At 63.9% G+C, this 57,671-nt stretch carries 45 protein-coding genes and 1 tRNA gene; 27 read left to right on the top strand and 19 right to left on the bottom strand.

Annotation, left to right across the window (positions count from 1 at the left end; genetic code table 11):
• Positions 1-3 precede the first annotated feature (3 nt).
• From A9762_RS17840 to A9762_RS17810, 7 genes are all read left to right on the top strand, one after another.
• Positions 4-1,296, top strand: a complete 1,293-nt coding sequence (locus A9762_RS17840) for an ABC transporter substrate-binding protein (protein WP_240493611.1) — start codon at positions 4-6, stop codon at positions 1,294-1,296.
• A 186-nt stretch (positions 1,297-1,482) separates the two neighbouring features.
• Positions 1,483-2,379: a branched-chain amino acid ABC transporter permease gene (locus A9762_RS17835; RefSeq protein WP_069343349.1), complete on the top strand. Its 897-nt coding sequence runs from the start codon at positions 1,483-1,485 to the stop codon at positions 2,377-2,379.
• On the top strand, positions 2,376-3,383 hold the full coding sequence (locus tag A9762_RS17830; protein WP_083254045.1) for a branched-chain amino acid ABC transporter permease: 1,008 nt from the start codon (positions 2,376-2,378) through the stop codon (positions 3,381-3,383). The genes A9762_RS17835 and A9762_RS17830 overlap by 4 nt, the downstream gene beginning before the upstream one ends.
• A 16-nt stretch (positions 3,384-3,399) precedes the next feature.
• Positions 3,400-4,191: an ABC transporter ATP-binding protein gene (locus tag A9762_RS17825; RefSeq protein WP_069343348.1), complete on the top strand. Its 792-nt coding sequence runs from the start codon at positions 3,400-3,402 to the stop codon at positions 4,189-4,191.
• A complete protein-coding gene (locus tag A9762_RS17820; RefSeq protein WP_069343347.1) occupies positions 4,184-4,825 on the top strand; it encodes an ABC transporter ATP-binding protein in 642 nt (213 codons plus the stop codon). Before A9762_RS17825 ends, A9762_RS17820 begins: the two co-directional genes overlap by 8 nt.
• Before the next feature lie 60 nt (positions 4,826-4,885).
• A complete protein-coding gene (locus A9762_RS17815) occupies positions 4,886-6,046 on the top strand; it encodes an iron-containing alcohol dehydrogenase (RefSeq protein ID WP_069343346.1) in 1,161 nt (386 codons plus the stop codon).
• A 724-nt stretch (positions 6,047-6,770) separates the two neighbouring features.
• Positions 6,771-7,472 carry an autoinducer binding domain-containing protein gene (locus A9762_RS17810; RefSeq protein WP_069343366.1) on the top strand — a complete coding sequence of 234 codons (702 nt, stop codon included), beginning with the start codon at positions 6,771-6,773 and terminating at the stop codon, positions 7,470-7,472.
• Positions 7,473-7,532: 60 nt separating this feature from the next.
• Here the strand turns inward: A9762_RS17810 and A9762_RS17805 are convergent, their stop codons facing one another.
• The 3 genes from A9762_RS17805 to A9762_RS17795 form a co-directional block, all read right to left on the bottom strand.
• Positions 7,533-8,276: an acyl-homoserine-lactone synthase gene (locus A9762_RS17805; protein WP_240493614.1), complete on the bottom strand. Its 744-nt coding sequence runs from the start codon at positions 8,274-8,276 to the stop codon at positions 7,533-7,535.
• A 148-nt stretch (positions 8,277-8,424) separates the two neighbouring features.
• Positions 8,425-8,727 (bottom strand): hypothetical protein, encoded by a 303-nt coding sequence (locus tag A9762_RS17800; protein ID WP_069343344.1) that lies wholly within the window; start codon positions 8,725-8,727, stop codon positions 8,425-8,427.
• Between the two features lie 95 nt (positions 8,728-8,822).
• Entirely contained in the window at positions 8,823-9,701 is an 879-nt protein-coding gene (locus A9762_RS17795; protein ID WP_139133282.1) for a hypothetical protein, read from the bottom strand.
• A gap of 247 nt (positions 9,702-9,948) precedes the next feature.
• On the opposite strand from A9762_RS17795, the gene A9762_RS17790 reads away from it, so the two are divergent.
• From A9762_RS17790 to A9762_RS17780, 3 genes are all read left to right on the top strand, one after another.
• Complete coding sequence (locus tag A9762_RS17790) at positions 9,949-12,336, top strand: hypothetical protein (RefSeq protein ID WP_069343342.1); 2,388 nt, start codon at positions 9,949-9,951, stop codon at positions 12,334-12,336.
• A gap of 104 nt (positions 12,337-12,440) precedes the next feature.
• Positions 12,441-13,331, top strand: a complete 891-nt coding sequence (locus A9762_RS17785; protein ID WP_069343341.1) for a winged helix-turn-helix domain-containing protein — start codon at positions 12,441-12,443, stop codon at positions 13,329-13,331.
• A 10-nt stretch (positions 13,332-13,341) separates the two neighbouring features.
• Positions 13,342-13,887 (top strand): hypothetical protein, encoded by a 546-nt coding sequence (locus A9762_RS17780; RefSeq protein ID WP_139133281.1) that lies wholly within the window; start codon positions 13,342-13,344, stop codon positions 13,885-13,887.
• A gap of 111 nt (positions 13,888-13,998) precedes the next feature.
• On the opposite strand, the gene A9762_RS17775 is transcribed toward A9762_RS17780, so the two are convergent.
• The 6 genes from A9762_RS17775 to A9762_RS17750 all read right to left on the bottom strand — a co-directional run bounded on the left by A9762_RS17775 (position 13,999) and on the right by A9762_RS17750 (position 24,081).
• Positions 13,999-16,317, bottom strand: coding sequence for an autotransporter outer membrane beta-barrel domain-containing protein (locus A9762_RS17775; protein WP_170836267.1), 2,319 nt, complete (start codon positions 16,315-16,317; stop codon positions 13,999-14,001).
• A 164-nt stretch (positions 16,318-16,481) separates the two neighbouring features.
• Positions 16,482-18,740, bottom strand: coding sequence for an autotransporter outer membrane beta-barrel domain-containing protein (locus A9762_RS17770; protein WP_069343338.1), 2,259 nt, complete (start codon positions 18,738-18,740; stop codon positions 16,482-16,484).
• Between the two features lie 340 nt (positions 18,741-19,080).
• Positions 19,081-20,226 (bottom strand): glycosyltransferase family 9 protein, encoded by a 1,146-nt coding sequence (locus A9762_RS17765; protein WP_069343365.1) that lies wholly within the window; start codon positions 20,224-20,226, stop codon positions 19,081-19,083.
• Between the two features lie 189 nt (positions 20,227-20,415).
• On the bottom strand, positions 20,416-21,996 hold the full coding sequence (locus tag A9762_RS17760) for a rhodanese-related sulfurtransferase (protein ID WP_240493613.1): 1,581 nt from the start codon (positions 21,994-21,996) through the stop codon (positions 20,416-20,418).
• A 151-nt stretch (positions 21,997-22,147) separates the two neighbouring features.
• Entirely contained in the window at positions 22,148-22,813 is a 666-nt protein-coding gene (locus A9762_RS17755; RefSeq protein ID WP_083254039.1) for a cysteine dioxygenase, read from the bottom strand.
• A complete protein-coding gene (locus tag A9762_RS17750; RefSeq protein WP_069343337.1) occupies positions 22,810-24,081 on the bottom strand; it encodes an acyl-CoA dehydrogenase family protein in 1,272 nt (423 codons plus the stop codon). Before A9762_RS17750 ends, A9762_RS17755 begins: the two co-directional genes overlap by 4 nt.
• Before the next feature lie 261 nt (positions 24,082-24,342).
• Between A9762_RS17750 and A9762_RS17745 the strand changes: the two genes are divergently transcribed.
• From A9762_RS17745 to A9762_RS17705, 9 genes are all read left to right on the top strand, one after another.
• The gene (locus A9762_RS17745; RefSeq protein WP_069343336.1) at positions 24,343-25,440 is read left to right on the top strand and encodes an LLM class flavin-dependent oxidoreductase; all 1,098 of its coding nucleotides are present in this window, start codon (positions 24,343-24,345) and stop codon (positions 25,438-25,440) included.
• A 49-nt stretch (positions 25,441-25,489) separates the two neighbouring features.
• The gene (locus tag A9762_RS17740; protein WP_069343335.1) at positions 25,490-26,389 is read left to right on the top strand and encodes a class II aldolase/adducin family protein; all 900 of its coding nucleotides are present in this window, start codon (positions 25,490-25,492) and stop codon (positions 26,387-26,389) included.
• An 81-nt stretch (positions 26,390-26,470) separates the two neighbouring features.
• A complete protein-coding gene (locus A9762_RS17735; RefSeq protein ID WP_083254038.1) occupies positions 26,471-27,514 on the top strand; it encodes an ABC transporter substrate-binding protein in 1,044 nt (347 codons plus the stop codon).
• 25 nt (positions 27,515-27,539) lie between these two features.
• On the top strand, positions 27,540-28,688 hold the full coding sequence (locus A9762_RS17730; RefSeq protein WP_240493610.1) for an ABC transporter permease: 1,149 nt from the start codon (positions 27,540-27,542) through the stop codon (positions 28,686-28,688).
• Complete coding sequence (locus tag A9762_RS17725) at positions 28,682-29,593, top strand: ABC transporter ATP-binding protein (RefSeq protein WP_083254037.1); 912 nt, start codon at positions 28,682-28,684, stop codon at positions 29,591-29,593. Before A9762_RS17730 ends, A9762_RS17725 begins: the two co-directional genes overlap by 7 nt.
• A 120-nt stretch (positions 29,594-29,713) precedes the next feature.
• Positions 29,714-30,964 carry a cytochrome c gene (locus tag A9762_RS17720; RefSeq protein WP_069343334.1) on the top strand — a complete coding sequence of 417 codons (1,251 nt, stop codon included), beginning with the start codon at positions 29,714-29,716 and terminating at the stop codon, positions 30,962-30,964.
• 78 nt (positions 30,965-31,042) lie between these two features.
• The gene (locus tag A9762_RS17715) at positions 31,043-32,029 is read left to right on the top strand and encodes an ABC transporter substrate-binding protein (protein WP_069343333.1); all 987 of its coding nucleotides are present in this window, start codon (positions 31,043-31,045) and stop codon (positions 32,027-32,029) included.
• A 247-nt stretch (positions 32,030-32,276) separates the two neighbouring features.
• Positions 32,277-32,918, top strand: a complete 642-nt coding sequence (locus tag A9762_RS17710; RefSeq protein ID WP_069343332.1) for a LysE family translocator — start codon at positions 32,277-32,279, stop codon at positions 32,916-32,918.
• 98 nt (positions 32,919-33,016) lie between these two features.
• Complete coding sequence (locus tag A9762_RS17705) at positions 33,017-33,259, top strand: DUF3820 family protein (protein WP_069343331.1); 243 nt, start codon at positions 33,017-33,019, stop codon at positions 33,257-33,259.
• 67 nt (positions 33,260-33,326) lie between these two features.
• Here the strand turns inward: A9762_RS17705 and A9762_RS17700 are convergent, their stop codons facing one another.
• Positions 33,327-34,853, bottom strand: coding sequence for an amidase (locus A9762_RS17700; protein ID WP_083254047.1), 1,527 nt, complete (start codon positions 34,851-34,853; stop codon positions 33,327-33,329).
• Positions 34,854-35,119: 266 nt separating this feature from the next.
• On the opposite strand from A9762_RS17700, the gene A9762_RS17695 reads away from it, so the two are divergent.
• Positions 35,120-36,322 carry a hypothetical protein gene (locus tag A9762_RS17695; RefSeq protein WP_069343330.1) on the top strand — a complete coding sequence of 401 codons (1,203 nt, stop codon included), beginning with the start codon at positions 35,120-35,122 and terminating at the stop codon, positions 36,320-36,322.
• A gap of 94 nt (positions 36,323-36,416) precedes the next feature.
• Here A9762_RS17695 and A9762_RS17690 read toward each other — a convergent pair whose 3' ends face one another.
• Complete coding sequence (locus A9762_RS17690; protein WP_069343358.1) at positions 36,417-37,157, bottom strand: substrate-binding domain-containing protein; 741 nt, start codon at positions 37,155-37,157, stop codon at positions 36,417-36,419.
• Positions 37,158-37,358: 201 nt separating this feature from the next.
• Positions 37,359-38,678 carry an MFS transporter gene (locus tag A9762_RS17685; RefSeq protein ID WP_069343329.1) on the bottom strand — a complete coding sequence of 440 codons (1,320 nt, stop codon included), beginning with the start codon at positions 38,676-38,678 and terminating at the stop codon, positions 37,359-37,361.
• A gap of 363 nt (positions 38,679-39,041) precedes the next feature.
• Here A9762_RS17685 and A9762_RS17680 point away from each other — a divergent pair, with 363 nt between their 5' ends.
• Positions 39,042-40,010: a LysR family transcriptional regulator gene (locus A9762_RS17680; RefSeq protein ID WP_069343328.1), complete on the top strand. Its 969-nt coding sequence runs from the start codon at positions 39,042-39,044 to the stop codon at positions 40,008-40,010.
• A gap of 119 nt (positions 40,011-40,129) precedes the next feature.
• A complete protein-coding gene (locus tag A9762_RS17675) occupies positions 40,130-40,558 on the top strand; it encodes a hypothetical protein (protein ID WP_069343327.1) in 429 nt (142 codons plus the stop codon).
• A gap of 27 nt (positions 40,559-40,585) precedes the next feature.
• Here the strand turns inward: A9762_RS17675 and A9762_RS17670 are convergent, their stop codons facing one another.
• The 5 genes from A9762_RS17670 to A9762_RS17650 all read right to left on the bottom strand — a co-directional run bounded on the left by A9762_RS17670 (position 40,586) and on the right by A9762_RS17650 (position 48,881).
• Entirely contained in the window at positions 40,586-41,308 is a 723-nt protein-coding gene (locus A9762_RS17670) for a GntR family transcriptional regulator (protein ID WP_069343326.1), read from the bottom strand.
• A gap of 47 nt (positions 41,309-41,355) precedes the next feature.
• Positions 41,356-44,958, bottom strand: a complete 3,603-nt coding sequence (gene uca, locus A9762_RS17665) for an urea carboxylase (RefSeq protein WP_069343325.1) — start codon at positions 44,956-44,958, stop codon at positions 41,356-41,358.
• Between the two features lie 12 nt (positions 44,959-44,970).
• Entirely contained in the window at positions 44,971-46,902 is a 1,932-nt protein-coding gene (gene atzF / locus A9762_RS17660; RefSeq protein ID WP_069343324.1) for an allophanate hydrolase, read from the bottom strand.
• A 252-nt stretch (positions 46,903-47,154) separates the two neighbouring features.
• Entirely contained in the window at positions 47,155-48,342 is a 1,188-nt protein-coding gene (locus A9762_RS17655) for an alpha-hydroxy acid oxidase (protein ID WP_069343323.1), read from the bottom strand.
• 65 nt (positions 48,343-48,407) lie between these two features.
• Positions 48,408-48,881 (bottom strand): Lrp/AsnC family transcriptional regulator, encoded by a 474-nt coding sequence (locus A9762_RS17650; protein WP_058377695.1) that lies wholly within the window; start codon positions 48,879-48,881, stop codon positions 48,408-48,410.
• A gap of 270 nt (positions 48,882-49,151) precedes the next feature.
• Between A9762_RS17650 and A9762_RS17645 the strand changes: the two genes are divergently transcribed.
• Both A9762_RS17645 and A9762_RS17640 read left to right on the top strand, forming a co-directional pair.
• Positions 49,152-50,240: a porin gene (locus A9762_RS17645; protein WP_069343322.1), complete on the top strand. Its 1,089-nt coding sequence runs from the start codon at positions 49,152-49,154 to the stop codon at positions 50,238-50,240.
• 279 nt (positions 50,241-50,519) lie between these two features.
• Entirely contained in the window at positions 50,520-52,004 is a 1,485-nt protein-coding gene (locus A9762_RS17640) for an amino acid permease (protein ID WP_083254035.1), read from the top strand.
• Between the two features lie 162 nt (positions 52,005-52,166).
• Here A9762_RS17640 and A9762_RS17635 read toward each other — a convergent pair whose 3' ends face one another.
• Positions 52,167-52,919 carry a CerR family C-terminal domain-containing protein gene (locus A9762_RS17635; RefSeq protein WP_069343321.1) on the bottom strand — a complete coding sequence of 251 codons (753 nt, stop codon included), beginning with the start codon at positions 52,917-52,919 and terminating at the stop codon, positions 52,167-52,169.
• A 148-nt stretch (positions 52,920-53,067) separates the two neighbouring features.
• Between A9762_RS17635 and A9762_RS17630 the strand changes: the two genes are divergently transcribed.
• The 3 genes from A9762_RS17630 to A9762_RS17620 are packed head-to-tail and all read left to right on the top strand — an operon-like array spanning position 53,068 to position 57,394.
• Positions 53,068-54,348 (top strand): HlyD family secretion protein, encoded by a 1,281-nt coding sequence (locus A9762_RS17630; protein ID WP_170836268.1) that lies wholly within the window; start codon positions 53,068-53,070, stop codon positions 54,346-54,348.
• Positions 54,341-55,939 carry a DHA2 family efflux MFS transporter permease subunit gene (locus A9762_RS17625; protein WP_069343319.1) on the top strand — a complete coding sequence of 533 codons (1,599 nt, stop codon included), beginning with the start codon at positions 54,341-54,343 and terminating at the stop codon, positions 55,937-55,939. Before A9762_RS17630 ends, A9762_RS17625 begins: the two co-directional genes overlap by 8 nt.
• Positions 55,940-55,945: 6 nt before the next feature.
• On the top strand, positions 55,946-57,394 hold the full coding sequence (locus A9762_RS17620) for an efflux transporter outer membrane subunit (protein ID WP_069343318.1): 1,449 nt from the start codon (positions 55,946-55,948) through the stop codon (positions 57,392-57,394).
• A 200-nt stretch (positions 57,395-57,594) separates the two neighbouring features.
• On the opposite strand, the gene A9762_RS17615 is transcribed toward A9762_RS17620, so the two are convergent.
• Positions 57,595-57,671 (bottom strand) — tRNA-Arg (locus A9762_RS17615).

The raw sequence follows: 57,671 nt of genomic DNA, 5'->3' as shown, positions 1-57,671 counted from the left end.
AGTATGAAGCGCGTCATCCAGCGCGGCATGAAGCCGCTCGCTCTCGCACTTGCGGCCGGTGCCGCCATCGCCTCGGTTGCCACCACGGCACACGCCGATGCGAAGCCGATCAAGATCGGCATCGTCACCTTCATGTCGGGCGCCGCGGCCGGTCCGTTCGGTGTGCCGGCGAAGAACGCCGCCGAAGTCACCGCTGCCGAACTCAACGCCGGCAAGGTGCCTGCGCCGTACGCCACGAAGGGCTTCGGTGGTGCGCCGATCGAACTCGTCTACATCGACGAAGCGGGCAGCACGAGCAAGCAGGTCAGCGAGTACCGCAACCTGCTCAATCAAGGCGTGGACTATGTGGTCGGCTACACGTCGTCGGGCAACTGCCTGGCCATCGCCCCGGTCGCCGAAGAAATGAAGAAGGTCACACTGTTCTTCGATTGCGGCACGCCGCGCGTGTTCGAAGACGCCAGCTTCAAGTATGTGTTCCGCCCGGTCGCCACGGCCACGATGGACAACGTCGGCGCCGCGCGTTACGTCGCCGAGCGCAAGCCCGATCTGCAAACGTACGCCGGTATCAACCAGAACTACGCGTGGGGTCAGGACGCCTGGGCCGACTTCGAAGGCACGCTCAAGGTCCTCAAGCCGAACGCGAAATCCGTGAGCTCGCAAATGCCGCAACTGGGCGCGGGTCAGTACAACGCCGGTATTTCGAGCCTGCTCGCCGCACACCCGGACGTGCTGCATTCGAGCTTCTGGGGCGGCGATCTGGAAGGTCTCGTGGTGCAGGCCGGTCCGCGCGATCTGTTCAAGAAGTCGCTGACGGTGCTGACCGCCGGCGAGACCGCCACGCACGGCAAGACCCGTCTGCCGGACGGCGTGATCATCGGCGCACGCGGCATGTATGGCATGTTTGCCCCGGACAACGCGCTGAACCGCTGGCTGCGCACGGCCTACAGCGCCAAGTTCAACGACACCCCGAGCTACCCGTCGTACAAGATGAACCAGAGCATTCTGGCGCTCAAGGCCGCCTATGAGAAGGCGCAGGCCGCCAACGGCGGCAAGCAGCCGACGCCCGAGCAGGTCATCGCGTCGTTCGAACATCTCGCCTTCGACGCACCGGCCGGCAAGATCGGTCTGACGCTGGGCAAGGGCCATCAGGCCGCACAAGGCACGGCGTTCGGCATCGTGAAGAACGTGAATGGCAAGGTCACCGTGACCGACGTGAAGCAGTACTCGATCGCGGAAGTCACGCCGCCCGAAGGCGTCAAGTCGGCCGACTGGATCAAGGGCGGCCTGAAGCACTAAGTCCAAGCCCTACGCCCGCATCACCGGGGCATCAAGACGTAATGAAGACGTCCTTCAGGACGTTTTACAAGGCACCAAGCCGGGACGGGCGAGTCCGCTCGCCCTCCCGGAAATGAAGCAGTACCCGCAGAGCCGGACCGACGCGTCTAAGTCGTTCCCCGCTTTGCGTTCCAAGGAGAATGCGAGATGTCGCAGATCTACGCCGTCCTGGTGGACGGGGTGATGTACGCCGCGTGGCTGTTCCTGGTTGCTCTGGGACTGACCCTCGTCTACGGCGTGCTCAAAATCTTGAACATGGCACACGGCAGCCTCTACGCGTTGGGCGCGTACGCTGGCGTGACGCTGATCGGCCCGTGGGTCGCCCAGGGCGGCAACCTCTACGTGAGCTATCTGTTGCTCGTGCTGGCGGCCATCGTCGCCGGCGGTGCGATCGGCTTCATCATGGAGCGCGGCATTCTGAAGCGCTTCTACGGGCAGGATCCGGTGGTGCTGCTGCTCGTGACATACGCCCTCTTCCTGATCATGGAAGACGCGATCAAGCTCGTCTGGGGCGTCGATCCGTACTCGGTGTCCGAGCCGTACAGCTTCCTCGGCAACTTCGATCTCGGCGACCTTTCCTATCCGAACTACAACTTCCTAATCGTGGGCGTGGCGCTGGTCGCCGGCATCGGCCTCACGGCGTTCCTGAAGTACACGCGTAGCGGCCGTCTGCTGCGCGCGGTGATTCACGACCGCGAAGTCAGTCAAGCGATGGGCATTCGCGTGAGCCGCTACTTCGTGGTGACGTTCATGGCAGGCGCCGTGCTCGCGGCCATCGGCGGTGCGCTCACCGCCCCCACGGTGTCGGTCGCGCCCGGTATGGGCGTCGAGATCGTGGTGCTCACGTTCGCGGTGGTCGTCATCGGCGGACTCGGCTCGCTGCCCGGCGCAGCGTTCGGTGCGTTGCTCGTGGGTCTGGTGCGCGCCAGCGCCGTGCACTACTGGCCGCAAGGCGAGCTGTTCTCCATCTACATCGTCATGGCGCTGGTGCTGGCTGTGCGTCCGAAAGGCATCTTCGCTCCGCTGGAGGCTCGCAAGATATGAGTTCCGCAATCTGTTCCCAACTGCGCGCGCCCGGCACGTGGCTCGCCGTGGCCGGCTTCGTGGTGATCGGCGCCGCAGGCCTCGCACTGCCGCAGTGGCAATTTCTGGTGTCGGTGGCGTTGTCTAAGGGCATCGTCGCGCTGGGTCTCGCGCTGCTGTTGCGCACGGGACTCGCCTCGTTCGGTCAGGCGTTGTTCTTCGCGGTCGGTGCGTATTGCGTCGGTCTCGGCATGAACTATTACGGCCTGACGGAGCTGTTCGCGCTGCTCGCACTCTCGATGGTCGTCTCGGCAGTGCTGGCGTTCGTGCTCGGTTTCCTGCTCGCACGCTATCGCGACATCTTCTTCGCGATGCTCACGCTCGCGCTGTCGATGATCTGCTATGGCCTGCTGCTCAACAACGTCGAACTCGGCGGCAGCGACGGCTTCAACGTGAACGCACCGACGCTCGGCAGCAGTGCCGAGCCGTGGCAACTCACGGGCACGAACCTGTTCGCCGTGGGCTTCATTGCGGCCATCGTGTGCGTGATGGTCGTGGCGCTGTACATGCGCTCCACGCCGGGACGTCTGGGCCCCGCCATCAAGGACAACGAGATCCGCGTGGAGTATCTGGGCACGTCGGCGCGCGCGAACATTCATCTGACGTACGTGATCGCCGGTGCGCTCGCCGGACTGGGCGGCGCGTTGCAGGCGTTCAACATCGGGCACATCGATCCGGACATGGCGTTCTGGACGACCTCTGGCGAATTCGTCTTCATCGCCGTGCTCTCCGGCACCCGCTTCGCCTTCTCGCCGTTCATCGGTGCACTACTGCTGGAAGTCGCACGCGCCATGGCCTATCGCTACGCCCCGAATACGTGGCAGATCGTGATGGGCGCGATCATGCTCGCCATCATCGCGTTCCTGCCGGGCGGGCTGACGAGTCTGGGCCTGGGCCGTCGCAAGTCCACGGCGGCGCATCCGGTCACGCAGACGTCGACCGCCACCGCCTCGGGCGATGCCTGACACGAAGGGGCTCCCTATGACATCGAAACACATCATTGAAGCCACGGGTCTGCACAAGACCTTCGGCAGCGTCACGCCCGCGAAGGACATCACCGTCAACATCGACGCGCAGAGCGTGGTCGGACTGATCGGTACGAACGGCGCGGGCAAGACGACCTTCGTCAACATGCTCACCGGCTACATCAAGCCGGATCGCGGTGAAATCGTCTTCCGTGGCAAGCGCATCACGGGTCTCGCACCGCGCAAGATCACGCGGCTGGGCATCGCGCGTTCGTTCCAGATTCCGCAGCTCTTCGGCTCGCAGACGGCGCGCGAGAACATCGAGATCGCTCTGGCGATCTCCGGTCTGCCCGCCGAGCTGGCCAACGAGAGTCTGGCGCGTCTTGGCGTGCTGGAGTTTGCCGACATGATTTCGGGCACGCTGCCCGAAGGCGTTCGCAAGCTGCTGGACATCGCGCTCGCCATGGTCTGCAAACCGGAAGTGCTGCTGCTCGACGAGCCGACCTCGGGCGTGGCGGCGGAAGAGAAGTTCGACGTGATGAACCGCGTGCTCGACGCTGCGCGCGCGCTCGGCATCACGGTGCTCTTCGTCGAACACGATATGGAAATCGTGCGTCGTTACAGCCACCGTGTGCTGGCGTTCTGCGACGGCCGCATTCTGGCCGACGGCACCCCCGACGTGGTGCTGGCCGACGCACAGGTGCGCGAATTGATCATTGGCGAGACGGTGGCGGCGGCGCCCGCTGCCGGCCATGCAGGACATGCAGGACATGCAGGACATACGACAGCCGGAGTGCACCATGCTTGAAGTCGACAACCTGAACGTGCGCTTCGGCGCGACCGACATTCTTCGCGGGGTGCGCTTCTCGGTGCCGAAAGGCGCCATCGTCGGTCTCATCGGCCGCAATGGCGCGGGCAAGACCACCACGTTGCGCGCGATCATGGGACTGGTGAAGTCCAACGGCGGTTCGCTGTCGTTCGACGGTGTGGACCTGGTCAAGGCGCCCTCGCACGAACGCACGTCGCTGGGCATCGGCTACGCGCCGGAAGATCGCCGTCTGATTCCGGACATGACCGTCGAAGAGAACCTCTGCGTGCCCGCCTGGGCATTGAAGGCGAAAGACGTGCAGACGCGTCTGGACAAGGTGTATCGCATCATTCCGGAAGCCCGCGAATGGGCGCCGCGTCGCGCCTTGCAATTGTCGGGAGGTCAGCAGAAACTGGTGGCCGTCGGACGCGCCCTGATGACGAGTTCGCGCCTGCTGATGCTCGACGAACCATTCGAAGGCGTGGCCCCTGCACTGTCGAAACGCATTGCCGAAGTGATCGGACAGATGCGTGGCGAAGGCCTCGCCGTGATTCTCTCCGGCGCCGACTTGCAACACGCCGGCGCCGTGCTTGACGACGTCTACCGAATCGATCGCGGCCAGATGGTCGCGTAACGCCAGCCGTCGCCCCGGTCGTATCGCTCATTACCCACAAGCTTCACAAGGAAAACGATCATGAATGCGTTTCGTTTCCAGACGGTCCCCACCGTCGTCGTCGAATTCGGTGCAGCGCGCCGTCTCGGCGCCCTGCTGCGCGAGCAGTTTCCCGCAGGCAAGCGTCTGTGTGTCGTCACGGACGGCTTCCTGCACAAAAGCGGCTTGCTCGCCCCGGCGCTGGCCGATCTGGCCAAACACGACTGGCAAGTCGCGGTGATCGACGACGTGATCGCCGATCCGCCCGAGCACGTGGTGCTCGAAGCCGCCGAGCGCGCGCGTGCCGCCGACGCCGAGATCGTGCTGGGTCTGGGCGGCGGTTCGTCGATGGACGTTGCCAAGCTGCTCGCCGTGCTGCTGCCGGGCACGCAGTCGATCAAGGAGATGTACGGTGTCAAGAAGGTGACGGGCTCGCGCCTGCCGCTCGTCCAGATGCCGACGACCGCCGGCACCGGCTCCGAAGTCACCGCCGTGTCGATCGTCACGACCGGCGAGACGACGAAGATGGGTGTGGTCGCACCGCAACTCTTCGCGGATCTGGCGATTCTCGACGCGGAACTCACACTCGGCCTGCCGCGCGCGGCCACCGCCGCAACGGGTATCGACGCGATGGTGCACGCTATCGAAGCCTATACCTCTGCGCATCTGAAGAACCCGATCTCGGACATGCTCGCCGTCAAGGCGCTGGAACTGCTCTCACGCAATCTGTTGCCCGCCTGCAACGACGGCAACGATCGCCGCGCGCGTGAAGCGATGCTCGTGGGCGCCATGTTCGCCGGACAGTCGTTCGCGAACTCGCCGGTGGCCGCCGTTCACGCGCTGGCCTATCCGATCGGCGGTATCTTCCACGTCGCACACGGCCTGTCGAACGCCCTGGTGCTCTCTCATGTCATGCGTTTCAACGCAAGCGCCGCGAGCCCGCTGTACGCCGAACTGGCCGACGTGATTCTGCCCGGCGGCGCCACGGGCAGCGATGAAGCGAAGACCGATGCGCTCATCCGGCACATCGAGTCGATGATCGTCGACACCGCCATTCCCCGCACGCTGCGCGAAGTCGGCGTCAAGCAGGATGACATCGCGCGCATGGCCAGCGATGCCATGCTCCAGACCCGCCTGCTCGTGAACAACCCCCGCGAGGTAACGGAAGCCGACGCTTTCGCGATTTACAGCGCGGCGTTCTGAACGAACGTTGCGCGGCATGCCCGGAAAAATCGAATCGACCGTCGATTTTCCCGGGCATGCCACACAGAAAGGAAATCAACAAAATTTTTAAATAAGTGCATAATCCAGGCTGCACCGTCGATTCAGATCGCATTACCCACACCCGGCACGCTGGAATTCATAATAATTAAAAGTATTGCGAATTTCCAACAGTCCCACCGAATGCCCGTCTCGGCCACCACTTCGGACATCGAAGCACCAATACCAGAGCGGCTTTCCGGCAATTCTCGAGTGACCGCCAATCAACAATGAAAATCACTCGCAAATTACATAGCACCCGCGATTTTCAAGGTCAATATCTCAAATGAATATTTCGAAATTCTAAGGGTCTCGTTTTTTGCGACTTTAGATGCAACTCGTGAAAACCACAAAAACGACGCTTATTCTTCAGTCCACTGATGCACAGATTTCATTCGACAACGCGGGAATTACCCGCCTGGCGTCAGGGCACGAAGACTGAATTGTCATAGGGTTTTTAGTTGTACGACAGTCCATCTTCGTAGCATGCAGTGCCATCAGCAGTGGTAATTCAATTGAAACTCCGACGCTTCGATTTGCCCACGGGGCATCACACGATTCAGATCGTGTGATGGCTAAACTCGTGCGTTCATGACGTATTGTCGGCATGACGATGTGCATGCCGTGGTCAGAACATCTTTGAACAGGAGACATCATGTCTTCCCTGATGCATCTGCTCGAAACGATCCATGACGACTGCACCGACGTTACCGACGCGCACAATTTGTTCTTACGCGTCGATAACTTCTCGAAGCGCATCGGCTTTGACTACACCGGCTATGGCTACTACAGCCATCGCAGTGCAACGCAGTCCGATTTTCGTATGTTCGACTCGTACCCCGAAGGGTGGACGCCCTTCTACAACGAGAACAACCTGATCGATATCGACCCCATCATCACGGCCGGCAAACATAGCGATCATTTGCTGATCTGGCGAGACCCTTCGCTTCCGGCGGCCGAGTGCTTCTGGAACGCCGCCACGCAATTCGGCCTTCACCACGGCGTCTCCCGTTTGAGCTGGGGTCCGCACGGCGAATTCGGCATGTTGAATTTCGTCCGCTCACAGGAGCCGCTATCGACCTCGGAGATCGGCTCGCTACGACTGGGAATGGGCGTGATCGCCCACTACACGCACGAAGCCATGAGCCGGCTTCTACGCCCCAAGCGCCCCCCTTTCGACGTGGAGGCCCTCTCGCTGCGCGAGCGCGAAGTCCTGCTCTGGACCGCAGAAGGCAAAACGGCCGATGAGATCGGAGAGATCCTCGGTATCTCCACCCGTACCGTCAATTTCCATATCCGGAATTGTCTCGACAAGACCGGATGCAGAAACAAGGTGCAGAGCGCGATACGTCTCGTCATGTGGCGTTGACGCGCTGCCGCAGGCGCCGCCACCGTAAAAGAACGGCGGCGGCGCGGCATCCACCGCGCACTATCTTCCTGATGACATGCCGGACACCAGGCCGGACGACGCCCGTGAAGGCCGGATGACGTCCGCCGCCGTGCACGACGCGCCCCACGGCGCCAGATGCTCGGCGGCCGCCCGGACATTGCCGCCAAGACTCAGGGCCCGCAGCGTCATCGCATCGATATCGATGCGATACGCCGCCACCCAACGACCGTCGATCCGATAAGCGGCGCCCAACTTGTGCGTCGGCACCCCCAGCCTCACGAACAGACGCGCCAGGCTCACGAACGTGACGCCAATCAACCGCTGCGCGCCCAATGCGCGCGCCGTAAAGACCGCCGCACGCAGCAGCTCGCGCGCGCCCTGTGTCCTGTCCGACGCCGTCGTCTTGCGCTCGGTCTTGCTCTGCTCGTCACACGCAAATCGAGACAATTCCCAAACCGGAGTATCGAATCGGTTCGCCTCGTCGTCACGCGCTGCCACGGCATCGCCGACGTCGACCGCCGCTTGCAGATCGTCGACCAGATGACGAAAGTGGTCGCCCAGCAAATACCGGTTGCGCGCCGGCAACAACCGGGCGCATCCGACGATAGCGTCTTCGTTGCCACGCAGTGTCACATAGACGGTATCGTCGTGATCATATTCATCGGACTCCTCACCATCTTTTCGCAAAGGAAGCGTGGCGGAATGCGGCACTTGCCATCCGAGCTTTTCAACGAAAACACGGTGACGAAAGCGTGCGATCTCCGCACGCGTTGACGGGATCATCTGGGCGCCCCGCAGGACATCGACTCGCATCGCAAACCTCCATCTTGTGTAGATGGAGGCAGGGTATCGAGTGAAAAAATTGCGGAAAACTGTCAACGTTGACAGGTGATCTTGATGCATCGCGCGACGATACGCATTCACGAATCGCTCACCAACCGGGATATGGCCCACCGTTGCCGGGCACACTCAACAGCGCGCCGGGAGACATCGCGCCGGTCTGGTCTTCAGGGAAGTATTTGAAAATCGAACCGGGCGGACTCGTGAGGTCGACGGCAAGCACCGGCATGAGTCTTCCCGTCGTCGCCATGTAGTCCTGCTGGATGTATTCAGCGCCGGGCTTGGCATTCGCGCTGGGATAGAAGAATGCCTCGATGGGTATCTGTTCCGGAATGTTCTGCGGCCACGCAGCGAGAATGATCTCGTTGTGACCGGTCGTGTATATCTGTCGCAAATCGACCAGAACGCCGAACTGTGCAACGCTTGGGGAAAGTCCACACCCCTCCCCCGGTGCACTTCCGTGAGTCGCCTGCCATTGCGCCGCCGTCGTTATCCCTCTCGCGTCGCAGAGGCGACCTGCGCATCTTCGCCATCAAGATCGTCGTAGTCGAGTACGCCATTGCTGACCTTCACGACGGCAGGCGCATCGTAAATCGCACCGCCTGTTTCCACTTCGATGAAAGCAGACGGCGCGCGCCCCGACCAGTTTCCGACCACGTCCCGGATCTCGTAGGTCACCGCCACGTCTTCGCCGTCGCCGCCCTGCTCGACGACGTCCGCCGGCACCATCACGATCAGCGGCTGCCCGACCTGAGTCTCGTCAATCGGATCGATGTCGAGCGATGCCGCGCCCCAGAACAGCCTTGCCTTGTCGCCGTCCGTCATGTTCAGCCATGGCGCAATCTCCACACGCAGCCCTTCCGGTGGTACCGCATCGATCGGACCCGGCGGCAGGATAGCCTCTTCCAAGCCTTCATTGGTCGGCCAGCTCTCGGGAATCGGATCGTTGCCGCCGGGAATCTCCAGTTTCACGAGCACCGTCGTGTGCGGCGACTCGACCGGCTCGGGATCGCCGAACGAGGAGATACGTTCGTACCAAACGTCGACCATCCCGTTGCCCACAACAATGACATCCCGTACAGGCACTTTCATGTGGAAGTTCGGATCGTTCGGAAACTCGACGATCAGCAAGTCGACGATCACGTCCACGCGCCCCCAGTACAGGCGCAGCGTGTCGCCCTTGAGCATCAACGGATTCCACGGCACGGTGACATCGAGATAGCCCTCGAGATCGGCGTAGACCTCCTGCCGCCGGATGCCGCCGTTAGCGTCAGCCAACGGCACGACCGGCGCCTGTAACACCAGCACCTGTTCATGATCGCTGGGGCCATGGGGGGAAAGCAAGGAAGATGTGTCTCGCATGTTCATGGTCGACCTCCGGTGTGGCGCAGGGAAGCAGCAAGGAAGCGCACGCATTTCGCAAAGCGAATCGAGAGAACGACGAGCGCGGCGCGGAGAATCAATGTCGCTCTCATTGCTCGCGTCCGACAACTGTCAACGTTGACAGGCACGAAACACCGCAACGCGTCGGGTGCCTGTCAACGTTGACAGTTACCGGGCGTCGAAGCGCGCGCCACACTCTGCGAACGATCTACCCACCGCGTGGAGGTTCATCATGACCAGCAAGCCCAAGAGCAAGGCCCTGCTTCGTAACGACAACGCACCGGCGCGTTCCAGCCAGCGCGTTCCGAACGGGCGAAAAAACCAAAACGGCCCGTCGCCGGACGCGACGATCGACCCCAACGTCGTCGTCCAGCACCCCAATGATTTTCCGCCAGACGTCCCCCCGTACAATCTGATCAGAACGGACACGTTGGGCAATCCGCTGACATTCACCGCCCCGCTATACGATGGGATGTACGCCGGCTGGGAATACCGCATTTATATCGACGCCCAGTGGGACGACAAAATTCTTCAGGTCGATGCCGACGATATCACCGCCGGTTTCCTGACGATCGAGCTTGCGCCGGAGGTCTATGTCATTGAGGACGTCCACAGCTTCATGTACGACTGCAAGAGCGAAATCGAAACCATTTTCAACGACCCCTGCCAGCCAGTCCTTTTCACGATCGACCGTGAGGCGCCAGGGGCGCCTATGCTCGGAGAACTCGAGTTCCCCGATGAGGTCGATGGCTCACTGACGGATGCCCTGCTCACCCAACTGGGCGATGTCCTCGTGGGTGAAGTGCCGAGCTACTACGGGCGGGTGCACGGCGATACGCTGGTGGGTTTCGTGCGCAATCTCGATGGCGATGAAGAGGTGAGCGTTGCGGTTCAGATTCCTTACGGAACACCGACGACCCAACCGATCGAACTGGAATTCACCCGCGCCATGCTCGCGAATCTCGGTGACGGATTGTTGACCTTCACCTACAGGGTCACCGATCTCGCGGGGAACGAGAGCCTGGAGTCCGAACCCGTCATCATCGACGTCTATCTGACACCGGGCATCGCCGATCTGGACCCACCCATGGTGCCGCTGTTCGACGACGACGACGACACCGCCCCCAACTTCAAGATCATCAATGAGGAAGACGCGCGCACACCGGTGACGGTGCAAATTCCCGGTCACGCCGATATCGTGACAGGCGACCGGGTTGTCGTGTTGTGGGGGAACAGAGAACAACCGCCGGTGACCTTCACCGGTCCCGACGGCACGATTCCCGTCATTCTGGACATCCAGATTCCATATGGCGAAGTCGCGGGCGAATGGTCTGACACGCCACCGGATGGTGACGGCTACGCAGCGGTTGACGTCACCTACATTCTCTATCGGGCGGGCCGCGAACTCGGCCGTCCACAGGCCCCCCACCCGGTCAACGTGAACCTGGATACCGCGGGCGGTGTAGACCCCGATCCGGAAACGCCGGAGAACGAAGCACTGGGCGCACCGTATGTGCACCACTCCCAGTGGAACAACGATCAGGTGAACTTCATTCCCGACGCGGCAATTGAAGAGGACCATGAGTTCTTCGTCCCCTGGTTCAAGCGAGACGAAAACGGCAACCCGACAGGTGAAGACGCTTTTCGCGCAGCGGACCTGATTTTTGCCCGTTATGGCGGTACTGCACTCGCCGTCAAACCCGTGCTGGTCGACGATATCAATGACAAAGTGGATATGCTGATCGTCCTGCCTTGGGCCGTCGTCAAGGCGGAGGGGAGCGGCATGAAGGAGATCCAGTACACCGTCGGACGCTATTACCCGCCCGAAAACGGCGAAAACATCTCGCTCTCCCCATCGGCCGAAGTCACGGTCGTGGACAGCGGCGATATTCCTGGCGGTCCGGACGGTCTTCTCTCCGCCCGTTTCGATGAGACGCACGTGCTGTGGAGCTACGTCTCACGCGAAGGCCACGCACCGATCACCGTGAAAGCGTACGAGTCCATGCGAATCGGCGACGTCGTACGCGTGCATGTCACCGCCGACGAGTACAACCCGGTCGATCAAAGCTACGGCGACCCGTATCTGCGCGCAGAATGGGGTGGGCCGAACGGCGAGGGCGAGCACCCGGTTTATCCGTTCGAGATCACTGTGACCGATCTGAATGTCGACAAGGATCTGACATTCGGATGGCCGCTGGAACGCGCCGAATGGACCTATCCGTACGGCATGGCTCGCGTCACTTACAAGGTCACCCGTGCGGACGGCAGTAACTCGGCAGAAGCGCCGCCCGACGCCGATCAGCGCACGGATATGTCCGGTCGCGGCGAACCGCCGGAAGAACCGTTGTCGATGCGCACTGCGAAGCGCCCGACGGTAGCGGAAATGGTCACGCTCAGCCGATCGGTGCCGAGGAAGGAGTATCAAGCGGCGCTCAACAAATTCGTCAATCAGTGGCGCACGAGCCCGCAGCGCCGCAAAAGCACCCGGGAGCGTCGCCTGAACAGCGGAAGGGCGGTGGCTCCGGTCGCGCGCGCCGACGATACGAAACTCAGCCCGATCCAGAAAAAGCTCCGGGAGATCTCAATGCGTCCGATCCCAAAAACGGAGCCGAAAGAGTAACATCAGGTGAAACAAAGTGCGCAGCCTGAGCGGAATCCGCTCGGACTGCGCGCCACATTCACCTTTCCCACTCCGCCAGGACGCCCGCCGTCCTGGCGCTTTCTATGGTCAAGTTCCTGATCGGCGGCATCGCCGGCTTCGACACCGATACGTTCGCGCTCGTCTCGCGTCACGACAGCACACAATCCGTGCCGCTCGGCGCCGCCGCGGGCCGCTGTCTCCAGGTCCTGCTGGAGGCCGACGGTGAAATCGTCACCAAGAAAACGCTGCTCGCTCAGGGCTGGGAACAATACGGCGCGGTCGTCTCCGATAACAACCTCAGCCAGTCGATCGTACGCATCCGCAAAGCGCTCCAGCAACTCGGCGCCGATCCCTCAACACTCATCACCTTGCCGCGCATCGGCTACCGGATTGTGGGCGTGGAACGGGTGTCCCCCCACACGTCAGGCCAGTCACGCGAGCCGTCGAGCGACATCGCCGAATCGAAAAAAGGCGCCGATGATGAGGAAATCACCCAAAGTGAGACGCAATCTGGGGACCTTTTACCCACCGCTTTAAGCGTTGTTGAAGTCAGTGAAACTTTGGCGTCGACGACGACATCGGTGCGCCACGGGATCCGCCTCGGCAAGGCAACTTTTGTCTGGCTTGCCTGTGCCGCAATGAGTGCTGCGCTGGCCTTGTGGATCATTCCGAAAATTCACGGCGACCTGCGCTCGCAAGCCGTCGAAGTGCAATGGGAACCCCTGGATGCTGCGCCGGAAAACCGGGTGTTCGTGCCGCCCGATCTCAGGCAGGACAAGGCCTATATCGATGACCGGCTCGCACGCCTTGCCCGCACGCCGCCGACATCGGTCGACGATCTGGCGAAACGCCTCGTCTATCTCAATGGCTCGCAGGGCAAGGACGTTGCCAGCTATTTCCTATGCCTCGCCCCTATCTCTCAACCCGACCCCGACTGCGTGTCGTATCTGCTGATCGATCATCTGACGCCCTGAATCCGACGACATGAGTCCCGCTTCCCCTCCCCCCACCGCAAGCCCGCCCGCCGCCCGGCGCATCACCCGCCGCACGCTTTGGCTCGGCGTGGCCGTCGCGGCGATCGTGCCATGGATCGCCGCGTGGTCGCTGGTACCGGACAAGCGCATCGACTGGCGTTGCCTTGCCGATCTCGAATTCGACACCGTCACGACAGACGGCAAGCTCGTGCAGGTGGTTGGCACGATGGCGTCGGAGTACGCTCGCAACGGCACCGGCACGGCGCGATTTGCCGGACGCATTCGTGAGGTCGACACGATGCACGTGGTGCACCGCATGAGCGAATTCGAGTACGTGGCACTCGACAGCATGGTGCGCGTGAGCACCGTGCGCGCGAGCCGTCTCAAGACCGACGACGCGCCGGACGACCTTGTCTTTCAATACGTCTACGGTGGGTTCAAGCCCGGCCATACGGACTACTTTCAGGCAATGCGTACAGGGTCAGGCATGAGCGTGGGATTCAACGACCGTCCGCGTGTCTTCTGCGCTGCACCGCCGACGACCGATCCTCGCTGATCCCCACGCCCAACAATCACGACATAAAAAAGCCTGACAGCGGCAAGGCTGTCAGGCGAAGTGCACGAGGTGCACAAAGAGGCGTTCGTATACGCTACTTCGCTTAGGAGATCAGAAGCGGTAGCGCACCCCCACATTGACGCCCCATGGTTTATCCAGTCGCTTGCCGACCGAGTAGCTGGCATCGGCGTAAGCCTGGAGATTTTTGGTCATTTGCGCGGCCAGCCCGAGACCCGCTTCGAAGCGCGTGCCGGAGATGTCGTTCTTCAGACTGATATCGTTCGCGGTCACGGTATTGCCGTTGGCGAACTCATGCGTCACCGCGAGCTTCATGTACGGCTGGAACGTGCCCTTCGACGTCTCGAACGTCTTCCCGACATTCACGCCCAACGTCCCCAGCACGGACACCGTGCGGTTCGACCTGGCGTGCATGCCGTTGTCCAGCGTGAACTCCGAACCGCCCGCCCACATCCCGGCCACCTGCGCAAACGGTTCGACGAACCACTGGTTCTGCAACGCGATCGTGCGCCCCAGTTCTGCCGACAAGCCCACGCCGTGCGTGACGAAATCGCCCTTGCTGCGCACACCGTCTCTCATGCGCACATCGAGTTCGGACGCGAAGCGGTTGTACTTGAGCACACCGTCGAAGTAGTAACCGTTCTTGCCCATCCACGTGGCGTATGCACCGGCCGTGTGGCTTTCGATGGTGCCGGTCGAACCGGAATTGAAATCGAGCCGGCTCGTGCTCGTGCCCAGCATGCCGCCGATCAGCCAATGGCCGTGATCGCCGCGCATCACCACGGCGTCGCTACCCGCGATCACCCCCCATTGATCCTGGCTATACCCCTGGCCCAGCGCGGGCCTCGCATGAAAACGCGAACCGAACGTGCGCGCCCATGCGCCACCGTTGTCGCCTTCGCCCAAACGGGCTTCGCCCAGACGCGAGCGCAACACCGCGTGCTCACCGAGCCATGCGGTCGGCAGGGCGTTGTGAATGCCAAGCACCGTGTCGGTACCCGACGACACCTCACCCGAACGTTCGAGGTACCACGACTGCTCGCCGCCCGCCTCGCCCGACGATTTGAGTTCGTAGGTGTACACCCCGGCGTCGACCTTGTCGCCCACGAGTGAGAACGTGGCGTCGCCACCGGCCTGATCCACGAGCAACTGAGTCTCAACGCCGCCCTCCGTGCCGGTGTTCTTCACCAGCAGCTTGTGATTGCCCGATGCCTCGGTATCGTTCACATTGAGCTTGTCCGCCGCGCCGATCACGAGATCCGCCTGCATGGCGAACGTGCCGCCCTCGCCCGAGAGCTTGTCGACGTCGAACGTGTGCCACGTGCCTTCAGCGGCGGTACCGTGAATGTCCACGATGCCGCCGGACATGGTCAGATCCGCAATGCGGCTGTCTTCGACCAGATTCCACGCACCGCTGTCGGACAGCGTCAGTTTGTCGGTACCGATCAGGCGTCCGGTGAGCGAGCCGTGGTTGGTGATCGTCACGTCGCTGTCGACGTAATCGTTGAAATCGAAGTCGCCTGTCAGTTGGCTGTTGTTGACCTCGACGTCGACTTCGAACGGCTCGTCGCCGATCGATCGATAACCGGCTTCGATCAGCTTCCCGTTGCCGCCGTGCAACTCGCTGCCGTTCGCAATGAGAATGCTCGCCTTGAGGGGGATGCGTTGCTCGACGTCATCGATCCAGATCGCCGCCCCGCGCTCGCCTTCGACCCGAGTGTTCGACAAGATCAGTCGGCTATGCGCCTCGTCGATACGACTCTCGGAGATCATCGCAAAGCCATGCAAGCCCCCCTTGATCGACGAGTCCGAGATTCTGGCCGTGGCGTTCTGCAACTGAATCGCGTGATTGGTTCGCCAGTTGTCTTCCCGGCCATCATGCTCACCGATGATCGTCGATCCGTGGATGGTGACGTCAGCGTCTTCGCGAATCAACATGGCACGGCCCCGCCCGATGACGGTGCTGTTCTCCAGATGAAATATCGGGGGTGTCCCCTCCACGGACGCGTGGTGTTGGCCGCCAATCATGACGGCGAAAGTATCCAACGCGTGGATATAGGAGTTGCGCACCGAAGCCTGGCTGGAGACGCCCATGTAAAACAGGCCCTGACCGTCGGGTGTCACGACGTTGGTGTTACCCACCATGCGTACGCCGTCGATGTCGGCCATTGCGTTCGAAGTACGACCTAAATGGATGTACGCAGGGTTGCCCGTACCGCCCGGCTTGATGGTCAGCGAGGAGCCGTTGCGCAAATACCAGCCCTCATCACCGTAATCACCTTCGAGCACTACGTGCTCGTTATCCAGCTCAGCGGCGCTTGCCGGCACACCCAAACTGCCAAGTGCTACGGCAACCGCGAAACTGATTGCCCGAAGAGAAACCTTGGCGGGCAACTCGCCCGCAGTCGTCATACGCATACTCGTCGTTTCCAAAATAATTACAACGACGAGAAGCGTAGGGTAATCCCCCCATAAATCTGATTACTCACACAACAAAACACCAATATTCATAAAATTTCATCAATATTTCGTCATATTCATTAACGCAAGCGACATCCTCAACGACCCTGACATTGTCAGAATGTGTACCGCAGTCCGGCCTGAAAGCCCCAGGGTTGGTTGATGTGCCGCCCGACGCTCGATTCAACTTCGGTATAAATCTGAAGGTTCTTGCGCAGTTGGCCCGCGACGCCCGCCCCGAATTCGAACCGTGTCCCGGAGAGATCGTTATTGAAGGTAATGCCGTTGACCGTCACCTGATTGCTGGTAATGAACTCGTGCGCCAGCGCCAGTTTCACGTACGGTTGAATGATCCCGCCGCCCGACAGCGAGATGGTCTTGCCGAACGCTGCCCCGACACGCGCCTGCACTGAACCGGTGTGCGACGTGTTGGAGACCATGCCGTTGGTCAGCGTGAAGTCGTCGCCGCCCACACGCAACAGCGCCAGATGCGCGTATGGTTCGACGAACCAGTCATTGGCAAATTTCATGTGACGGCCGAATTCGAAGGTCGCGCCGAAACTGTTTTCGCCGAAACTCCCGTGCGCGCCGGTGCCATCGCTCATGATGACGTTGGCGTCGTTCGAGAAGTGGTTGTAGCGCAGGACTGTCTCGAAGTAGTACCCCGTCGCACCGAGCCAGGTGCCGTACAGCCCGGCGGTGTAGCTGTTCACGCCCCCGGTCGAGCCACCATCGAACGAGAGTTTGCTGTGGCTGGTGCCCAGCAGCGCGCCCGCGAGCCATGTTCCACCCCAGGCTTGCCCGACGACGGCATCGGCCCCGCCCATCACACCGTATTGCGTTTGACGATAATCCACACCGGCGGTCGGCGTCGCGTGGAACTGCTTGCCGAACGTGCGCACCCACACGCCACTATTGCTCTGGTCCTGGAGACGCACGTCGCCGAGCCGGCTTCGCAGGATGGCCTGCTCGCCGTACCAGACGGTCGGCGCCACACCCGAAATGCCGATCACCGTTTCCGCGCCCGGCGTCAGATCCGGCCCGCCCGGCTCGCCCGGTTGCGCATCGGTATTGAGCACCCAGTTGTTACCGTCTTGCCGCAAGTCGTAGCTATAGACCCCCGCGTCGACCTTGCCGCCAACGAGCGAAAACGCTGCGCCCCCGCCACCGGTCGTCACCACCGTCAACGGCGCGATCACGCTGGGCTCGGCCCCTGTGTTCGTGATGTGAAGCTGATACGTGCCCGTTGCATTGCCCGTGACGGCCAGCAGATCGCCGGAATGCGTGGCGATATTGGTGTTCATGTTGAAGGCGCCGTTGCCGGAGAGCGTGCCGAGCGTGAGCGTATGGAACGTGCCCGTGCCAGCGGCCGTGCCGGAGATATCGATAGTCCCGGCATTCATCGTGACCGTTGGCACCGAATTGTTGCCGGTGAGCACCCATTTCGATCCCGAATTGACCGCGAGCGACGTGAGGTTGGTCAGCGCGCCGGTAAGCGTCGTGTTGTTTTGCAGTGTGAGATTCATGACGGCAGTGCCGTCGCCCGTGATATTGCCGGTGAGCGGCGAATTGTCGATCGTGATGGCCGACGTGATCGTGCCGACACCGCTGATCAGATTGCCGTCGGAGCCGGAGATCTTCGTACCGCCATCGATCAGAAGTGTTGCCGTACGGTTGGCCGTCTGCCCGGGCGATGGCTGGATCAGAATCCCGGCGCCTCCTGTACCGACAACATTGACACCGGTCAGCGTTGTCGTCGAACTCGAACCGCCCGCCCCGGTCGTCACCCAAAAGCCGTATTTCCCAGTCGTCGAACCACCGTTCATGACCACGGTCGAGTCGAAGTTCGCGACCCCGGCGTTAAACGAGCCGCCGACGGTGCCGGAACCCGAACTTAGCGTGGTGTTATTCAGTGTCAGCGTCCCTTTCAGGCTGACCTGCGCGCCGATTGCGAAGCCGGTGATCGTGCTGTTCGTCACGGTCGCCGTCGGCGATGTCCCGGTCAATCCAATGCCGCCCAACGCAAGGCCGACACCGCCTGTACTGCTGATTGTCGAATCGTTGATCGTAGCGCTCGAATTGAGCAGTGAGACGCCGGGGTTTGTCGACACGGTCGAGCCGACCGTGGCCCCCCTGAGCGTGACTGTACTGTCGGTGTCGACCAGAATGGCGTTGGTGGCTGCGCCGGTGTCTACCGTGAGCGCCCCCCCGTTGTGCACCTGCCAGGTCTCGGTCGCATCGCCCGGCGCACTCACGGTCTGTGAGACACCGTCCACGACTCCCGCATGCGCCTGTGCTGCCAGACAGGCACCGAGAATGCCGATCGCACGCGCGATCTGATGACGCTTGAGCGTCACGGGCTTTGACGTCTTCATACGGTTCTCCTATGCACAGGCATGACAAACCGATCGATACGACAAGACCGACGGACATACGCTCGATGTCGTCCGCCGACGAGAGCCCCGTGCACGTCCGCGCCATTCCCCCGAAGGATCACGGACCATCACGCCACACCACAGCCACAGCAAGGGAAAACCCTATGCAATCATGAGGTTGCAGCGTCTTTAATGATTGAAAATTAAGTTCTGCCGAGCAAAATCGCACCTGTCAACGTTGACAGGTGCCAGTACTGCGGTTTTGTGCAAAGCTCGCTGCGCGACCTTCTCGCGCACGCGGGACCGAAGACCGATGCCGGGGACGGCAGGAGGAAGGGGATCAGCGAGCCGCGTCGGGCGCGTGATTCGGCACGAACGACGGCGTGCCGGCAAGGGTTGCGACAATGGTCTGCGCCAGCTCGACCGGATCGACGGCGCTCACGTCACTCTGGGTCTGCAAAGGTGTGGACTGGCAACGCGGTGTGAGGCGCAGATACGGCGGCTCTGCCGCAGCGAACAGGGTGACGCTCGGTGCGCGTGTCGTATGCGCCACGTGCATCAGGCCACCGTCCGCGCCGACGAATAGCGACGCATTCGCGATGACACGCTTCGCGTCACGCAACGTCAGCTCGCCAACGAATGAGACCAGTTCGAGGTGCGGGAACTTCGTCTGCATGAGTTCACCGGCGGCCTGCGCACCGTTGCCCGAACCCAACAACACAATGCCCGTCGGCATGCCCGGCGCGAACGCGGCCTCGTAAGCGTCGAGGCACGCGCGCCAGTGCGCATAGGTGCGGCGCGGCTCGACCCCGCCCATCGCCAGCACAATGAACGGTCCGGACGGCAAACGATTGATGATCGCTTGCGGCAATTCCATCTCTTCGCGCAGATACGGTTTTGCTCGGGCAAAGAGTTCGTCGGGGGCGAGTTGCAGGTCGAAGACATCGTTGACGGCGGCCAGACTGAATTGCGTCTGATTGCGATCCGGCCCATGGAAGAAGCGGAACAGGCAGGCGAACGGAAGCGCCGCGAAAAAGCGGCGTTTGATGCGCAGCGTCGGGTAGTTGAATTCCTGCAAGACCACGACATCGTAGTTCGCAGGATCGACGGCCGCCGGATCATCGTAGATGTTCCGGAAAATATCGTCGCCGTCGAACACGGCCTTCAGGCCCGATCCGATGAGCAGGTCGACCGGGCCTTCGCGATCACGCAACAAGGCGCGGCCCGACATGTCCATCACGGCATCGCCAACGGACGCCTTGCCGCCATAGATCCACAACACACGTGCCTGCGGCGCGACGTGCCGCACCTCCCGACCCGCCTGACCGCTGAGCGCGAGACGCAGGCGGCGATGGAGGTACTTCTTGGCGACGGAGAACTTCGAGGTGCGTTGCAGGAAGACGTCCGGCTCGTGGTACACCCACTCGTAAGGAATACGGGTGCACGGATCGATGAGGCTGGCGAAGCGGCGCTGCGGCTGTGACATGGGATCGGTCGGATCGAAGGCAGGTCGGCCGCTGCGCAGGCGCCGCGTCACATGACGAACTCATTGAGCCTTCATGGCGAACTTGCGGGCGCGCGCGAGGCGGCTCTTGAAGTTCGGGAGTATGCCACGGGCGGGGAGCCGCGAGAGGTGGCTACCCTCTGACGCATGCCCCTGCCCGTAATGCCGCCTTCACACGACCTGAAAGTGGTGCGTGCCGTCACGATGCAACTGGTCGACGAGACCGAACTCCCAGTCGAGGTAGGCCTGCATGGCCTCGGCGGCATTGTCGGTGCCTTCGTACGGACGACGGTAGCGGTCGTCGCGCGCGCTGGCCAGATGCGTCTCGCCGGATTCGAGCGGCAACCCGGCATTGATCCATGCCTGCGTGCCGCCATCGAGCACCACGATCTCGGCATCGGTCAGACGCCGCAGGTCGGCGGCCGCGAAGCGTGCCAGCAGGCTGGAGCCGCAGGTCAGCACGTAACGCTGCACAGGGCCGATCTCACGCAGCGCCTGCGCCAGACGTGCCCGAATCACGAACCATGCGCCCGGGATATGACGCTTGACGTAGTTGACGCCCGACGTGAAGTCGAGCACCGCGATCTGACCGGGCGTCGCATCGTCGAGCCAGCGTGCGAGCAACGCGGGCGTGACCGTGTCCACATCGGGCGCGCTCGGCGTGTGCAACGGCCAGCCGCCCTGCGCGTCGCGCGCCTCGTCGCCGTGCGGCTCGACCACATACACCGTCCAGCCCATCTGGGCGAGCCACGAGCCGGTCATGTCGGCACGCACGCCATCGTTGTCCGCGAGCACGATCCACGCACCGCGCACCGGCGCCTGATGATCCGTCTCCTGCACCAGTTGGCCGCCCGGGGCGTTCGCGAAATCGGGAAGATGTCCCGCCGCGTATTCCTCCGGCGTGCGTACGTCGAACCGGTAGACGGTGCGCCCCGGGGCATTCAGCGACGGCAGGTCTGCCAACGCAATCCGACGCACCCCGGCACGATCCGCCACGTCACGTGCGCCTTCGCGGGCGACGGCCAGCGTGGCATCACGCACGGTCGACGGGTGACGACGGTCGGCGCCGCGCTCCAGCGTCTGGCCGGCAAGTGTCCAGCCGATGGTGCCGTTGCGCAGGGCGGCAACCGGATTCGGCAGGCCCGCATTCACGAGCGACTGCGTGCCGATGATGCTGCGCGTGCGTCCCGCGCAGTTGACGATCACCCGCGTGGCCGGATCGGGCGCGAGTTCGCGCACGCGCAGCACCAGTTCCGCGCCGGGCACACTCGTCGAGCCCGGAATGTTCATCGTCTGGTATTCGTCGAAACGGCGGGCGTCGACAACGACCACGTCTGCATCGGCATCGAGCAGTGCCTGCACTTCCTGCGCCGAGAGTGACGGCGTATGCCGCAGCCCTTCCACCCACTCGCCGAAGGCTTTGCTCGGCACGTTCACATCGCGGAAGACTTCGCCGCCGGCCGCGATCCAGCCGTCGAGGCCGCCCGCAAGCAGATTGACGTCGGTGTAGCCGAGCTTGCGCAGCACGGCAGCGGCACGCGGCGCGAGGTCTTCACCGTCATGCACGCCGTAGACGACGATGCGCGTGTCACGGCGCGGAATGCGCGCCCACGCGTCGATCTCCACACGCGAGAGCGGCAGGTTGGCGGCCCACAGCGGGTGTGTCTGCGCGAACGGGTCTTCCTCGCGTACGTCGAGCAAGGCGATTTCGTTACGCGCAAGCAACGCGGCGCGCACCTCGGCATAGGTCAGTTCGGGAAACGCGGCGTCTGCGGTCTGCGACGATACGTCGTTGGATGTAGGGGATGCGGTGGTCGATTGCACGGACACGGTGATTCCTTGAATTCGTCGAATGCCGACGCCTGCGGGCTCGTCAGACCCATCAGGCGCGTCGGGCGTTTGTCTATTGTTTGTCGGCGGGCGGCGCAGCCTTGCCCCACGGGTTCGGCAGTTGCGCGTTGGCATAGCCGGAGACGAAGCCCTTGCGCTCGCCCGACTCGGTGAAGACGCTGCGGTGCACCGCCCCGATGTTCGCGCCGTAGACGTGGATGCTCACCGACACGCGGTCGTCGTAAGCGTTGCTCACGCGGTGGATGTCGCCCAGACGCGGCGACAGCACCTCAACGTCGCCCGGCGTCAGCCGTACCGGATCACCCGCGATGACGGGCACGCCTTGCGCGTCCAGCACGTACGGCTGCGAGTCTTCTGCCCCGCGCAACATGCCGATCAGTCCCCACACGGTGTGATCGTGAATCGGCGTGCGCTGGCCCGGCCCCCACACGAAGCTCACGATGGAGAATCGTTGCGCGGAATCGCAGTGCAACAGGAATTGCTGGTAATGCTCAGGATGCGGCGTAGCGAACGCCTCGGGCAGCCAGTCGTCGCGAGCGACGAGTTGCGCCAGCAATCCGGCGCCCTCTTCGAGCAGCGTGGTTTCGTGCGGACGCCGCTCCAGCAGTCGCGAAAACGCAGCCACGAAGGTGCGCAGCGGGTCGAGCGCGTCGTAATCGTGTGCCGGCAAATCGCGCGACAAGGCGATGCCATCGAGCACTTCGGTCGTACCTGTCATGCAGATTCCCGGAAAGCAGCGAGCGCCTGCCTGCCGGCAGCACTCAGAATGGTGTCGTTTTGCGGCGTGTGGATGCGGCTGCACAGCACGTCGCGATGATAGCGCTCAAGCGGGTTGTTGCGCGAAAGCCCATGGTTGCCCGACAGTTGCAGGGCCAGTTCCAGCACCCGGATCGCGTTGCCCGTCACCGTGAACTTTAGCGCACCGCTGGCAATGTCGTCATCGGGTTCTCCCGCATCGGCTGCGTGCGCCGCAGCATCGAGCAGACGCTGATTGACGTGCAGCAGCGTTGCGATCTCCCCCACGGTCTCCTGAACACGCGGCAGGGTCGCAAGCGGCGCGCCGAGATTGCCCGGCACGCGTGTATTCAGGAACGTTACGAGCCAGTCGACGCCCGCACGCGCGACGGCGTCATAAAGCGTGCCGAGCAAGACGCTCATCCACGCCTGCTGCTCGATGTGAGCATCGTTGTCGCGTTGACCGATGCCGGCCGGCGCCCACTCGGACGGCGCACGAATGTCCACCGCATTGCCGAATGGCAGATCGATGTCTTCCAGAATGACCTCATGACTCGCGGACGCCCGCAGGCCGAGGTGATCCCAGTTCTGCACGACGCGAATGCCCGGCCGATCGGGCGACGCCTCGGCACCCGCAGGACGCGGCACGAGAAACACGCCGACACGCGGCTCCGCTTCGTCCGTGCGCGCCCATACCGAAAGCCAGCGCAGCGCCGGAATGCCGGTGCAATACAGCTTGCGCCCGGACAGCCGCCAGCCGGTTTCGGTACGTCGTGCAATGGTCGACGGCAAGCCGCCCCGTGCCGGTGTGCCGAGATCGGGCTCGACGCGCAGCGCATTGATGAGCGCGCCGTCACGAACCGCGCTTTCGAACACCGCGCGACGCTGCGCTTCTGGCCAGCGCGTGCTGGTCCTCACGAGCGAGCGATGCTGAAGATAGGTCATCGTCAGCACGAGCGCCGTGGCCGATTCGCCGGCGGCGACAGCCCCCACGATGCGGCGCGCCGTCGTCAATCCACCGCCACCGCCGCCCTCGGCACGCGGCACGATTTCGGCGATCAGGCCATGACGATGCAGCAGCGCAAAGTTCTCGAACGGAAAACGGGCATCGCGATCGAGCGACGCCGCGCCCTCGGCCAACGCGCGCGTGATGGGCGGCAGCAGCGCGTCCAGTTGAGCCAGGCGTGCGGGGCCGTCGGCACGCGGCAGGGGCAGCACCGCCCCGGAAGGTGCGAGACCGGAAGAAGACATGATTTTGGAATAAGCAAATTCGCGTTCGGCGCCCTGTGCGCCTCACTGCGTGTCGGTATGACCGTGCCCATAGCGTAAGGCCCGGCACGGCGCGGCCCAACCATCCATATCGAATAATCTTTGCGGAAATGATTATTTAACGGCCGGAGATTGTTTGCGTAGGCTCACTCCCATTCACCGTCTGTTCCGATCGATGGGCGTGTAGCGCAAACCGACCCACGTCGCCGTGCACGCGTCCCCTGTCAAGAAATGGAGAGCGTCATGAGCGTCGAAATCATCGGCATGATTCAAAGCAGTAAGCAATCCGAAATTCATCCCAAGAGCGGCCCGGTCGTCGACCGCGACTACGTGCGCAATTTCGCGCGGGCTCACGAGCAATCGGGCTTCGACCGCATTCTCGTGCCGCATCACTCGACCAGTCCGTCGGCCACGCTCACGATCGCCTACGCGTCGGCCGTGACCGAGAACATCCACTTCATGCTCGCGCATCGTCCGGGGTTCGTCGCCCCGACGCTGGCCGCGCGCCAGATCGCCACGCTCGACCAGTTCAGCGGCGGACGTCTGGGCGTTCACTTCATCTCCGGCGGCTCCGACGAAGAACAGCAGCGCGACGGCGACTTCTTGCTGCACGACGAACGCTATGCGCGCACGGACGAGTACCTGAGCATTCTGCGTCGCATCTGGACGGAAGACACGCCGTTCGATCACGACGGCAAGTACTACCGCTTCAAGCAAGGCTTCTCCGAAGTCAAACCGGTGCAGCAACCGCACGTGCCGATCTTCTTTGGTGGCGCCTCCGAGGCTGCGCTGGAAGTCGCGGCCAAGCATGCGGACATCTATGCGCTGTGGGGCGAGTCGCTCGATCAGGTACGCGACATCACCACGCGCGTACGCGCCGCAGCGGCGGTATATGGCCGCGTGCCGCGCTTCTCGGTATCGTTCCGTCCGATTCTGGCCGAGACGGAAACCAAGGCCTGGGAGCGCGCCGACAAGATTCTGGCGCAGGCGAAGGCCATTCGCGAAGCCGCGGGGCTGCCGCAGGGCTCTGCACTGCAAAGCGAGGGCGCTCGCCGCCTGCTCGCCGCCGCCGACAAGGGCGCGCGACTGGACAAGGTGCTGTGGACCGAGATCGCCAAGCTCATCGGCGGACGTTCGAACTCCACCGCACTCGTGGGCACGCCGGAGCAGGTCGCCGACGCCCTGCTCGACTACTACGACCTTGGGGTCACGACGTTCCTCATTCGCGGCTTCGATCCGCTGGGCGACGCCATCGACTACGGGCGTGAGCTGATTCCGCGTCTGCGCACGCTGGTCGCCGAGCGCGACCGTCAGAACGACGCCACGCGCCGTGCCGCCTGATCGGCCAGTCGCCCCGTCACTTCCCCACTCGACGCCAAGGAGAAACTCAATGGCTGCCGTTCTGCCCGTCGACACCCACAGCTTCGGACGTACCTCGCCCACCTCGCCGGCGCCCATCACCCCGGCCACCGTCACCACGCCGACCGGCCTCGTGCTCAACGCGGCCCCGGCGCAGCGCTTCTGGTTCGACGCACCGCCCGTGCGCAGCGACATCCTCGCCGAGCGTCGCCATCGTCAGACACGTCTGGCCGCCGCGTTCCGCATCTTCGCGCGTCACGGCTTCGACCTCGGGCTGGCCGGCCACATCACCGCGCGCGATCCCGAGCTGACCGACCACTTCTGGGTCAATCCGCTCGGCGTGCACTTCTCGCGCATCAAGGTCTCCGACCTGCTGCTCGTGAACGCCAAGGGTGAAACGGTCGTGGGCGATCGTCCTCTCAATAAGGCTGCGTTCGCCATTCATGCGGCGATTCACGAAGCACATCCGCATCTGGTCGCCGCCGCGCACACCCACTCGACCTACGGCAAGGCATGGTCGACGCTGGGCCGCGCACTCGATCCGCTCACGCAGGATTCGTGCGGCTTCTTCGAAGACCACGCGCTCTTCGACGACTTCACCGGCATGGTGGTCGACGACAGCGAAGGCAACCGCATTGCGCACGCGCTGAACAAGCCCGACGGCAGCGGCACGGTCAAAGGCGTGATCCTCAAGAACCACGGCATTCTCACGGCAGGTCCGACGGTCGAGGCCGCTGCGTGGTGGTACATCGCGCTGGAGAACGTTGCGTACACGCAGTTGCTTGCCGAGGCTGCCGGCACGCCGCAACGCATCGATGAGGCGACGGCGCGTCACACGCACAGTCAGGTTGGTGGCCCGGAAGGCGCGCTGTACTCGTTCGAAAGCCTTTACGAGGGCCTCGTCGAAGCCGAGCCGGATCTGCTCGACTGACTTTGCGCCGCTGACTTTGCGCCACTGAGGTACACGCAAACCCACGTACAAACATCACAAATCAACAGGGGAGTCGTATCCATGAAGTTCCGCCACACCGACAAGACCATCGATGTCGCCACACCCGCCACCGTGCACGCCGGTCGCCGCAAAGTGCTGCGCGCAGGCACAGCCGTGGCGCTCGCCGCGCCCGCACTGCTGCTCGGCCGTCAGGCATGGTCGCAACCGAAGAAGCTCACGTTCGCGTGGAACCAGAACTCGTTCTGCCTGACGCCCATCGTTGCGGCGCAGGAGCGCGGCTTCTTCGAAAAGAACGGCTTGCAGGTCGACCTCATCAACTACAGCGGCTCGACCGATCAGTTGCTCGAATCCATCGCCACGGGTAAGGCAGACGCCGCCGTGGGCATGATTCACCGCTGGCTCAAGCCGCTGGAATCGGGCTTCGACGTGAAGATCATCGGCAGCTCGCACGGCGGCTGCGTGCGTTTGCTCGGCTCGAAGGCGGCGGGGATCACGTCGCTCGCCGCGCTCAAGGGCAAGACCGTCGGCGTGTCGGATCTGGCCGCACCGGGCAAGCACTTCTTCCAGATTCTGCTCGCGAAGAACGGCATCGACGCCGAGCGCGACATCACCTGGCGTCAGTATCCGGCCGACCTGCTCGGCGTGGCCGTGGACAAGGGCGAGATTCAGGCGATCGCGGACGGCGACCCGAACCTCTATCTGCTGGAAAAGCGCACCAACGGCGCGTACGTCGAACTGGCGACGAACCTGAGCGGCGAATACGCCCGCAAGGTGTGCTGCGTGATCGGCGCACGCGGCGATCTGGTGCGTAACGACCGGGCCGCCGCGAGCGCGCTGGCACGCTCGATCGTGCAGGCCACGGAATTCGTCAACGAGAATCCGAACGAGGCCGCGAAGATCTTCGCCAAGTACTCGCCGAAGATCAGCCCCGAGGATCTGCGCAAGCTGTACGCCACGCTCACCTATACCCATCACCCGACCGGTGTCGATCTGCGCGACGAGATCGCGTATTTCGCCGACGACTTCCGTCGTATCGGCGTGCTCAAGAAGACGACCGATCCGCAGAAACTCGCGCAGCACGTCTACGCCAATGTGCTGGGCTGACGCTGCGATTTTTGGATAAGCCACCATGAGTGCAATCCTCGACAATGCCGCACTGCGCGGCGCCTCGCCCGCCGGTGCACTGGAATTGACGGAACAGACGGAAGGCTCGGCGCTGCGCGTGACGGCGTCGGCGGTGTCGACGACGTCCTCGCATCTGCCAAGATTCGACGACACCGACATCGACCAACTGTTCGCCGCGCCGCGCGCCCCGGCGCTGTGGAGCGCGGGCTTCGTGGCCGCGCTCGCCTGGGCGGCCTTCGGCTCGCTCACGCTGCGCTGGCCCAACAAGATCGTGGGGTTCGCCGACTGGGCGTTCACCGATGAATTGGGCGTGTTCGCGCTGGTCGTCGCCGCGCTACTCGCGGTGCTGTCGGTCGCGGGGCGCGCCACACCGCCGCTGCTGCGCCTGCGCGAAGCGCTGACCGGCGCGGGCCCTTGGCTCGTCGCCATTCCGGTGGCGCTGTCTGCGTGGGAAATCCTCACCGCCAAGACGGGTGCGCTGCCCACGCCCTTCTTCGCCCCGCCGCAAGCGCTCATCGAGGTCTACACCGAAGATTGGCGACGGCTTGGCGACAGCGCAGTGAACACACTCAAGTTGCTCGGCCTCGGCTTCGGGTTCGGCGCGATTGCCGGTTTTCTGATCGGCGTGTCGATCGGCTGGTCGCGCGCCATCGGCTATTGGGTGCATCCGGTGCTGCGCGTGCTCGGCCCGGTGCCCGCCACCGCGCTCCTGCCGCTGACCTTCTACTTCTTCCCGTCGAGCTACTCCGCCGCCGCGTTCCTCATCGCACTGTCGACGGCCTTCCCCGTGGCAGTGCTCACGTGGTCGGGCGTTGCGGGCGTGAACAAGAGCTACTACGACGTAGCGCGCACGCTTGGCGCCTCGGAGGCGTTTCTGGTGCTGCGTGTGGCGATTCCCGCCGCCTTGCCGAACGTCTTCGTCGGTCTGTTCATGGGCCTCGGCGCGTCGTTCTCGGTACTTGTGACGGCCGAGATGATGGGCGTGAAGTCCGGCCTCGGCTGGTATCTCACGTGGGCGCAGGGCTGGGCGTCTTACGTGAACATGTATGCCGCGCTGATCGTCATGGCATTGCTCTTCTCGGGCGTCATTACGCTGCTCTTTACCGTGCGCGACCGTGCGCTCGCCTGGCAGAAAGGAACCGTCAAATGGTAAGCGCCGCCACCACTTCCCCCACATTCGCCGGCGTGGATACCGAGACGTCGCAATCCTCGACATCGCAAACATCGGCTGAGTCGGTTCAGTCGCCCGATACGGGCCATCGCCCGAATGCCTCGAATGCCTCGAATGCCTCGGCCAACGACACCGGCGCGCAAATCGACATCCAGGGCGTGAGTCACTGGTTCGGCTCGCGGCAAGCCCCGTTGCAAGTGCTCGACGGTGTCGACCTGCACGTCGCGCCCGGCGAGTTCGTCGCCTTGCTCGGCCCCAGTGGCTGCGGCAAGTCCACGCTGCTGCGCCTCGTTGCCGGACTGGAGACGGCCACGCGTGGCGCGATCAGGCAGGACGGCGCCGACATCACACGCCCCGATCCGTCACGCATCGTCGTGTTCCAGGACCCGACGCTTTACCCGTGGCGCACAGTGCGCGATAACGTCGCGCTCGGTCTGCAAGCGCGCGGCGTGCTCGCGAAGGAACGTCCCCGTGTCGACGCCGCGCTGGCGCGCGTGGGCTTGTCCGAGTTCGCCGACGCCTTCCCGCATCAACTCTCCGGCGGCATGGCGCAACGTGTGGCGCTCGCCCGTGCGCTCGTCAACGATCCGCGCCTGCTGGTGCTCGACGAGCCGCTCGGCAAGCTCGACTCGCTCACCCGGCTGGCGATGCAAAGCGAACTCGTCGATCTGTGGCAGCGCGCCGGCTTCTCCGCGCTGCTCGTCACGCACGATGTCGAGGAAGCGCTGTTCCTCGCGCAACGGGTGATCGTCTTCAGTGCTCGCCCCGCGAGAATCGTGGCGGAGTTGCGCGTCGATCTGCCGTATCCGCGTCATCGCGGCGACCCTCGCATTACCGAACTGCGCCACGAAGCGCTCCGACATCTGGGGCTCGATGCCAGTTGGTAAACCTGCAGGTGTCGTGGCTGTCGTGAATCGATTTACCGTGCGTCGTTCTGCGATGCGGGCGACGTCGACGCGCCCGCCGTCATCGGACTGCTGCCCGACCCAACCCCCTCGGCAGCACCGATGACATCGCCGCCCTCTCATCTCTGGCTCAATGCCTTGCTTCAGGCGTTGCAGTTCGTGCAGTCCACATGGCTGAGCGCGATGTATGCGCTCGGCATTACCGACGATTCGCACGGTGCTCCAGCGTGGCCGTGGGCGTCGCGCATCGCCGGTGAAAACCTCGTCATCGACGTCTCCCTCGCCCGGCAATTCGCGTGGATGCTCGCGGCGATCGCGTTCGCGCTCCTCTGCCTGACGATCGCCCTGCGCTGGCGGCGTGCCTGGCGCTGGCTGACGGTGGCCGCCATCGGTGCACTGGTCATCGCACCATGGCCGTCGCCGTCGCTGTGGCTCAGCGCCGCCGTGCCGACGAGTTTCCACACGAGTCCGACGGGCTTCACCGTCGAGAGCATCGCGCGCGGCGCACGGATCTATGCTGCGCAATGTGTCGCGTGTCACGGGGCAGACGGGCGCGGTGAGGGCCCGCTGGCCCAGACGCTCAGACGCTGGCCGCCCACCATGGCGAGCGCGTTGCTGAGTCGTCGTGCTGACGGCGAACTCTTCTGGCACGTGTTGTACGGCATGCGCGACGATCAGGGCGTAACGATGCCCGGCTTCGTCGGGCGGCTGAGCGACCGCGAAGTCTGGGCTGCGCTCGATTACATGCGCGTGCTCTCAGCGTCGGCGGGCATGGCGGCGGGCGGCAGTTGGCCGGTGCCGATCGCCATACCGTCCGTTGCCGTGAAATGCGCCAATGGTGCGGACACGCCCGTCGCCGCGTGGCGCGGCCGTCAGCGCGTGCGTGTCGTCGCCGTGGACGCCGCGCATCCCGCACCGTTCGAAGATCCGCGCTTTCTCACGCTGTTGATCCGCGCCGCAGATTCGTCGACGGCATCGACCACATCGACCGCGTCGACCGCATCGACAGTACGCGCCGTTCGCACGGCGGCGTCGCCACGTGCACCTGCCAATGTCACACCGCTGTTCGGCACGCGCGCGGACTGCATTGCCGATTCGCCGGAGGCATGGCAGGTCTTCGCGCAGATCGCCGGGGCATCACCCTCGACGCTCGCCGGCACCGAATGGCTGGCGGACCGCGACGGCTGGCTGCGCGCCCTCGCGCCGGCCGGGCGTCGCGGCTGGGCAGACGGCGGTCTCATGTGCACGACGACGACCGCCCTGGAGACCACCACCGGCGACCCACTGACCGCCACGCTGCGCCAGATGGACGACGATCCGGTGCGCTTCGTCAAAGGCGGGTTCGTGCATTAGCACGCATGCCGCCCGCGCACCGTTGCCAACCTTGACAACACGTTCTTACGCTTTAGCGATCCACTACAGGCTTTCATCATGACGATCTCCCGACGCCGCTTCTTGCAGTACCTCACCACGACGAGCGCCGCAGGCACCGCCATCACACTTTCGACACTCTCCTCGCTGGCCGCCCCCGGTCTCGCCTTCGCGCAATCCGGCCGCCCGGTACTCAAGGCAGGCGACCAGAAAGGCGGGTTGCGCGCGCTGCTCGAAGCCGCCGACGAGTTGAAGCAACTGCCCTACGACATCCAGTGGACGGAATTCCCCGCCGCCGCACCGCTCGCCGAAGCACTCAATGCGGGCGCAGTCGACTGCGGCCCGATCGGTGACGCGCCGGTGATCTTCGCGCTCTCCGCCGGCGCCGCGATCAAGATCATCGGCGCCAACCGCTCGGACGCCTTTGGGACCGCCGTGCTGGTGCGTCCCGATTCAACGCTGCGCACGGCCGCCGACCTCAAGGGCAAGAACATCGGCACGACACGCGGCTCCATCGGCCACTTCGTCACGCTCAAGGCGATCACGGCCGCTGGCCTCTCACCGAGCGACGTCAACTTCCGCTTCCTGCCACCGGCCGACACCGTCACGGCGCTGGCGAGCGGGTCGGTCGACGCGTGGGCCACCTGGGAGCCGTACACGGCCGTGGCCGAGACCACCGGACGCGCCCGCGTGCTCGTGAACGGCCGGGGGCTCTGGTCGGGCCTGAGCTATCTCGCGGCCACCGACGCGGCGATTGCGGCAAAACAGGAAGTGCTGCGCGACTTCCTCGCCCGGGTCGTGCGCGCGCAGGTCTGGTCGTATCAGCACGTCGACGCGTTCTCCGCCGCGATGGCGCGCATCATCGGCATTCCGCCCGAGGCCGCGAAGCTCCAGTTCTCGCGACGCGCCACGAAATGGCGCAACATCGACGACGCGCTCGTCGCCGAACAGCAACGCACGGCCGACTTCTACTCGCAGGTCGGGTTGTTGCGTCAGCCGCTCGATGTCCGGCCGACGTTCGACAAACGCTTTCCGATCAAGGTCTGAACACGCAAGCCGATCGGTGTCATGACGGGGCACCCCGGCCCATCGTCCCCATCCGGCGGTTCGACGATGGCGAACGGGGGATCGGAGGATGGGCCGACGCCCCGTACGGCATCCCCGGCGTCCAACTGGCTTGGCGGGAATTCGCCGAAGTGTCTATGGCACGCGGCGTGGCGTGCCCCGACACTAGGGCATTGCCCGCCGTGCCGTGTGCGGGCCCGACATCCATCCGGGCTTACCGGGATTCGTCATGACCGCCAACGCCGCGCTCTCCACGCATTTGCTGATCGCCTTCACGGCGTACTTCGTCAACGCCGCCAGCCCCGGGCCGAGCAATCTGGCGATCATGTCCATCGCGGCCAATCACGGACGTCGCCCGGCACTCTCCTTCGCACTCGGTGTCATGTCCGGCTCGCTGTTCTGGGCGATGGTCGCGATGCTGGGCATCTCGGCAACGTTGCTCGCTTATGCGCAGTTCCTCGTGGCGATCAAGATTTTCGGCGGCGCCTACCTGCTGTGGCTCGCGTTCAAGTCGGGGCGTGCGGCACTGCGCCCCTCGCCATCGACCACCTTCGTCCCCATGGATGCCGACGGCAAGCCCTCGCTCAAACGCCTCTACGTGCGCGGCACCCTGCTCCATCTGACCAATCCGAAGGCCGTGCTGGGATGGATGTCGGTCGTCGCACTGTCATCCGCACCGGACGGCACGATGCCTGTGGCCGTCGTGCCCGGCTGCGCCGCGCTCGGCCTCACGATTTTCTGCGGTTACGCATTGCTGTTCTCCACGCGTGCGGCGCGGCAGATCTACCTTCGGATCCGTCGCTGGCTCGACGGCTGCCTCGCAGTCGTGTTCGGTGCGGCGGGTTGGCAACTGCTGACGTCGCGCCTCTGATCGGCATGCACAGGGGGCGCTAGAGGACGCGACGCGCTACCGCCTGTGGTAGCGTGTGGCCTTCCCTTCGATCTGCGCGCCACGCGCGCGCCCGCACCATGCTGGATTTCGACGCCGACGCCCTGATGCGTCTCGTAACCACGCCCATGCCGTACGGCAAGCACAAGGGCACGATGATCGCCGACCTGCCGGGCAACTACCTCAGCTGGTTCGCCCGCGAAGGCTTCCCGTCAGGCGAGATCGGCCGTCTGCTTGCGCTCATGCACGAGATCGATCACAACGCGCTCGGTGAATTGCTCAAACCGTTGCGTGCGCACGCGCAGGGCGCGCGGCCGAAGTAGCCGGCGCGCTGCGTGAATTCAGTGCTTTCAGTGCGATCTCGTTCGACTCGATAAACGGCGGATGACGTCAGACGCCGGTGAGCATCGACGGCAAACGACGTTGCACCCACTGCGTCTGCTTCTCATGCGCGTGCGCCAGTTGCAGCACCGCGAGGTCGGCCTGCGCCGGGCCGATGATCTGCAAGCCCATCGGCAAGCCGCGCGTGTCGAACCCGACCGGCACGCTGATGGCCGGCAGCCCTGCCAGCGTCGGCCCGATCACGACTTCCATCCAGCGGTGATAGGTGTCCATCGACTTCCCCGCCACCGAGGTCGGCCAGTGCGTGTCGGCGTCGAACGGGAAGACCTGCGCCGACGGCAACAGCAGGAAGTCGTAACGCTCGAACAGACGCGCCAGCGAGCGGTACCACTCGCTGCGGTCGATGGACGCGCGAAACACGTCGGCCGCGCGCAGGGTCTCGCCCCCCGCCGCCTCCCACTGCGCTTCAGGCTTGAGCTTGTCGCGCCGTGCCGGGTCGGCGTACATCTCGCCGAGCGAGCCATTCACCATCCAGTGACGCAGCGTCAGCCAGGTCTGCCAGAGACGGTCCGGGGCGAAATCGGGCGCGCAGGCTTCGACTTCACATCCCATTGCCGCAAAGTCCCTTAGCGACGCCTCGCACAGCGCCATCACGCCGTCTTCCATCGGCAGATGACCGCCGTAGTCGCCCAGCCAGCCGAGCTTCAATCCCTTGACATCGCGTTGCAGGCTACCTGCGAAATGCGACGCGTCGTGCGCGAGCGACAACGGACTGCGGGCATCGAAACCCGCCTGCGTGACGAGGAGTTGCGCGACGTCCGCGACCGTGCGTCCCATCGGGCCTTCGGTGCTCAGTTGCTGCACAAAGACTTCCGGGGCGGGGCCATACGGCACCCGGCCCTGCGACGGCCGGAAGCCGTAGACGTTGCCGAATGCGGCCGGGTTGCGCAACGAGCCCATCATGTCGCTGCCATCTGCCACCGGCAGCATGCGCAGCGCCAGTGCGCTGCCCGCGCCACCGCTGCTGCCCCCGGCGATGCGCGTGGGGTCGTAAGCATTGCGGGTGGTACCGAACACGGGGTTGTAGCTGTGCGAGCCGAGACCGAATTCAGAGACGTTGGTCTTGCCGATGAAGATCGCGCCGGCGGCACGGATGCGCGACACGCTGATGCTGTCCTGCGTGTCGGGGGCGTCGGACGTCAGTGGCGAGCCCTTGCGAGTCGGCAGTCCGGCGCAGGACGCCAGATCCTTTACCGCGTGCGGCATGCCGTGCATCCAGCCGAGATAGTCGCCATTGGCAAGCTGACGGTCGCGCGCGTCGGCCTCGGCGAGCAGGGCGTCGGCGTCGCGCAGCGACACGATGGCGTTCACCGACGGGTTGTGTCGTGCAATGTGTGCGAGGTACGCCTGCATCACTTCGCGGCAGGACACGCGCCGTTCGCGAATGGCGGCGGACAGCGCGAGCGCGTCGAGCGCGACGATGTCGTTCAAGGGGGCGTGTGAGGTGAACTGTGACACGGGTTGTGAAGCGGGTTCTGAAGCGTCACGCGAAAATTCGGCGGCGTCCGAGGGCATCGGCCCGGTCGGCACTGTGGCCATGTCTCTCTCCTTGGCGGTGGCGTCGTCCGGTGCGACGCCGTTGTCTTAAACGTCATTCTTGACACGTCATTCTCTGCCAAACCCGCGACAAATGCCGAAGGAAAAATATCGCTCGCCCGGCGGCGATCCCAATGCGCGTGCCCCGACATTGAGAAGAACACCCAAAAATTTCGCCATTCCATTGAATCTCGTCCCGACGGCTTCTAGCTTTGTCAAACCGATCAACGGAACAGGAACGAATGATGAAGCGTCTCGTCGTGACAACCGCCCTGCTGGCGCTGTGGGTTTGCGCAGTTCCCAATGCCGCGTCGAAAGCCACGATCGCGAAATCGCCACCTGCGACGACGCAGGTGCCGCAGCCCGCCACCGCGCCCGGGCCTCGAACGGATCTGAAAGGCACCAAGACCTTGCTGATCGTCCCGGTCAGTTTCACCGACTACCCATACGGGGACGTCAAGCTCACCCAGAACATCGTATTCGGCGTCACCCGCAACTTTCAGCCGTTCAACTTCCGACAGTATCTGCACGACGTTTCACGCACCCATCTGTTGCTGTCCGATGGCTTTCAAGGGACGGGAGCTCACCCGCTGCCCGCTATCGTCAAGCTTGGCGGCGTGCCCCCCGCCTGCGATCCGAAAGCCATCATCAAGGCGACGCAGGACGCACTCGCCGCCAGCAAGACAGACACCGATCGCTTCGACTATGTGCTGATCGACGTCTCCTCGACCATCAAGGCATGCACCGGCAAGGACTACGCCGCGCCGTCGGAGAAGTGGATGGTTTCCATGGGACTGAGCAAGGTCGAAACGCTTGCCTACCTCTTCGGACGAGCGGCGGGATTCGCCGATGCGAAAACGGTTGGGAACTGCGCCGTCACACAAGGGAAATGGCGACTCAACGATCGGTGCGCTACGTCGAGCGCAATGGACTGGAGTGATCCGATGTCGCCGGGACACAAGGGCATGTATCCGGTCAGCTATCAACTTTATGCGGGCTGGCTGAAAGACACGGACAACCCGATCGTCGCCGGTGCGGATCTCGATCGATCGCTCCCGCTCGCGCGCATCTGGGAGACGCGATCGAAGAAACCGGTTGGGAAAACACCCCCTGCCGAAGCCCCCGTGGGATATCGGATTGCGCGCAAGGATGGGTCTTTTCTACAAATCGAGTACCGGCGTCCCTATGAAGTTTTCGAGGAGTGGAATCCGACTGCCGCATTAGCCAAAGGGGTGACGATACGTATCACCCGGGTCCAGGCGCGGTCCATCGCCAGCGCCATTGTCGATCCGACGAACGCCGGATCGGGACCTGTCCAGACGTCTCTGCTCGCCGGACAATCCCTCTCCGATGATCTTTCCGGAAAGACGATCACGGTGGAAAGCGTCGACGCCAATGTGGCGAAGCTCCACATCAAGTCGATCAGCGATGTCCCCGCCGCGCCCTGATCGCAGACGGACACCGTGCTGAATCGAACGTGGCCCGGAAATTCCGGACCACGTCGTCGCGTCACGCGTTCGGACAGTTTCCTGTGTCAGTGTCTCAGTGCGTCAGCGGATCCAGACCGGTGGACTCGACATCCTTGGCGGCCGACGGCGCTGCCATGTACGTGAGCAACTTCTTGCCCTCGTCCGGATGCGGCGCCGTCACCGGCACGCCACCCGCAAAGCGCGTGACCGATTGCAGCGACTCGGGAATCTTGCCCGCGTAGGCGATGCCCTTCACCGGCAGCAGTTCGCTCACCTGTTGCAGCCCGATGGCGTAGTCACCCGCGGCGACCTTCTCGGCCACCGGTGTCTTCTGCACCATCACCGCCTTGCCGCGCATTTCGTCGGCAATGCCCAGCTTCTTGAACAGTTCGCGCTCGACATACACGCCGCTGGCGCTGTCCGAGTACGCCACCGACTTCGCTGCCAGCAACGCCGCCTTGAGCTTCTCCGGCGTGCTGACGTCGGGCACCGTGTCACCCGCCTTCACCACCACGCCGATGCGCGAATCGGCGAGATCGACGCGCGAATCCGCACGCACCTTGCCCGCCTTGATGAGATCGTCGAGCGCGTAGCCGACCATGATGACGACGTCGGCCGACTCGCCACGTGCCAGACGATTGGGAATCGCCTCGGGCGCGCGGCCCATCGACGGCCCCCACGCCGTGTCGACGTGATCGCCGCTCGCCGCTTCGAACTTCGGCAGCAGCAGCTTGTACGCCGCCGTGAAGCCGCCGGAGTTCATCACCCGCAGGTCTTCCGCTTGCGCGGCGCTCGCGCCGAACAGCGTCGCCATGACGACACCCGCGCCGGCCGCGGCCAGCAAACGACGAACCGTACGCGCGCGCGTCGGAGCACCAGGAATATTCATGATGTTGTCTCTCTGAATTTTGCTTTTGATGACGCCGGAGGCAGGAAGGCATCCGGCAGGGGAAAGCGAGGAAAGCGAAGGCACGGCGCACCGCAATATGGGTGCGCCGGTTGCCGTCTATCCGGATTAGCCGGCAGCGAGTCCCGTAGGCGTGCGTCCCTGATCGCCACGACGGTTGCGATAGAGCGCCAGCGTCGCGCAAATGGCGCACAGTGCCGCGAAGCTCATCCAGTAGCCGGGGGCAGCCTTGTCGCCCGTGGCGTGAATCAGGTACGTCGACAGTGCCGGCGTGAAGCCGCCGAACAGCGCCGTCGCCAGACTATAGGCCAGCGAGAAGCCTGCCACGCGCACGTCTGGCGGCATGACTTCCGTCAGCGCCGGGATCATCGCGCCGTTGTACATGCCGTACAGGAACGACAGCCACAGCAGCGCGATCAGCATGCGCGTGAAGCTCGGGGCCTGCACCAGGAACGAGAGCACCGGATAAGCCGTCACCAGCGTGAGTCCGGCGAACAGCAACAGCACCGGACGACGCCCGATACGGTCCGACAGCGAACCGCCGATCGGCAGCCAGATGAAGTTCGACACCCCCACGCACAGCGTGACGAGCAGCGCGTCGGCGCTCGACAGGTGCAGCACGCTCTTGCCGAACGTCGGCGCGTAGACGGTAATCAGGTAGAACGCCGTGGTGGTCAGCGCCACGAGCATGGTGCCGCCGATCACGACGCCGAGATTCGACGCCATCGAACGGAACACTTCCTTCACCGACGGATGACGCTTGCGTTGCTTGAACTCGTCGCTCTCTTGCAGCGAGCGGCGCAGCGCGAAGATCACCGGCACGATCATGCAGCCCACGAGGAACGGCAGACGCCAGCCCCACGATGCGATCTGCTGGGCCGTCAGCGTGAGCGACAGCGTGAAGCCGAGCGCCGCCGACACCACGATGGCCACCTGCTGACTGGCCGATTGCCAGCTCGTGTAGAAGCCCTTGCGACCCGGCGTGGCGATTTCCGCCAGATACACGGACACGCCGCCGAGTTCGGCACCGGCCGAGAAGCCCTGCAACAGACGACCGATCAGCACCAGCACCGGCGCGGCGAGACCGATGGTCTCGTAGCCGGGCACGAACGCGATGAGGATGGTGCCGCTCGCCATGATGCCCAGCGTGGTGACCAGCCCTTTGCGTCGGCCGACGTTATCGATGTACGCGCCCAGCACGATGGCGCCGAGCGGGCGCATCAGGAAGCCCGCGCCGAAGACGGCGAAGGTCAGCATGAGCGAGGCGAATTCGCTGTCCGTCGGGAAGAAGACGCGGGAAATCTGGGTGGCGTAGAAACCGAACAGGAAGAAATCGAACTGCTCGAGGAAGTTACCGGCCGTGACGCGCAAGACTGCGCCGGCTTTCGATTGGCGACGCGAAACCGCGTCTTGGGGGCGCTGTGACATGCGCTGTCTCCGTGTTGCCTGCGGCCCGGGGGGTCGGACCGTCAGTATTCGTCGCACTGCGTCTCTGCCAGGGACGTGTCAGACCGTCACGGACGCTTTTTGATCAGCCTTCAATGGTGCGCCGGAAGTTCCACGCTTGTGAATTGCAATTTTTGGAAAGATTGATGCGCACACGCTATCAATCGTACGATGCTAATGCACCAACCGAGCGGTAACACGTTACACTCGCGCCGCACCGGATATCGTCCTTTTCCCCGGCTATCAAGGGTTTCGGCGCTATCCGGTACCTGATGACGCTTTCCGGCCCGTTTTGGCACCACCGGGTATCTGCCGCTGCTTGCACGGCTTTCATCTCCTCATGTCATGGCGATCAACTTCGATCTGAACGATTTGCAGGCCTTTCGCGCGGTAGCGCAACTCGCGAGCTTTCGCCGCGCGGCCGAGTCGATCCACATTTCCCAGCCGGCCCTCTCGCGTCGCATCGACAAGCTCGAAGACGCGCTGGGCGTCAAACTCTTCGAGCGCAGCACGCGGCGCGTGGCGCTGACCAACGTCGGCCGGGCATTTGCGCGCGATGCCGAGCGGATTCTCGACGATCTGGACAACGCGCTGCTCGGCATTCGCGACGTGGCGTCATCGAGCCTCGGGCACGTGACCATCGCCTGTGTGCCGTCGGCCGCGTACTACTTCATGCCGCAGGTGATCTCGCGCTATCACAAGGCGTTCCCGCGCATTCGCATCTCGGTGCTCGACGCGAGCGCCAACGAAGTGCTGGCCGCCGTGGTGAACGGCGACGCCGACTTCGGCCTGAATTTCATCGGCAGCCAGGAACCGAACATCGAGTTCAAGTTGCTGTTGCAGGAGCGCTATGTCGCCGCGTGCCGGCGCGATCATCCCCTGGCGGGCAAGAAGCGCGTGACGTGGCGCGAGCTTTACGAGTACGACTACATCACCGTCGGCAAGGTCTCCGGCAACCGGCTGCTGCTCGATCAGGCGCTCACGGGGCTGCCGCAGCGCCCGCCGAGCATCTGCGAGACGCAGCACGTCACCACGATGATCGGCCTTGTCGAGGCGGGGCTGGGGGTGGCGGCAGTGCCGACGATGGCGATGCCCGGCGGCGACCATCCGGTGCTCACGAGCGTGCCGCTGGTCGATCCGGTGGTGACGCGCCGGGTGGGCCTCATCCACAGCAAATCGCGCCCGCTCTCACCAGCGGCCGCGCAGTTGTATCGGTTCGTGGCCGAAATGAAGACGGGCTCACGCCGCCGCGCGAGTGGCGAAGTGGATGCCGCAGAGACCTCGGACCCGGGCGGTATCGTCGATTCGCGCTGATTGCACCTGTCGAAACACTTTGTTACCTGTCTTACGAGAAGTGAAACATTGGGTCGACGGCAGCGCGGCGAGGCGTCTTTATACTTGCGTCGCGTCAATCCGATTCTTACTCAAGACTCATGTTCAAGCGAATTTTCCCGATGGTGGCGCTGGCCACCCTGGCTGCAACCACCTCTCTGACGGCCACGGCCGGTGATATGAACAATGCCCTCGGCGGTGCGCTGGGCGGCGTGGCAGGCGCGGCGGTCGGCGGCGCGCTGGGCGGTAGCACCGGTGCGGTGCTCGGCGGTGCTGTCGGCGGTGGCGCCGGCGGCGCGATGACGTCGAACCGTCGCGAGCGCACGGGCGCGATCATCGGCGGTGCACTCGGCGGCGGTGCCGGCACGGCCGCCGGCAATGCGATGGGCGGCCGCTCAGGCGGTCTGATCGGTGCCGCAGTGGGCGGTGGCGCAGGTGCCGCGCTCGGCGGCAACATGTCGCGCTCCAGCTCGTATGACGACGATCACTATCGCGGCAAGCGTCGCGGTCATCGCAAGCACCATCATTGATGGCGCGCGGGGGGCCGGCAGTCGCCTTCAGCCTCCCTCACCCTCCCGGGTCGCATAGCGTTCGCGTGCGGCCTGCATCATGTACAGCGTGATGCGTTTGACCTCCGCCTGACTCTCCGCGATGTGCGCACCGATCATCTGCTGCGCCAGCGTCGCGTCGCCTGCGAAGATCGCCGTGAGAATCTCGCCGTGCTCCTTGTAGGTCGCGGCGATACGCGGCTTCTTGGTGAAGTCCAGTCGCCGAATGATGCGGATCTTCTCCGTCACCTCTTCGTGCATGCGGGCCATCTCCTGATTGCCCACGGCCGCCACGAGCCGCGCGTGAAACGCTTCGTCCATGGCAGCCACCGTCGCCGGGTCTTCCAGTTGCTGCTTTACCGGCACGCACCAGGTCTCGCGCAGGGCGTCCAGACGCGACGCCGCGTCTGCCGCCACGATCTTCGCGATGGCGGTCGTCTCCATCATCACCCGAATCTCGTAAAGGTCCTCGAAGTACTTGAAGTCGAAGGCTCGCACCTGCCAGCCACTGCGAAAGTGCACTTCGACGTAGCCCTCGCGCTGCAACCAGAACAGCGCCTGCCTGACCGGCGTGCGGCTGACCTGCATGCGCGTGGCGATATCGCCTTCGCTGAACCGATCGCCGGGCAGCAGACGGAAATCGAAGATGTCCGTCTTCAGCTGCACGTAGATTTGCGCCGCGAGGTTGCTTGCGCTCTTGGCCACATTGGCCGGGGGAAGGTTGTCCGTCATTGACGTTCGACTCGATGAATCCGGTGAAAACGTTTTGGAGAAGACGCTCATACTAACGACACCAACGGTTCTCCTGCGTTGATCGTCATGCCCGGCATGCAGTGGAACTGTCTCACGGTGCCGTCACACGGCGCACAGACCTGAAACTCCATCTTCATCGCCTCGAGGATCAGCAACGGATCGCCCGCGCTCACACTCGCGCCCGGTGTAGCGAGCAGCTTCCAGACACTGCCGGAAATGTCCGCCGACACGGTCGACCCGCTCAGGTCGATGGCCTCGGCGCGTGCACCACTGGCGTGCGCATCGGCATCATCGGCGCCGGTATCCAGCGCCCAGCGAGCGACTTCCGCCTCGAAGGCATCTTGCTGCTTGTCGTGGAACGCTGCGAGTTCGGGTTCGATCCGCGCGAGGAAGTCATTGTAGGCGCCGAGATCGAAAACCTCCTCCTCGATGCGAACCGCGCTGCGGCCCTCCCGGAAGTCGTTACGCAGCGTATCGAGTTCCGCTTCGCTCACCGGATAGAAGCGTACCTGATCGAAGAAGCGCAGGAGCCACGGCTTGCCGTCGACGAACACCTCGTTCGTCAGAAACTTGTTCCAGATCGGCAGCGTACGTCCCACTAGCTGGTAGCCGCCCGGCGAGTCCATCCCGTAAATACACATGTAGACGCCGCCGATGCCGACGGTGCCCTCCGCCGTATAGGTCCGTGCCGGGTTGTACTTCGATGTGAGCAAGCGGTGACGCGGATCCACCGGCACGGCGCAGGGCGCGCCGAGGTAGACGTCGCCCAATCCGAGCACCATGTAGCTCGCGCTGTAGAGCACGTCGCGCACGTCGTCGACCGAGTCCAGACCGTTGATGCGCCGCATGAATTCGGTGTTGCTCGGCAGCCAGGGCGCCGTGTCGCGCACCGACTGGCGGTAGCGTGCGACGGCATCGAGCGTGGCCGAATCTTCGAACGCCATCGGCAGGTACACGACGCGGCTCGGCACCTTCATCGTCCGCACGTCGGCGAGCGAAGCGTCGGCAATGCGCAGCGCCTCGACGAGCGCGCGCTGCGGAATCACCCGTGAGTCGTAGCGCACCTGAAGCGAGCGCACACCGGGTGACAACTCCAGCACGCCGGGCACGGCATGCGTCTTCAGTTCCTCCATGAGCGCATGCACCCGGAAGCGCAGATTCAGGTCGAGCACGTTCTCGCCGTACTCGATCAGGAGGTACTTGTCGCCCGCCTGACGGAAGACGGTCTTCGGATGCGCATCCTGCTCCGGCGCTTCGAACAGAATCGGCTCACCACGGCCCGCACGGAATACGGGATCGAGCGTCGCCGTGGTCGGCCAGTCGGCGAGGAATGCGTCCTGCGCGCGTTCGAGGGCGAGGGCGTCGTCGAACGTCATCTCATGGAAACGAATCTTGTCGCCCGGCTTGACCTGACCGACCTTCCACAACTCGGCTTTGACGATGGTCGCCGCGCAGACAAAGCCACCGAGGCTCGGGCCATCGCGCGTGAGGATCACCGGCATGTCGCCGGTGAAGTTGATGCTGCCGATGGCGTACTCGCAATCGTGCACGTTCGACGGGTGCAACCCTGCCTCGCCGCCGTCGGCACGCGCCCAGCTCGGCTTCGGGCCGCTCAGACGGATACCCAGACGGTTCGAGTTGTAATGCACCTCCCACTCGCTCGCGAAGAACGTCTCGATCGACTCGGCGGTGAAGAAGTCCGGTGCGCCGTGCGGACCGTACAGCACGCCGATGTCCCACGTCTTGCCGTAGGTCGGCACGAGCGTATCTGGCAACGCCGACGGTGCGTGCTGCGGTGCGAGTGCCGCACATGCGGGCAGCGTGATATCGGCGATGGACAGCACGTCGCCCGGGCGAAGCGTGCGCCCGGCGTGACCGCCGAACTGGCCGAGTGCGAACGTCGAACGGCTGCCGAGATAGACGGGCACGTCGAAACCGTGGCGCACGGCCAGATAGGTGCGGCAGCCGCTCGCGGCGCGTCCGATGCGCAACGTCTGACCGGCTTTCACGGTGATCGGCGCCCAGAACGTCAGTGGTTCGCCATCGAGATTGCCATCGGTCGGCGCGCCCGTGAGCGCGATGACGGTGTCGACATGAAAACGCAGCGTCGGTCCGAGCACGGTGGTCTCGATGCCCGCCGCTTCGGGCGCGTTGCCCACGATGCGGTTGGCCAGACGGAACGCCCAGTCGTCCATCGGCCCGGAAGGCGGCACGCCAATGTCCCAGTAGCCGACACGTCCCGGATAGTCCTGCACCGTCGTGTAGGTGCCGGGCTCGACCACTTCGACGACCTGCGGACGATAGACGAAGCTGTCGAGATAGCGCGTCGACACGTCGCCCGCGACGAAGCCTTCGCTGTCGATCACGTGACGCAGGTAGTCCAGGTTCGTCGAGATCCCTGACAGTCGCGTGTCCGCCAGCGCCTGCTTCATCTTCGCGATGGCGGCCGCACGGTTGCCCGCGTGCACGATCAGCTTCGCGATCATGGGATCGTAGTGCGCCGAGACTTCGGTGCCGGTGTCGACCCAGCCGTCGACGCGCACGTCTGCCGGGAAACTGACTTCGGTCAGCGTGCCGGGGCTCGGGGCGAAATTGCGCAACGCGTTCTCGGCGTAGATACGCACCTCGATGGAGGCGCCCTCGGACGTCACCGGCCGATCCAGCGACGGCGGCTCACCGGCGGCGGTGCGAATCATCCACTCGACCAGATCGACGCCGGTCACGCATTCGGTGATGGCGTGTTCCACTTGCAGGCGCGTGTTCACTTCGAGGAAGTAGAACGCCTGTTGCGCTTCGTCGTAGATGAACTCGACGGTGCCGGCGGAACGGTAGTTCACCGAGCGTCCGAGACTCGCGGCGGCCGACAGCAAACGCTCGCGCACGTCTGCGGGCAGATTCGGCGCGGGCGTCTCTTCAACGACTTTCTGGTTGCGCCGTTGCAGCGAGCAATCGCGCTCGCCCAGCGCAAGCACGTTGCCCCGACCGTCGCCGAAGATCTGCACTTCGACGTGACGCGCGCGGTCCACGAAGCGCTCGACGAACACGCCGCCGTTGGAGAAGAACGATTGCCCCAGACGTTGCACAGAAGCGAACGCGGCGACGAGTTCGGCTTCGTCGTTGCAACGCGTGAGGCCGATGCCGCCACCGCCTGCCGTGCTCTTGAGCATCACGGGGTAGCCGATGGTACGGGCCGCCTCACGCGCGGCGTCGATATCGGCGAGCAACCCCGACCCCGGCGTGAGCGGCACGTCGGCGGCTTGCGCGAGTTCACGGGCGGCGTGCTTGAGGCCGAATTGCGCCATCTGCCGGGCAGTCGGGCCGACGAAGGCGATGCCTTCCGCCTCGCATCGCTCGGCGAATTCGGCGTTCTCGGACAGGAAGCCGTAACCCGGGATGATGGCTTGCGCGCCCGTCTGTTTGGCCGCCGCGATGATGAGGTCGGCTTTTAGGTAACTCTCGGCGGCGGTGTTGCCCCCGAGTGCGACGGCGACGTCGGCCGCGCTCACGTGCAGACTGTTTCGGTCGGCGTCGGAATAGACGGCAACGGCGCGGATGCCCATTCGCTTGAGCGTGCGAGCGATGCGACAGGCGATTTCACCGCGGTTGGCGATCAGAACGGTATCGAACATTGGGGGGCTCTCTCAGGCGGCGGACGGCGTGGAACCGCTGGTGGACTTGCCAACGTTGGTGAGGTCGGCGAGGCTCGTGAGGCTAGCGATATAGGATGCCCAGCCACCGAAGGCCGTGATGTCCTTCGCCTCATGCAACCCGAACGGCTCGCAGATGAAGCCCTTGACCTGACGTCCGTCGGCCAGCGTGACGGTGCCGATGCCCAGCGGTGCGGGCACACCGGCGACGAACGACCCGAATTCAGCGGATGGCACGTCCCACAACTCCAGTCGAATCTGCGCACCGTCGTCGGTACGCAGCAATCCCGGCTTCGGCGGCGAGGTGTTGGCAAGCGCGAACAGGCGGTAGTTGGCAGACGTCGTCGTGCTCTCGACGAACTGCGCGCCGCGACTCGTCAACTCGTGGTTGAGCGGCATGCCGCGAAGGTGCGCGCCGACGACCGCGACGCGGATGGTGGCGGCAGGAGCGGAATCGGTCGCGGGGGCAAAGGCGGCATCATTCGCCGGGCGTGCCGAGGCGGGAGTGACCAGGGGGGCTGGCGGATGCGGCACGGCGATATCGTCTGCCGGCAGCGGCTGCCCCGTCGCACCTCGCGTCAGACCGGTGGCGCGATGCCATTCGCCGGCGAACTCGGCGAGCGCGCGTTCACGCCAGGCATCGGCGATGAACGTGATGCCGAACGGCAGTCCGTCATCGCGCAAACTGGCGGGCACGGAGAACGCGCTCCAGTCCAGCAGGTTCACGAAGTTGGTGTATTTGCCGAGGTGACTGTTCAGACGCACCGGATCGGCCAGCAGTTCGTCGATCTTGTAGTGCGTGGGGGCCGTCGGCACGAGCAAGGCGTCGAAGGGGGCGAGTATGGCATCGGCGCGGCGTTTGAGATCGGCCAGTCGGTACATCGATGCGAACGTGTCTGCGGCGGAGAAGGCCTTCGCCTTGAAGATGATGTCGCGCACGACCGGATGGATGTCGGCTTCGTTGGTTTGTGCGAAGTCGCGAATGGCGGCGTAGCGTTCGGCAACCCATGCACCGTCGTACAGCAATTGCGTCACCTCGTCGAACAACGAGAAGTCGATGGGCACGCAGATCGCACCGCGCGCTTCGATCTGGGCAACGGCGTCACGGAAGGCTTTCTCGGCCAGTGCGTCACCGAAAAACTCAGGCGTTGCGGGGATGGCGAAGCGCGGAGCCGCAGGGACTTTCCAGCGCGCGGCCTGCACCGGGGCTTCGCGCGACAGGCCATCCAGCGGGTCGAACGCTGCGGCCACGTCGTAGACGAGTGCGGCATCGGCGGCGGTCGTTGCGAACACCGAGACGCAGTCGAGTGTGCGGCACGCGGGGACCACGCCGGTGTTGCTGAAAGCACCACGCGTGGGCTTGAGGCCGACGATGTTGTTCAGGCCTGCGGGGACGCGTCCCGAGCCAGCCGTGTCCGTACCGAGCGCGAAGGGCACGATACCGCGCGCGACGACGCTCGCGGAGCCCGAGCTGGATCCGCCGGAGATGTAAGCAGGATCGAACGTGTTGGTGGGAATGCCGTAAGGCGAGCGCACGCCGACAAGGCCCGTGGCGAACTGATCGAGATTGGTTTTACCGATGACGACGGCGCCAGCGTCGACGAGACGTTGCACGAGGGTGGCGTTGGTATCGGGGGCATATGCAAAGGCGGGGCACCCGGCCGTGGTCTCGAAGCCGGCGGCGTCGATATTGTCTTTCGCGGCAAACGGCACGCCATACAGCGGCAACTTGCTAATGTCGCCCCCGACGGCGGCGAGGCGCGCGTCGAGTCGCGTGAGTTGCGCCTCAAGCACGGCGGGCGTGACCGTCGAGATCCACGCGACATCGCCGGGCACAAGTGCATCAACCAGTTCACCAAGTAATTGTGCGGGCGTGGCGCCGCTGCGATAAGCGTCCAGCCACTGCGTGATTGTCCATGTGCGCATCTGGTATTCCTTCTTGTGTACAAGTTTGAGGAATACCTATGCAAGGGGTGTGCCAGACCTTGGCAATGCCAGTAAATATAAGGACGTCAGCGCAAACGCCCCGAAAGCGGGCAGCGCCGTTGTTGTGCCGGATGCACGAAGGCGGTGCGGTTTGCACAATGGACACGCACCCAAGTTTGGGGACGCACCAATAAAAAAACCGCAGCACGATGGCTGCGGTTTCGGTGTGTCGCGTGAGTGGGGAGAGTCGTGTTACGACCTGCCCGGTTCCGGGAGGTAGGGACCGATGCCTGTCGGGTAGCTGCCCGGGATCAGCATCGAGGTATCGAGACGCTCGACGTTCGTGCGGCCCGTCAGGGCCATCGTCACGTCCATCTCCTTCGCGATCACCTCAAGCGCGCGGCGCACGCCCGCTTCGCCCATCGCGCCCAGGCCGTACAGGAACGGACGCCCGATCAGCGTGCCCTTCGCGCCCAACGCCATCGCCTTGATTACATCCTGCCCAGAACGAATGCCGCCGTCGAGCCACACCTCCGTGTCGCGCCCCACGGCCGCCACGATGTCCGGCAACGCGCGAATCGTCGAGATCGCACCGTCCAGCTGACGACCGCCATGATTGCTCACCACAATGGCGTCCGCCCCGGTGTCGCGTGCCGCACGCGCATCTTCGGGATCGAGCACGCCCTTGAGCACCAGCTTGCCGCCCCAACGCTTCTTGATCCACTCGACGTCGTCCCAAGACAGACACGGATCGAACTGCGCGGCCGACCATGCGGCAAGCGACCCGATGTCGTCCACCCCTTTCGCATGCCCCACGATGTTGCCGAACGTGCGACGTCGCGTGCCAAGCATGCCCATGCACCAGCGCGGCTTGGTCATCATGTTCGCAATGTTCGGCAGCGTCAGCTTCGGCGGCGCGGACAAACCGTTCTTGATGTCCTTGTGACGCTGGCCGCTGATTTGCAGATCCATCGTCACCATCAACGCCGAACAACCGGCCGCCTTGGCGCGATCGATCAGACGCTCGATGAAGTCGCGATCGCGCATGACATACAACTGGAACCAGAACGGCGCCTTGGTATGCGCCGCCACATCCTCGATGGAGCAGATGGACACCGTCGAGAGCGTGAACGGCACACCGAACGCCTCAGCGGCACGCGCCGCGAGAATTTCGCCGTCGGCATGCTGCATGCCCGTCATCCCCGTGGGCGCCAGCGCCACCGGCATCGCCACCGACTCGCCGAGCATCGTCGTGCGTGTGCTGCGATGCTCGATGTTCACGGCCACGCGCTGCCGGAATTCAATGCCGCCGAAGTCTGCCGCGTTCGCCCGATAAGTGGATTCGGTCCAGGACCCGGAATCGACATACTCATAGAACATGCGCGGCACCCGCTGCTGCGCCAGAACCCGTAAATCCTCAATCGTGGTGATCACTGCCATGCTGCGTCTCTTCTTTTAAGAATGCATTCTCAAATTTCGAGAATAGTTAATATATTTTGTATTTTTTATTTCTGCTTCACGAGATCGACGAGCGACTGCGTGTTTTTAATTGTCTTTAGGACAATGTTCGATTGAATCGACATGACGGCCGGCGCCCGATATAGCTCATTGACGATAAAGTCGGAGTAATGCGCGAGGTTACGCGCTCTTACCGTCAAGATGTAATTGGCAGAGCCGGTGACGATGCGGGCCGTGACGACTTCGGGCCAGTTCTGCACGCACGCCAGAAACTTTTCATGCCACTGATCGACGTCCGGACGCAATGTAATTTGCACTAGCGCTTCGAACTCCAGACCGATATGCTGTGCGTCCACGATGCAGCGATATCCGGAAATCACCCCCCGGTCCTCCAGCAATTTCACCCGGCGCAGGCATGCCGATGGCGACAAGCCAACGGCATCGGCCAGTTCCTGATTGGAGATGCGGCCATTGAGTTCCAGATGGCGGAGGATGCGCAGGTCGGCAAGGTCGAGGTTCATTGGCAGAATCCATCAAGTTTTCCTGGATTCTGGCAGATCCTTCGACTCAACGCCAGTTGCCCGCTAGAAATAGCAAGCAAATTCCATTTTTGCGTTGATATGATAGCTCTCGGCCCCAGGCCGAACGAGTGATGTATTCCCGATGGGGCCGTTTCTAATATTGCAGTCGTCGTGCCGAGAAGAATCCGTAATCTCCTTTATCGGAAGGAGTCACGGATCGTTTTAAGCGTTCACCAAAAAAAACGTCTACAAGACGCACCAAGGAGACCCATGAAGTCTGCACTTCCGGCCAGTCTGGCCATTGTTTCGGCCGCTTGCGGCCTCGCCTTCAGCACCACCGCTGCCGCACAAAGTTCCGTCACGCTGTACGGGATCGTCGATCAGAGCGTGCGTTATCAGACCAACGCCAACGCCAATAACGACGCCCTCTGGCAAGTGACCAACGGCGCCGTGACCAACAGCCGCTTCGGCTTCAAGGGTTCGGAAGATCTGGGCGGCGGCATGAAGGCGATCTTCCAGCTGGAATCGGGTATCAACCCGCAGAACGGCACGCTCGCCAACAGCCCGCGTCTGTTCGATCGTTACGCATTCGTCGGTTTGCAGAATCAGTACGGCACGATCAAGATCGGTCGTCAGGCGACCGAGGCGTTCAACGTATACGGCGACTTCGATCCGCTCACGATCGGCAACTACGCCAACAACTCGTGGATGTACAACATCACGCGCGGTCGTGTGGATAACGCCGTGAGCTACGCCGGCACGTTCGGCGGCCTGTCCGTCGGCGCAACCTACGGCTTCGGCAACACGGCCGGCACGATGGCTGCAAGCAACTACTGGGGCGCACGCGCCGCCTACGCCATGGGCCCGTTCCAGATTGCCGGCGTGTATCAGGCCGCCCGCGATGCCAGCAAGCGCGTGCAGCAGATGTGGGGCCTGGGCGGTATCTACAGCGTCTCCATCGCCAAGGTGTTCGTCGGCTACATGGGCGGACGCGACCGCAGCGGCTGGCTCGACAGCACGCTCAACGATCCGGCGCACACGGTCACCACGGGTAACCTGAACGACAACCCGCGCAAGGACATGACGTTCTACCTCGGCACGACCATCCAGGCCATGCCGAACCTCGCCATCACCGGTGCGGCGTACTTCGACGACATCAAGAACATCAACGCGCAAGCGGGCGACGCCGGCTCAGGTCGTCGTTACACGTATGTGCTGCTCGCCGAGTACGCGCTGTCCAAGCGCACGCAGGTCTACGGCACCGTCGATTACAACAAGGTCAGCGGCGCCGCACGCGTCGAACTGCCGGGTAACTCGACGCAAGTCGGCGTGGGCACGGGCATCCGCCACATCTTCTAAGCGGCGCACACAGGGCGCGCATCAAGCGCATCAAACGCACGCCCTGCGCCATCCGATCCGCCAGAAGGCTTCACTTTTTGCAGTTCGTATCACCCGCCCCGGCTCCGATCGGGGCGGCGGGGCCCGCTCGCGCCTGCGATTCCGGCATCCTGGCCGCAGGCACAGCGCAGTGCATCGGCCACTGTCGTATCGCGTCGCGCAAACGGGCAATGACAAGCAATGTTGTACTCATGCAGACGCCGCGCTCATCTCGATCGTGCGGTGTCCCAGAGGTGTGTCATGACGCGTACTCCCCAGTCTCCCCAGCCGACCCGGTCCACTCAGTCGACGTCCTCGGCCAGGCCCCGCGACTTCTCGCATATCACGAAGCGCGAACAAGGCCTGCGTCGCTCGCTCACCGCGAGTCAGATGGCCATGATCGCCATCGGCGGCGCGATCGGCACCGGACTCTTCCTCGGTAGCGGTTTCGCCATCGGCTTCGCCGGACCGAGCGTGCTGATCTCCTACGCCATTGGCGCACTCATCGCGCTCATGCTCATGGGGTGTCTGGCGGAGATGACGGTCGCTCACCCGACGTCCGGCTCGTTCGGCGCGTATGCCGAGTATTACATCGGGCCGTGGGCCGGTTTTCTGGTGCGCTACGCGTATTGGTCCTGCATCGTGCTCGCCGTCGGCACGGAAGTCAGCGCCATCGCCGTCTACATGAAGTACTGGTTCCCACAGGTGCCGGGCTGGTACTGGGTCGCGGGCTTTTCCGCCGCGCTGGTGCTCGTGAACGCCATGTCGGTGAACCTGTTTGGCGCCATCGAGTATGGGTTCTCGCTCATCAAGATCACCGCCATCGTCATCTTCATTCTGATCGGCGCGTATGTGGTCTTCATCGCGCCGAACTCGGTCGCAGACGCCGCTCACTCACCCGCAGGCTTCGCCAACTACACCGCACACGGCGGCTTCTTCCCGAAGGGCCTCTGGGGCATGTGGATCGCGGTCATCATTTCCATCTTCAGTTACCTGTCCATCGAAATGATCGCGGTCGCCGCCGGTGAAGCGGAGAACCCCGAACGCGCCGTGACGCGCGCCTTCCGCTCGACGGTCGTGCGCCTCGTGCTGTTCTATCTGCTCACGCTCGCGCTGATGCTCGCCATCGTGCCGTGGACCGCCGCCGGTCAGGACGAGAGCCCGTTCGTGAAGGTGATGCAGGCCATCAACATTCCGGGTGCTGCCGGTGTCATCAACTTCGTGGTGCTGATCGCGGCGCTCTCGTCGATGAACAGCCAGCTCTACATCACCACACGCATGATGTTCTCGCTCTCGCGCGCCGGCTATGCGCCCGCCCGCTTCGGCGAAGTGAACCGTCGTGGAGTGCCGCTCGCCGCGCTGTTGCTCTCGACGGTCGGCATTGCGCTCGCGACGCTCGTGAACTTCCTGTACCCCGAGTCGTCGTTCACGTTCATGATGGCGATCTCGATGTTCGGCGCGATGCTCACGTGGATGATGATCTTCGTCACGCACTTCTTCTTCCGTCGCGCGTGGCGACGCGAATCGCATCCGCCGCTGGCGTTTCGTATGTGGGGCTTTCCGTGGCTCACACTGCTGGGCGCAGCGCTCATGGCCGCGATCATGCTCACGACGCTCTTCACCGGTGTCTTCCGCATGACGATGATCTTCGGTGTGCCGTTCGTCGCTGTCGTGCTGCTGGTCTACTTCCTCTGGTATCGCAAGCGCGATGGCGAACCGCAGGGGCGAACGGCCACGCAGTCCTGATCGCGTGACCGTGATGTGGTGACGCTGTCGTTGTCGCCGTCGCTGTCGCTGTCGCTGTCGTTATGGTTCTCGTTGCCGCGAGGCATCGGCATGCGCCGCAATGCGCTGAAATGAAAATGGGGGCACGCGTCGGTGCCCCCATTTTGTTGTGCGCCGCGCGGGTTACTTTGCTGCGTCCTTGCGTTCGCGCACGGTGCGCTCCAGCAGGTAGCGCGTCTGTTCCAGCACCGCCTCGCGCACCATGCGGTTACGCTCCGGGCTCGGCTCAGTGCCCCACCCCATCGAACAATCGACGGAGCGGCGCATCACGCGAAACGCCATGCCGAGCGTACTGATGCACACGGCACGAACGCGCATCGCTTCGTTGTCGGGTTCGACACCGGCGAGTCGCGTCACGATATTCGAGCCGACCGCCGCCAGACGGCTGGAAAAGCGATCGTGAAAGACCTTGAAGCCCGCGTCGGGCCCCAGCCCGGCCTGCTCGCGCGCCATGAACATGTGCCAGCCCTCGATCTCCGGGCTCTTCTCCATGAAGCCGCCCTTGCGGCTCTGCAACTCGCAGAAGGCGTCGATCAGTTGCTCGTCGGTCGCATTCGGATCGGCCACCACCTGCTCGGCCAACTCGATGGCTTCGCCCATCTGCCCGAGCACGAGCTCCAGGATGTACTCGATGCAAGCCTTGTACACCCCTTCCTTGTTGTCGAAGTAGTACTGAAGCGCAGGCGCGTTCACGCCCGCCGCGTTCGCGATGTCGCGCGTCGACGCCCCGGAGAACCCGAATTCCCCGAAGCATTTGATCGCCGCGAGGATGATGCGCGCACGCGTTTCCTCGCCACGTTGGTATCCCGTATCGACCGCATGTCGCGGGCGCGCGGGTGTGCTCTGAACACGCGCAGCACGTGATGTCCCAGTCATGTATCCCCTTGCTTGCCAAAACTTTCGTCAAAAATATAACACTTGACATAAATCGATCAACTGGAATAATTCTGCCAATTGGAATAATTTGAGGAAAATTCCCATGACCACCGCAGCACAGGTCAAGCCGTCGGAGTCGGTGCAGACGATGGCGCGACCCGCAGACACCCCGGCCGCCAAGGCACAGGAAAGCGCCGGAAAGCCCGACCAGACAAAGGCGCCGGCCAATCCGCGCCGCAAGAAGATGCTGCTCGGCGCGCTGGCGCTGGGGATCGTCGCCGGTCTCGGCTGGGGGGCGCACTGGTGGTTCGTAGGACGCTTCATTGAGTCGACTGACGACGCCTACCTGCAAGCCGACAGCATGACCGTCGCCCCGAAGGTCGGCGGTTATGTGACGGAAGTGCTCGTGCGCGACAACGAGACGGTCAGCGTCGGCCAGCCGCTCGTACGACTCGACGGACGCCAGTATCAGGCCGCGTATGACGAAGCCGCCGCGACCGTGGTCGCCCGTGAGGCGGACGTCGCCCGCGCGCAGGCCGAGCTGTCGCAGCACGCCGCGACCATTGCGCAGGCCCGCGCCGAACTCGACAGCGCCCGCGCCAACGCCGCTTACTCGGCGGGTCAGGTCAAGCGTTACGCCCCGCTCGTGGCGACCGGCGCCGAGACGGACGAGCGTCTGGCCGAACTGCGCAACACCAGCACCCGCGCGGACGCCTCGCTCAAGAGCAACGAGGCCAGCCTTCAGTCGACGGAGCGTCAGACGGACACCCTGACGGCCGCACTCGCACAGGCCAAGGCGCAATTGGCGGTGGCGCAGGCCAGTGCCCGCAAGGCGGAACTCGATCTGGCGGATACCGTCGTCAAGAGCACGCTCGCCGGACGCGTCGGCGACCGCGCCGTGCGCGTCGGCCAGTTCGCCCAACCGGGCACGCGGCTGCTGACGGTCGTGCCGGTACAGAACGTCTATCTGACGGCCAACTTCAAGGAAACGCAGGTCGGCCATATGCGCCCCGGCCAGCCGGTGACGATTCACGTCGACGCGTTGCCGGGCGAACCGATCCATGGCGTGGTCGACTCCGTGTCGCCGGGCACGGGCTCGCAGTTCGCCCTGCTGCCCGCCCAGAATGCGACGGGCAACTTCACGAAGATCGTGCAGCGCGTGCCGGTACGTATTCGTCTCGAAGCGCCGGAATCGTTGCGTGCCGTGTTGTTGCCGGGACTCTCGGTGACGGCGGACGTCGACACGCACCACAACGCTACGACGGCCACGACGGCCGCACCGGCCAAGCAGGCGGCACGAGCGGAACCGACACAGCTCTCGCTTAGCGCGCCGCTCGGCTCGGCGGTCGGCCCGCTCATGAACGCACCGTCGAATGCCAATGCGACCAACGCCGCAGCAACGCCTGGCAACGGAGTCCAACGTGGCTAATACTGGCGCTGGCAGCGTCACCCACGCGCCGGCGGCACCCCCCGCAGCCCCGGCAAACGCTACGGCGTCGGATTGGATCGCGGTGGCAGCCGGTGCGCTCGGCGCGTTGCTCGCCACGCTCGACATCTCGATCACGAACTCCGCACTGCCGCAGATTCAGGGGCAGATCGGCGCATCGGGCACCGAGGGTACGTGGATCTCGACCGGCTATCTCATGTCGGAAATCGTCATGATTCCGCTGGCGGCGTGGCTCACGCGCGTGCTCGGTCTGCGACGCTTTCTGATGCTCAATGCCGTCTTCTTCACGCTGTTCTCGATGATGTGCGGTGCGTCGAGCAGCCTGCCCGAAATGGTCATCGGCCGTATCGGACAGGGCTTCGCAGGCGGCGCCATGATCCCGACGGCGCAGATGATCATCCGAACGCGATTGCCACGTCACCAGATGGGCGTTGGCATGGCGATGTTCGGGCTGATCGTGCTGCTCGGCCCGCTACTCGGTCCGGTCGTTGGCGGATGGCTCACCGAAAACGCGAACTGGCGCTGGTGCTTCTTCCTGAACCTGCCGCTGTCGGCTGCCATCGTCACGTTGCTCGGGCTCGGCCTCAAGCGTGAGCCAACCAACTTGCAGGCCTTCCTCAAGGCGGACTGGCTGGGGATCGTGGGGCTGGCGATCGGACTGAGTTCGCTCACCGTGGTGCTCGAAGAAGGTCAGCGAGAACGCTGGTTCGACTCGCACATGATCATCTGGCTGTCGATACTGTCGGCACTCGGCATCGGCATGATGCTCGTGGCGCAGTTCACCGCCGAGAAGCCCATCGTCAAGCTCTCGTTGCTGGGCAACAAGAACTACGCGAGCGTGATCTACATCGTGTTCACGGTCGGAGCCGGCCTGTATGGCGTGTCGTATCTGCTGCCGCAGTTCCTCGCGACCATCGCGGGCTACAACGCGCAGCAGTCCGGCAACATCATGCTGCTCTCCGGATTGCCCGCGTTTCTGATGATGCCTTTCCTGCCTCGCCTGATCAGCCGCGTGGACATCCGTCTGCTCGTGATTCTCGGGCTGTTGTTCTTCTTCGCCAGTTGCATGCTCGACATCGATCTCACGGCACAGAGCGTGGGGCATGACTTCACGCTGTCGCAATTGCTGCGGGGTGTCGGGCAGATGCTCGCGATGATGCCGCTCAATCAGGCCTCGATGGCGGCGGTCGAAGCACAGGACGCCGGTGACGCCGCAGGCCTCTACAACATGGCACGCAACCTCGGCGGCTCCGTGGGCCTCGCGCTGCTGGGCACGCTCATCGATCGTCGCACCGACTATCACGACGCCGTGCTGCGCGAATCGCTCACCGCGAACAATCCGATGGGGCAAGAACATCTCTCGGCGAATGCGGCAAGTTTCTTCGCGCAATCGGGCGATATGGTCCACGCACAGTTGCAGGCCACGGCGCAGTTGGCCGCCGAGATCGCGAAACAGGCGAGCGTGATTACGTTTTCCGAGACTTTCTATGCACTGGGTATCGCGTTGCTGCTTTGCGTGCCGCTTGCCCTGCTGCTCAAGCAACCGGCCGGATTCTCCTCTGGCGGGCATTGATCGAACATGACTTTTTCTCTACGAACCCTGGCGGTTGCGGCCGCCTTTCTCGTCGCCGGTTGCACGGTCGGCCCCGACTATCGCGGCGCCCCCGAGGTGGCGAACGATGCGCTGCGCACCGGCGCGACGTTTGCTCACGCGGGCGAAGGCGTCGAAGCGCACACCCCGGGCGTCTCGCGCTGGTGGACAGGACTCGACGATCCGCAACTCACCGCGCTCATCGACGACGCCATCGCCAATAGCCCGGACATCCGTGCAGCGCAGGCAAAGGTGCGTCAGTCGCGTGCGAGCCTGCGCAGTCATCAGGCCGATCTGCTGCCGAAGGCGACCGTCGATCTGGCCGCCGTTCGCACGCGCTCGCCGGACCTCGGCGCGCTCACGGGCAACGGCAGCGGCGGCGGGCGCGGGCCGCTCGACCTCTACATCGCGGGCTTCGACGCGAGTTGGGAAATCGATCTGTTCGGCGGTACCCGCCGGGCGGTCGAAGCGGCGAGTGCCGACGCCGACGCCGCGTCGGAGGATCTCGCCGATGCCCACGTGCAACTCGCCGCCGAAGTCGCGCAGACCTACGTTGCATTGCGCGATCAGCAGGCGCGTCTCGCACTGGTGCGCGACTCCGCGCAGCTCGAAGGCGAGATGCTCGATCTGACGCGTCAGCGCCGGGCCGGTGGCGTGGCCTCGGAGCTGGACGTCGAACGCATCTTCACGCAAGTCGAACAGACGCAGTCGCGCGTGCTGCCGCTGGAGGCCGACGTCATCGAGTCGCTCGATCAGTTGGCACTGCTCACCGGCCGTGCGCCTGGCGCCCTGGACGACGAACTCAAATCGCCCAAGGCGCTGCCCCGCGTGCCGGCCAAGGTGGCCATCGGTGACCCGTCGGCACTGTTGCAGGCGCGTCCGGACATTCGTGCGGCGGAGCGGCGTCTGGCGTCGCAGAACGCACAGATCGGCGTGCAGACGGCCAACTGGTTCCCCAAGCTCTCGATCATGGGCGAACTCGGTTACTCCGCGCTGGACCCCGGCCATCTGCTGCGCAAGGACAACTTCAGTTGGCTGGCGTTGCCGCGTCTGCAATGGAACGCGCTCGACTTCGGACGCGTGCAGGCAGGTGTCGACGGCGCCAAGGCCGGACGCGATCAGGCACAGGCCAAGTATGAAAGCGCGGTCCTGACGGCATTGCGCGACGCCGACGTGGCATTGGCGCGCTACGGCCATCAGCGCGAAAACGTCTATCGCCTGCAAAGCGTGGAGTCGTCGGCATCGCGCGCGGCGACGCTCACGCGTCAGCGCTATCGCGCCGGAACGGCCAGCACGCTCGACTGGCTCGACGCCGAACGCACGCGCTTCTCGGCAGAGCAGGACCGGATTGCCGGCGATGCGCAACTGCTCAAGTCGTTCGTGACGTTGCAGAAGGCGCTCGGGTTGGGATGGCAGGTGAACACCACGACGGGCTGAACGGGCTGACGTTCATCGTGGACGCCCATCGATCGATGTGAGCGTCGACGGTGATGGCATGACGACGCCGAGGAAAGCGTCGTCGTGCCCCGAAGAAAGGGAATGCCAGACAGACGGCAGGTGGACGGTGCGGTAGACCGGTAGGTAAACGAAAAACGCTCCAGAAGCTTTCGCCTCTGGAGCGTTTTTGCCAACTGAGTTGGCGCGGCTGGCAGGATTCGAACCCACGACCCCTTGGTTCGTAGCCAAGTACTCTATCCAACTGAGCTACAGCCGC

Source organism: Pandoraea sp. ISTKB, assembly GCF_001721285.1.
Lineage (GTDB): Bacteria > Pseudomonadota > Gammaproteobacteria > Burkholderiales > Burkholderiaceae > Pandoraea > Pandoraea capi.
The sequence above is the reverse complement of the archived record's forward strand: the minus strand, read 5'-3'. Positions and strand labels throughout refer to the sequence as shown.

What these genes read in the sequence shown, in the direction of transcription:
- A9762_RS17805 (WP_240493614.1), bottom strand. Translation starts at nt 8,276, where the DNA reads ATGATCCCGTCAACGCGTGCGGAGATCGCACGCTTTCGTCACCGTGTT.
- A9762_RS17620 (WP_069343318.1), top strand. Translation starts at nt 55,946, where the DNA reads ATGACTTTTTCTCTACGAACCCTGGCGGTTGCGGCCGCCTTTCTCGTC.
- uca (WP_069343325.1), bottom strand. Translation starts at nt 44,958, where the DNA reads ATGTTCGATACCGTTCTGATCGCCAACCGCGGTGAAATCGCCTGTCGC.
- A9762_RS17650 (WP_058377695.1), bottom strand. Translation starts at nt 48,881, where the DNA reads ATGAACCTCGACCTTGCCGACCTGCGCATCCTCCGCCATCTGGAACTC.
- A9762_RS17750 (WP_069343337.1), bottom strand. Translation starts at nt 24,081, where the DNA reads ATGTCTTCTTCCGGTCTCGCACCTTCCGGGGCGGTGCTGCCCCTGCCG.
- A9762_RS17740 (WP_069343335.1), top strand. Translation starts at nt 25,490, where the DNA reads ATGGCTGCCGTTCTGCCCGTCGACACCCACAGCTTCGGACGTACCTCG.
- A9762_RS17770 (WP_069343338.1), bottom strand. Translation starts at nt 18,740, where the DNA reads ATGAAGACGTCAAAGCCCGTGACGCTCAAGCGTCATCAGATCGCGCGT.
- A9762_RS17695 (WP_069343330.1), top strand. Translation starts at nt 35,120, where the DNA reads ATGAAGCGTCTCGTCGTGACAACCGCCCTGCTGGCGCTGTGGGTTTGC.
- atzF (WP_069343324.1), bottom strand. Translation starts at nt 46,902, where the DNA reads ATGCGCACATGGACAATCACGCAGTGGCTGGACGCTTATCGCAGCGGC.
- A9762_RS17700 (WP_083254047.1), bottom strand. Translation starts at nt 34,853, where the DNA reads ATGCCCTCGGACGCCGCCGAATTTTCGCGTGACGCTTCAGAACCCGCT.
- A9762_RS17790 (WP_069343342.1), top strand. Translation starts at nt 9,949, where the DNA reads ATGACCAGCAAGCCCAAGAGCAAGGCCCTGCTTCGTAACGACAACGCA.
- A9762_RS17670 (WP_069343326.1), bottom strand. Translation starts at nt 41,308, where the DNA reads ATGACGGACAACCTTCCCCCGGCCAATGTGGCCAAGAGCGCAAGCAAC.
- A9762_RS17715 (WP_069343333.1), top strand. Translation starts at nt 31,043, where the DNA reads ATGACGATCTCCCGACGCCGCTTCTTGCAGTACCTCACCACGACGAGC.
- A9762_RS17745 (WP_069343336.1), top strand. Translation starts at nt 24,343, where the DNA reads ATGAGCGTCGAAATCATCGGCATGATTCAAAGCAGTAAGCAATCCGAA.
- A9762_RS17635 (WP_069343321.1), bottom strand. Translation starts at nt 52,919, where the DNA reads ATGACTGGGACATCACGTGCTGCGCGTGTTCAGAGCACACCCGCGCGC.
- A9762_RS17680 (WP_069343328.1), top strand. Translation starts at nt 39,042, where the DNA reads ATGGCGATCAACTTCGATCTGAACGATTTGCAGGCCTTTCGCGCGGTA.
- A9762_RS17720 (WP_069343334.1), top strand. Translation starts at nt 29,714, where the DNA reads ATGACATCGCCGCCCTCTCATCTCTGGCTCAATGCCTTGCTTCAGGCG.
- A9762_RS17685 (WP_069343329.1), bottom strand. Translation starts at nt 38,678, where the DNA reads ATGTCACAGCGCCCCCAAGACGCGGTTTCGCGTCGCCAATCGAAAGCC.
- A9762_RS17815 (WP_069343346.1), top strand. Translation starts at nt 4,886, where the DNA reads ATGAATGCGTTTCGTTTCCAGACGGTCCCCACCGTCGTCGTCGAATTC.
- A9762_RS17810 (WP_069343366.1), top strand. Translation starts at nt 6,771, where the DNA reads ATGCATCTGCTCGAAACGATCCATGACGACTGCACCGACGTTACCGAC.
- A9762_RS17775 (WP_170836267.1), bottom strand. Translation starts at nt 16,317, where the DNA reads ATGACGACTGCGGGCGAGTTGCCCGCCAAGGTTTCTCTTCGGGCAATC.
- A9762_RS17835 (WP_069343349.1), top strand. Translation starts at nt 1,483, where the DNA reads ATGTCGCAGATCTACGCCGTCCTGGTGGACGGGGTGATGTACGCCGCG.
- A9762_RS17840 (WP_240493611.1), top strand. Translation starts at nt 4, where the DNA reads ATGAAGCGCGTCATCCAGCGCGGCATGAAGCCGCTCGCTCTCGCACTT.
- A9762_RS17705 (WP_069343331.1), top strand. Translation starts at nt 33,017, where the DNA reads ATGCTGGATTTCGACGCCGACGCCCTGATGCGTCTCGTAACCACGCCC.
- A9762_RS17825 (WP_069343348.1), top strand. Translation starts at nt 3,400, where the DNA reads ATGACATCGAAACACATCATTGAAGCCACGGGTCTGCACAAGACCTTC.
- A9762_RS17725 (WP_083254037.1), top strand. Translation starts at nt 28,682, where the DNA reads ATGGTAAGCGCCGCCACCACTTCCCCCACATTCGCCGGCGTGGATACC.
- A9762_RS17765 (WP_069343365.1), bottom strand. Translation starts at nt 20,226, where the DNA reads ATGTCACAGCCGCAGCGCCGCTTCGCCAGCCTCATCGATCCGTGCACC.
- A9762_RS17690 (WP_069343358.1), bottom strand. Translation starts at nt 37,157, where the DNA reads ATGGCGACGCTGTTCGGCGCGAGCGCCGCGCAAGCGGAAGACCTGCGG.
- A9762_RS17820 (WP_069343347.1), top strand. Translation starts at nt 4,184, where the DNA reads ATGCTTGAAGTCGACAACCTGAACGTGCGCTTCGGCGCGACCGACATT.
- A9762_RS17655 (WP_069343323.1), bottom strand. Translation starts at nt 48,342, where the DNA reads ATGGCAGTGATCACCACGATTGAGGATTTACGGGTTCTGGCGCAGCAG.
- A9762_RS17830 (WP_083254045.1), top strand. Translation starts at nt 2,376, where the DNA reads ATGAGTTCCGCAATCTGTTCCCAACTGCGCGCGCCCGGCACGTGGCTC.
- A9762_RS17630 (WP_170836268.1), top strand. Translation starts at nt 53,068, where the DNA reads ATGGCGCGACCCGCAGACACCCCGGCCGCCAAGGCACAGGAAAGCGCC.
- A9762_RS17780 (WP_139133281.1), top strand. Translation starts at nt 13,342, where the DNA reads ATGAGTCCCGCTTCCCCTCCCCCCACCGCAAGCCCGCCCGCCGCCCGG.
- A9762_RS17710 (WP_069343332.1), top strand. Translation starts at nt 32,277, where the DNA reads ATGACCGCCAACGCCGCGCTCTCCACGCATTTGCTGATCGCCTTCACG.
- A9762_RS17795 (WP_139133282.1), bottom strand. Translation starts at nt 9,701, where the DNA reads ATGAACATGCGAGACACATCTTCCTTGCTTTCCCCCCATGGCCCCAGC.
- A9762_RS17785 (WP_069343341.1), top strand. Translation starts at nt 12,441, where the DNA reads ATGGTCAAGTTCCTGATCGGCGGCATCGCCGGCTTCGACACCGATACG.
- A9762_RS17645 (WP_069343322.1), top strand. Translation starts at nt 49,152, where the DNA reads ATGAAGTCTGCACTTCCGGCCAGTCTGGCCATTGTTTCGGCCGCTTGC.
- A9762_RS17755 (WP_083254039.1), bottom strand. Translation starts at nt 22,813, where the DNA reads ATGACAGGTACGACCGAAGTGCTCGATGGCATCGCCTTGTCGCGCGAT.
- A9762_RS17640 (WP_083254035.1), top strand. Translation starts at nt 50,520, where the DNA reads ATGACGCGTACTCCCCAGTCTCCCCAGCCGACCCGGTCCACTCAGTCG.
- A9762_RS17735 (WP_083254038.1), top strand. Translation starts at nt 26,471, where the DNA reads ATGAAGTTCCGCCACACCGACAAGACCATCGATGTCGCCACACCCGCC.
- A9762_RS17730 (WP_240493610.1), top strand. Translation starts at nt 27,540, where the DNA reads ATGAGTGCAATCCTCGACAATGCCGCACTGCGCGGCGCCTCGCCCGCC.
- A9762_RS17675 (WP_069343327.1), top strand. Translation starts at nt 40,130, where the DNA reads ATGTTCAAGCGAATTTTCCCGATGGTGGCGCTGGCCACCCTGGCTGCA.